The 57,116-nt window shown below is 73.0% G+C and carries 53 protein-coding genes (1 of these 53 running past the window's edge); 40 read left to right on the top strand and 13 right to left on the bottom strand.

Annotated elements, in window-relative coordinates; all coding sequences use genetic code 11:
- Positions 1 to 622: the 5' portion of a flavin monoamine oxidase family protein gene (locus AB0C35_RS38680; protein WP_358467189.1), read on the bottom strand. It extends 857 nt beyond the left edge of the window; the window shows 622 of its 1,479 coding nt (coding positions 1-622); the start codon lies at positions 620 to 622; the stop codon falls past the left edge of the window.
- 184 nt (positions 623 to 806) lie between these two features.
- Here AB0C35_RS38680 and AB0C35_RS38675 point away from each other — a divergent pair, with 184 nt between their 5' ends.
- From AB0C35_RS38675 to AB0C35_RS38650, 6 genes are all read left to right on the top strand, one after another.
- Positions 807 to 1,883, top strand: coding sequence for an aminopeptidase P family protein (locus tag AB0C35_RS38675; protein ID WP_358467187.1), 1,077 nt, complete (start codon positions 807 to 809; stop codon positions 1,881 to 1,883).
- A gap of 31 nt (positions 1,884 to 1,914) precedes the next feature.
- Positions 1,915 to 2,472 carry an elongation factor P gene (gene efp / locus AB0C35_RS38670; protein ID WP_358467185.1) on the top strand — a complete coding sequence of 186 codons (558 nt, stop codon included), beginning with the start codon at positions 1,915 to 1,917 and terminating at the stop codon, positions 2,470 to 2,472.
- A 4-nt stretch (positions 2,473 to 2,476) separates the two neighbouring features.
- On the top strand, positions 2,477 to 2,893 hold the full coding sequence (gene nusB / locus AB0C35_RS38665) for a transcription antitermination factor NusB (RefSeq protein WP_358467183.1): 417 nt from the start codon (positions 2,477 to 2,479) through the stop codon (positions 2,891 to 2,893).
- Between the two features lie 72 nt (positions 2,894 to 2,965).
- On the top strand, positions 2,966 to 3,751 hold the full coding sequence (locus AB0C35_RS38660; RefSeq protein WP_358467181.1) for a methyltransferase domain-containing protein: 786 nt from the start codon (positions 2,966 to 2,968) through the stop codon (positions 3,749 to 3,751).
- Positions 3,752 to 3,828: 77 nt separating this feature from the next.
- Positions 3,829 to 5,088 carry a DNA polymerase IV gene (locus AB0C35_RS38655; protein ID WP_358467179.1) on the top strand — a complete coding sequence of 420 codons (1,260 nt, stop codon included), beginning with the start codon at positions 3,829 to 3,831 and terminating at the stop codon, positions 5,086 to 5,088.
- A 153-nt stretch (positions 5,089 to 5,241) separates the two neighbouring features.
- The gene (locus AB0C35_RS38650; RefSeq protein WP_358467177.1) at positions 5,242 to 5,655 is read left to right on the top strand and encodes a DUF3040 domain-containing protein; all 414 of its coding nucleotides are present in this window, start codon (positions 5,242 to 5,244) and stop codon (positions 5,653 to 5,655) included.
- 134 nt (positions 5,656 to 5,789) lie between these two features.
- On the opposite strand, the gene AB0C35_RS38645 is transcribed toward AB0C35_RS38650, so the two are convergent.
- From AB0C35_RS38645 to AB0C35_RS38635, 3 genes are read right to left on the bottom strand one after another with little or no spacing between them, the layout of a single operon-like run.
- Positions 5,790 to 8,273 carry a DUF3488 and transglutaminase-like domain-containing protein gene (locus AB0C35_RS38645; RefSeq protein WP_358467175.1) on the bottom strand — a complete coding sequence of 828 codons (2,484 nt, stop codon included), beginning with the start codon at positions 8,271 to 8,273 and terminating at the stop codon, positions 5,790 to 5,792.
- Between the two features lie 8 nt (positions 8,274 to 8,281).
- Entirely contained in the window at positions 8,282 to 9,568 is a 1,287-nt protein-coding gene (locus AB0C35_RS38640) for a DUF58 domain-containing protein (RefSeq protein ID WP_358467173.1), read from the bottom strand.
- Positions 9,569 to 9,587: 19 nt separating this feature from the next.
- Positions 9,588 to 10,634 (bottom strand): MoxR family ATPase, encoded by a 1,047-nt coding sequence (locus AB0C35_RS38635; protein WP_358467171.1) that lies wholly within the window; start codon positions 10,632 to 10,634, stop codon positions 9,588 to 9,590.
- A 388-nt stretch (positions 10,635 to 11,022) separates the two neighbouring features.
- On the opposite strand from AB0C35_RS38635, the gene mraZ reads away from it, so the two are divergent.
- From mraZ to AB0C35_RS38540, 19 genes are all read left to right on the top strand, one after another.
- Entirely contained in the window at positions 11,023 to 11,454 is a 432-nt protein-coding gene (gene mraZ, locus AB0C35_RS38630; protein ID WP_358467169.1) for a division/cell wall cluster transcriptional repressor MraZ, read from the top strand.
- Between the two features lie 251 nt (positions 11,455 to 11,705).
- Positions 11,706 to 12,686 carry a 16S rRNA (cytosine(1402)-N(4))-methyltransferase RsmH gene (rsmH, locus tag AB0C35_RS38625; protein ID WP_358467167.1) on the top strand — a complete coding sequence of 327 codons (981 nt, stop codon included), beginning with the start codon at positions 11,706 to 11,708 and terminating at the stop codon, positions 12,684 to 12,686.
- Positions 12,683 to 13,450, top strand: a complete 768-nt coding sequence (locus AB0C35_RS38620; protein WP_358467165.1) for a hypothetical protein — start codon at positions 12,683 to 12,685, stop codon at positions 13,448 to 13,450. Before rsmH ends, AB0C35_RS38620 begins: the two co-directional genes overlap by 4 nt.
- Positions 13,451 to 13,484: 34 nt before the next feature.
- On the top strand, positions 13,485 to 15,734 hold the full coding sequence (locus AB0C35_RS38615; RefSeq protein ID WP_358467163.1) for a penicillin-binding transpeptidase domain-containing protein: 2,250 nt from the start codon (positions 13,485 to 13,487) through the stop codon (positions 15,732 to 15,734).
- Positions 15,735 to 15,818: 84 nt separating this feature from the next.
- Positions 15,819 to 17,354 (top strand): UDP-N-acetylmuramoyl-L-alanyl-D-glutamate--2,6-diaminopimelate ligase, encoded by a 1,536-nt coding sequence (locus AB0C35_RS38610; RefSeq protein WP_358467161.1) that lies wholly within the window; start codon positions 15,819 to 15,821, stop codon positions 17,352 to 17,354.
- Entirely contained in the window at positions 17,351 to 18,736 is a 1,386-nt protein-coding gene (murF, locus tag AB0C35_RS38605) for a UDP-N-acetylmuramoyl-tripeptide--D-alanyl-D-alanine ligase (protein WP_358467159.1), read from the top strand. Before AB0C35_RS38610 ends, murF begins: the two co-directional genes overlap by 4 nt.
- Positions 18,733 to 19,791, top strand: coding sequence for a phospho-N-acetylmuramoyl-pentapeptide-transferase (gene mraY, locus AB0C35_RS38600; protein WP_358467157.1), 1,059 nt, complete (start codon positions 18,733 to 18,735; stop codon positions 19,789 to 19,791). Before murF ends, mraY begins: the two co-directional genes overlap by 4 nt.
- Positions 19,776 to 21,218: a UDP-N-acetylmuramoyl-L-alanine--D-glutamate ligase gene (gene murD / locus AB0C35_RS38595; protein ID WP_358467155.1), complete on the top strand. Its 1,443-nt coding sequence runs from the start codon at positions 19,776 to 19,778 to the stop codon at positions 21,216 to 21,218. Before mraY ends, murD begins: the two co-directional genes overlap by 16 nt.
- Before the next feature lie 2 nt (positions 21,219 to 21,220).
- Positions 21,221 to 22,477 (top strand): putative lipid II flippase FtsW, encoded by a 1,257-nt coding sequence (ftsW, locus tag AB0C35_RS38590; protein ID WP_358467153.1) that lies wholly within the window; start codon positions 21,221 to 21,223, stop codon positions 22,475 to 22,477.
- A 145-nt stretch (positions 22,478 to 22,622) separates the two neighbouring features.
- Entirely contained in the window at positions 22,623 to 23,717 is a 1,095-nt protein-coding gene (gene murG / locus AB0C35_RS38585) for an undecaprenyldiphospho-muramoylpentapeptide beta-N-acetylglucosaminyltransferase (RefSeq protein ID WP_358467151.1), read from the top strand.
- On the top strand, positions 23,714 to 25,120 hold the full coding sequence (gene murC, locus AB0C35_RS38580) for a UDP-N-acetylmuramate--L-alanine ligase (protein WP_358467149.1): 1,407 nt from the start codon (positions 23,714 to 23,716) through the stop codon (positions 25,118 to 25,120). The genes murG and murC overlap by 4 nt, the downstream gene beginning before the upstream one ends.
- Positions 25,121 to 25,181: 61 nt before the next feature.
- On the top strand, positions 25,182 to 25,943 hold the full coding sequence (locus AB0C35_RS38575) for an FtsQ-type POTRA domain-containing protein (RefSeq protein ID WP_358467147.1): 762 nt from the start codon (positions 25,182 to 25,184) through the stop codon (positions 25,941 to 25,943).
- Between the two features lie 495 nt (positions 25,944 to 26,438).
- Positions 26,439 to 27,935: a cell division protein FtsZ gene (ftsZ, locus tag AB0C35_RS38570; RefSeq protein WP_358467145.1), complete on the top strand. Its 1,497-nt coding sequence runs from the start codon at positions 26,439 to 26,441 to the stop codon at positions 27,933 to 27,935.
- Positions 27,932 to 28,660: a peptidoglycan editing factor PgeF gene (pgeF, locus tag AB0C35_RS38565; protein ID WP_358467143.1), complete on the top strand. Its 729-nt coding sequence runs from the start codon at positions 27,932 to 27,934 to the stop codon at positions 28,658 to 28,660. The genes ftsZ and pgeF overlap by 4 nt, the downstream gene beginning before the upstream one ends.
- Positions 28,657 to 29,358, top strand: a complete 702-nt coding sequence (locus AB0C35_RS38560; protein ID WP_358467141.1) for a YggS family pyridoxal phosphate-dependent enzyme — start codon at positions 28,657 to 28,659, stop codon at positions 29,356 to 29,358. Before pgeF ends, AB0C35_RS38560 begins: the two co-directional genes overlap by 4 nt.
- Positions 29,359 to 29,461: 103 nt before the next feature.
- Complete coding sequence (gene sepF / locus AB0C35_RS38555) at positions 29,462 to 29,998, top strand: cell division protein SepF (protein ID WP_358467139.1); 537 nt, start codon at positions 29,462 to 29,464, stop codon at positions 29,996 to 29,998.
- A 21-nt stretch (positions 29,999 to 30,019) separates the two neighbouring features.
- The gene (locus AB0C35_RS38550) at positions 30,020 to 30,316 is read left to right on the top strand and encodes a YggT family protein (RefSeq protein ID WP_358467137.1); all 297 of its coding nucleotides are present in this window, start codon (positions 30,020 to 30,022) and stop codon (positions 30,314 to 30,316) included.
- Between the two features lie 56 nt (positions 30,317 to 30,372).
- On the top strand, positions 30,373 to 31,305 hold the full coding sequence (locus AB0C35_RS38545; RefSeq protein WP_358467135.1) for a DivIVA domain-containing protein: 933 nt from the start codon (positions 30,373 to 30,375) through the stop codon (positions 31,303 to 31,305).
- Between the two features lie 136 nt (positions 31,306 to 31,441).
- Positions 31,442 to 32,707, top strand: coding sequence for a hypothetical protein (locus tag AB0C35_RS38540; protein WP_358467133.1), 1,266 nt, complete (start codon positions 31,442 to 31,444; stop codon positions 32,705 to 32,707).
- Positions 32,708 to 32,724: 17 nt separating this feature from the next.
- Here the strand turns inward: AB0C35_RS38540 and AB0C35_RS38535 are convergent, their stop codons facing one another.
- Both AB0C35_RS38535 and ileS read right to left on the bottom strand, forming a co-directional pair.
- The gene (locus tag AB0C35_RS38535; protein ID WP_358467237.1) at positions 32,725 to 33,384 is read right to left on the bottom strand and encodes a DUF1707 domain-containing protein; all 660 of its coding nucleotides are present in this window, start codon (positions 33,382 to 33,384) and stop codon (positions 32,725 to 32,727) included.
- 378 nt (positions 33,385 to 33,762) lie between these two features.
- Positions 33,763 to 36,963 (bottom strand): isoleucine--tRNA ligase, encoded by a 3,201-nt coding sequence (gene ileS / locus AB0C35_RS38530; RefSeq protein WP_358467132.1) that lies wholly within the window; start codon positions 36,961 to 36,963, stop codon positions 33,763 to 33,765.
- A gap of 751 nt (positions 36,964 to 37,714) precedes the next feature.
- On the opposite strand from ileS, the gene AB0C35_RS38525 reads away from it, so the two are divergent.
- The 3 genes from AB0C35_RS38525 (at position 37,715) to AB0C35_RS38515 (ending at position 39,806) form a co-directional block, all read left to right on the top strand.
- The gene (locus AB0C35_RS38525) at positions 37,715 to 38,110 is read left to right on the top strand and encodes a TraR/DksA family transcriptional regulator (RefSeq protein ID WP_358467235.1); all 396 of its coding nucleotides are present in this window, start codon (positions 37,715 to 37,717) and stop codon (positions 38,108 to 38,110) included.
- A 68-nt stretch (positions 38,111 to 38,178) separates the two neighbouring features.
- Complete coding sequence (gene lspA, locus AB0C35_RS38520; RefSeq protein WP_358467131.1) at positions 38,179 to 38,874, top strand: signal peptidase II; 696 nt, start codon at positions 38,179 to 38,181, stop codon at positions 38,872 to 38,874.
- A complete protein-coding gene (locus tag AB0C35_RS38515) occupies positions 38,874 to 39,806 on the top strand; it encodes an RluA family pseudouridine synthase (RefSeq protein WP_358467129.1) in 933 nt (310 codons plus the stop codon). Before lspA ends, AB0C35_RS38515 begins: the two co-directional genes overlap by 1 nt.
- Positions 39,807 to 39,810: 4 nt before the next feature.
- On the opposite strand, the gene AB0C35_RS38510 is transcribed toward AB0C35_RS38515, so the two are convergent.
- Genes AB0C35_RS38510 through AB0C35_RS38500 form a run of 3 tightly spaced genes read right to left on the bottom strand, consistent with a single transcriptional unit; the run spans position 39,811 to position 41,212 of the window.
- On the bottom strand, positions 39,811 to 40,122 hold the full coding sequence (locus AB0C35_RS38510) for an AzlD domain-containing protein (protein ID WP_358467127.1): 312 nt from the start codon (positions 40,120 to 40,122) through the stop codon (positions 39,811 to 39,813).
- Complete coding sequence (locus AB0C35_RS38505) at positions 40,119 to 40,841, bottom strand: AzlC family ABC transporter permease (RefSeq protein ID WP_358467125.1); 723 nt, start codon at positions 40,839 to 40,841, stop codon at positions 40,119 to 40,121. The genes AB0C35_RS38510 and AB0C35_RS38505 overlap by 4 nt, the downstream gene beginning before the upstream one ends.
- 56 nt (positions 40,842 to 40,897) lie before the next feature.
- Positions 40,898 to 41,212 (bottom strand): chorismate mutase, encoded by a 315-nt coding sequence (locus AB0C35_RS38500; protein WP_358467233.1) that lies wholly within the window; start codon positions 41,210 to 41,212, stop codon positions 40,898 to 40,900.
- Between the two features lie 411 nt (positions 41,213 to 41,623).
- Between AB0C35_RS38500 and AB0C35_RS38495 the strand changes: the two genes are divergently transcribed.
- Together AB0C35_RS38495 and dnaE are read left to right on the top strand one after the other, a co-directional pair.
- Positions 41,624 to 42,478: an AraC family transcriptional regulator gene (locus AB0C35_RS38495; RefSeq protein WP_358467231.1), complete on the top strand. Its 855-nt coding sequence runs from the start codon at positions 41,624 to 41,626 to the stop codon at positions 42,476 to 42,478.
- A gap of 125 nt (positions 42,479 to 42,603) precedes the next feature.
- Complete coding sequence (gene dnaE, locus AB0C35_RS38490; protein ID WP_358467123.1) at positions 42,604 to 46,134, top strand: DNA polymerase III subunit alpha; 3,531 nt, start codon at positions 42,604 to 42,606, stop codon at positions 46,132 to 46,134.
- Between the two features lie 7 nt (positions 46,135 to 46,141).
- On the opposite strand, the gene AB0C35_RS38485 is transcribed toward dnaE, so the two are convergent.
- The gene (locus tag AB0C35_RS38485) at positions 46,142 to 47,032 is read right to left on the bottom strand and encodes an LLM class flavin-dependent oxidoreductase (RefSeq protein WP_358467121.1); all 891 of its coding nucleotides are present in this window, start codon (positions 47,030 to 47,032) and stop codon (positions 46,142 to 46,144) included.
- Between the two features lie 64 nt (positions 47,033 to 47,096).
- Positions 47,097 to 47,801, bottom strand: coding sequence for a DUF6882 domain-containing protein (locus tag AB0C35_RS38480; RefSeq protein WP_358467119.1), 705 nt, complete (start codon positions 47,799 to 47,801; stop codon positions 47,097 to 47,099).
- A gap of 97 nt (positions 47,802 to 47,898) precedes the next feature.
- On the opposite strand from AB0C35_RS38480, the gene AB0C35_RS38475 reads away from it, so the two are divergent.
- Positions 47,899 to 48,516 carry a hypothetical protein gene (locus tag AB0C35_RS38475; protein WP_358467117.1) on the top strand — a complete coding sequence of 206 codons (618 nt, stop codon included), beginning with the start codon at positions 47,899 to 47,901 and terminating at the stop codon, positions 48,514 to 48,516.
- Here the strand turns inward: AB0C35_RS38475 and ybaK are convergent.
- Positions 48,400 to 48,906, bottom strand: a complete 507-nt coding sequence (gene ybaK / locus AB0C35_RS38470; RefSeq protein ID WP_358467116.1) for a Cys-tRNA(Pro) deacylase — start codon at positions 48,904 to 48,906, stop codon at positions 48,400 to 48,402. The genes AB0C35_RS38475 and ybaK overlap by 117 nt on opposite strands.
- A gap of 23 nt (positions 48,907 to 48,929) precedes the next feature.
- The gene (locus AB0C35_RS38465; RefSeq protein WP_358467114.1) at positions 48,930 to 49,592 is read right to left on the bottom strand and encodes an LON peptidase substrate-binding domain-containing protein; all 663 of its coding nucleotides are present in this window, start codon (positions 49,590 to 49,592) and stop codon (positions 48,930 to 48,932) included.
- Between the two features lie 216 nt (positions 49,593 to 49,808).
- Between AB0C35_RS38465 and AB0C35_RS38460 the strand changes: the two genes are divergently transcribed.
- From AB0C35_RS38460 to AB0C35_RS38420, 9 genes are all read left to right on the top strand, one after another.
- Complete coding sequence (locus AB0C35_RS38460; protein WP_358467112.1) at positions 49,809 to 50,621, top strand: PhzF family phenazine biosynthesis isomerase; 813 nt, start codon at positions 49,809 to 49,811, stop codon at positions 50,619 to 50,621.
- 76 nt (positions 50,622 to 50,697) lie between these two features.
- On the top strand, positions 50,698 to 52,032 hold the full coding sequence (hisD, locus tag AB0C35_RS38455; protein ID WP_358467110.1) for a histidinol dehydrogenase: 1,335 nt from the start codon (positions 50,698 to 50,700) through the stop codon (positions 52,030 to 52,032).
- A complete protein-coding gene (locus AB0C35_RS38450) occupies positions 52,029 to 53,117 on the top strand; it encodes a histidinol-phosphate transaminase (RefSeq protein ID WP_358467108.1) in 1,089 nt (362 codons plus the stop codon). Before hisD ends, AB0C35_RS38450 begins: the two co-directional genes overlap by 4 nt.
- Positions 53,114 to 53,707 carry an imidazoleglycerol-phosphate dehydratase HisB gene (hisB, locus tag AB0C35_RS38445; protein ID WP_358467106.1) on the top strand — a complete coding sequence of 198 codons (594 nt, stop codon included), beginning with the start codon at positions 53,114 to 53,116 and terminating at the stop codon, positions 53,705 to 53,707. The genes AB0C35_RS38450 and hisB overlap by 4 nt, the downstream gene beginning before the upstream one ends.
- A gap of 2 nt (positions 53,708 to 53,709) precedes the next feature.
- Positions 53,710 to 53,880 carry a hypothetical protein gene (locus AB0C35_RS38440; RefSeq protein WP_358467105.1) on the top strand — a complete coding sequence of 57 codons (171 nt, stop codon included), beginning with the start codon at positions 53,710 to 53,712 and terminating at the stop codon, positions 53,878 to 53,880.
- Positions 53,877 to 54,512 carry an imidazole glycerol phosphate synthase subunit HisH gene (gene hisH / locus AB0C35_RS38435; RefSeq protein ID WP_358467229.1) on the top strand — a complete coding sequence of 212 codons (636 nt, stop codon included), beginning with the start codon at positions 53,877 to 53,879 and terminating at the stop codon, positions 54,510 to 54,512. Before AB0C35_RS38440 ends, hisH begins: the two co-directional genes overlap by 4 nt.
- 35 nt (positions 54,513 to 54,547) lie before the next feature.
- Complete coding sequence (priA, locus tag AB0C35_RS38430) at positions 54,548 to 55,267, top strand: bifunctional 1-(5-phosphoribosyl)-5-((5-phosphoribosylamino)methylideneamino)imidazole-4-carboxamide isomerase/phosphoribosylanthranilate isomerase PriA (protein ID WP_358467103.1); 720 nt, start codon at positions 54,548 to 54,550, stop codon at positions 55,265 to 55,267.
- On the top strand, positions 55,264 to 56,040 hold the full coding sequence (gene hisF / locus AB0C35_RS38425) for an imidazole glycerol phosphate synthase subunit HisF (RefSeq protein WP_358467101.1): 777 nt from the start codon (positions 55,264 to 55,266) through the stop codon (positions 56,038 to 56,040). Before priA ends, hisF begins: the two co-directional genes overlap by 4 nt.
- A 13-nt stretch (positions 56,041 to 56,053) precedes the next feature.
- Positions 56,054 to 56,899: a hypothetical protein gene (locus AB0C35_RS38420; RefSeq protein ID WP_358467099.1), complete on the top strand. Its 846-nt coding sequence runs from the start codon at positions 56,054 to 56,056 to the stop codon at positions 56,897 to 56,899.
- The last annotated feature ends 217 nt before the right edge of the window (positions 56,900 to 57,116 follow it).

Genomic DNA, 57,116 nt, shown 5'->3' with positions numbered 1-57,116 from the left:
TCGAGGAGACGAACGCGTCCATCAGGAACCGCGCGCCGCTGCTGATCGAGTTGGCCCGCGACCAGGTGTGGAACGTCTGGGCGTCCCACTCCTCGGCCTTCGCCGCCTTCCACGGCTCGCCGACCGGGACGTCCTTGATCATGCCGCCGAGCTTCAGCAGCGCGATCTCCAGGTCGATGACGCCCCAGTCCGGCGGGACCGCGCCGAGGAGCCCGTCGGTCTCGTACAGGGACCGCTTGCCGTTGCGGTAGTAGACGTTCTTGCCGGTGTTGTAGGTCTTGAAGGTCTCCACGCCCATGTCCCGGGTGAGCGCGGCGATGCGGTCCTGGGTGGGGCCGATGAACTCGGCGCCGCCCTCGCTGGTGGTGCCGTCGCCGAGCGGCAGGCCGTAGACGCGGCCGCCGGGCCGGTCCCGGGCCTCCAGGACGATCACCGACCGCCCGGCCGCGACGAGGTCGCGGGCGGCGGTCAGGCCGGACAGCCCGGCGCCGACGATCACGACGTCGGCGGCGAGGGGCGCGGTGCGGGCGGCGGCGGGCGGCGCCGCGGCCGTGGAGACGACGGCTCCGGCGGCGGTGAGCGCGCCTGTGCCGAGCAGTCTGCGGCGGCTGACTCGGGTCACGGGAATGCCTCCTGGGGGGAAGTCCAAGAGCGGGGGGACGGAAGATCACACGGTCGGTCACGCTATGCCAGCCCCGGCGGGAAAGTCGAGGGTTCTTCATGTTTTGTGATCACGATGTTCCGGTGATCGCTCCGGGGCCCCGCGGCCGGACCCGCCCGCCCGGACGTGCCCTAGAGTCCTGACCATGGGGGAGACGCACATCGCGCGGCGCCGCGGGCTGGCCGCGCTCGTCGCCGAGCGGGACGCCGGCGCCCTGCTGGTGACCCGGCTCGTCAACGTCCGCTACCTGACCGGCCTCGACAGCTCCAGGGCCGCGCTGCTCGTCCCGGCCGACGGCCCCGCCGTGCTCGCCACCGACGGCCGCTACGCCGGCATGGCCGCGCAGGTCTGCCCCGAGCTTCCCGTCATCGTCGACCGGCAGGTGGCGGCCGCGCTCGTCACCCGGGCCGCCGCGGACGGCCACGGCCGGCTCGGCTTCGAGGCCCACGACCTCACCGTCGAGCAGCACACCGGGCTCCTGGACCAGGCCGAGATCGAGCTGACCGCCCTCGGCCACCTCGTCGAGGACCTCCGCCGCGTCAAGGACGAGGAGGAGATCGCGCTGCTGCGCGAGGCGTGCGCCATCACCTGCCGCGCGTTCGAGGCCGTCCTCCCCGAGATCCGCGCCGGGGTGACCGAGCGGGCCGTCGCCATCGCCCTCGAACGGGCCATGGTGGACCTCGGCGCCGACGCGCCCGCCTTCGAGTCGATCGTCGCGTCCGGGCCGAACGGCGCCGTCCCGCACCACCATCCGGGCGGCCGCGAACTCCGCCGCGGCGACCTCGTGACCATGGACTTCGGCGCCCGGTACGGCGGCTACCACGCCGACATGACCCGCACCGCCGCGATCGGCGAGCCCGCCGGATGGCAGCGCGACCTCTACGACATCGTCCTCCGCGCTCAGCTCGCGGGGATCGCCGCCGCCGCACCCGGCGCCGAGACCAAGGCCGTCGACGCCGCCGCCCGCGAGGTCATCAAGGCCGCGGGCCACGGCGACGCCTTCACCCACGGGCTCGGGCACGGTGTCGGCCTGGAGATCCACGAGGCTCCGCTCATGGGGTACGACAAGACCGGTAGGCTGATGGACCGGGTTCCGATCACGGCGGAGCCGGGAATCTACCTCGCGGGCCGGGGCGGTGTCCGCATCGAGGACACGTTCGTGGTCCGCGCGGACGGCCCGGAGCTCCTCACCACAACGACCAAGGACCTGCTCGTCCTCTGACGCGCGGGCCCGCGACCGGGAGAACAACGCAGTGGCGACGACGAACGACCTGAAGAACGGCATGACGCTGAACCTCGACGGCCAGCTGTGGACCGTCCTGGAATTCCAGCACGTCAAGCCCGGCAAGGGCGGCGCGTTCGTCCGTACCAAGATCAAGAACGTGCTGTCGGGCAAGGTCGTCGACAAGACCTTCAACGCCGGCACCAAGGTCGAGGTGGCAAGCGTCGACAAGCGGGAGATGCAGTACCTCTACCGCGAGGGCGACGACTTCGTCTTCATGGACACCGAGACCTACGACCAGCCCCACATCCCCGAGACCGTCGTCGGCGACGCGGCGAACTACCTGCTCCCCGAGCAGAACGCCACGATCGCCTTCAACAACGAGAACCCGCTGTACATCGAGCTGCCCGCCGCGGTCGTGCTGGAGATCACCGAGACCGAGCCCGGGCTGCAGGGCGACCGCTCCACCGGCGGCAGCAAGCCCGCCACCCTGGAGACCGGCGCGCAGATCCAGGTGCCGCTGTTCATCACCACCGGCGAGAAGGTCAAGGTCGACACCCGCTCCGGCGATTACCTCGGCCGCGGCTGAGGCGATGAGCGCACGCACGAAGGCACGCAAACTCGCGCTGGACATCCTGTTCGCGGCGGAACTGCGGGAGGAGGAACCGACCGCGGTGCTCGCCGCGCGCGGCCGGCCCAACCAGGACGAGCTGGCCGAGTACCCGCACGCCGTCCGGCTGATCGAGGGCGTCCAGGAACACCGGGAGCGCATCGACGAGCTGATCTCCACCTACGCGACCGGATGGACTCTGGAGCGGATGCCGGTCGTCGACCGCAGCGTCCTGCGGATGGGGGCCTTCGAGCTGCTGTGGGTCGACGACGTCCCCGACGGCGTCGCGGTCGCCGAGGCGGTCGGCCTGGTCACCGAGCTGTCCACCGACGAGTCGCCGCGCTTCGTCAACGGCCTCCTGTCCCGCCTCCAGCAACTGAAACCGTCGCTCACGCTGTAACGGCCGGTCCTTCCGAACGGCGTCGTCGTCCGGCACCCGGCGCGGGGCCCCGGGCGGCTAGGCTGGGCGGCGATGAGCGACGTTAGGGGAGCGGCCGTGACGGGCCGGCAGCAGAAGCGGGTGCGGGGCGGCAGCCGCGTGCGCAGCGCGGTCCTGTGGGAGGCCCTGCGCACCGTCCTCGACCGCATCGCGCCGGAGGCCGGCCAGAGCGAGGTCGTGGACGTCGGCGGCGGCACCGGCGGCTTCGCCGTGCCGCTCGCCGAACTCGGGCACCGGGTCACCGTGGTCGACGCCAATCCCGACGCGCTGGCCGCGCTGGAACGCCGCGCCGCCGAGTCCGGGGTGACCGTCCGCGCCGTGCAGGGCGACGCCGTCGACCTGCCCGACCTGCTGGGCCCGGACGCCGCCGACCTGGTGCTGTGCCACAGCGTCCTGGAGTACGTGGACGACCCCGGCGAGGCGATGGCGGCGCTGACCGGCACCGTCCGTCCCGGCGGCTCGGTCAGCGTGCTGGTCGCCGGGCAGATCGCCGCCGCGCTGCACCGCGCGGTGTCCGGGCACTTCGACGACGCCCGCCGGGTGCTGACCGACCCGGCCGGACGGTGGGGCGAGGGCGACCGCATGCCCCGCCGGTTCACCCGGGAGACGCTGTCGTCGCTGGTGCGCGGCGCGAACCTGCGGGTCGCCGAGCTGCACGGCGTCCGCATCTTCGCCGACCTGGTGCCGAGCGGCATGGCGGACGGCGACGCCGACTCGGCCGACGCGCTGATCGCGCTGGAGTCGGTCGCGGCCGTCCACCCCGTCCTGCGGGACCTCGCCACCCAGCTGCACCTGGTGGCCGACAAGCCGGCCGGGTAGGGCCCCGTGAACGTGGCGAACCAGATGGCGCGGCAGCGAGGCTCACGCATGGCCGAGCCGCCGGGCGAGGGGGCCGCGTGAGCCGCAAGCAGCAGTTGCATCGGCCGGGGCCGCAGCCCGGTCCGCCCGCCGACGACGCCGGGTGCGCGATCCTGCACGTGGACATGGACGCGTTCTTCGTCAGCGTCGAGCTGCTGGAACGCCCGGAGCTGCGGGGACGTCCCGTGATCGTGGGCGCCGCGGGCCCGCGCGGGGTGGTGTCGGCGGCCTCCTACGAGGCCCGCCGGTTCGGTGTGCACTCGGCGATGCCGATGACCCGTGCGCGGCGGCTGTGCCCGCAGGCGGTCGTCCTGCCGGTGAGCCACGGCAAGTACTCCCGCGTGTCCGCCGCGGTGTTCGAGCTCTTCCGCTCCATCACGCCGCTGGTGGAGGGCCTGTCGCTGGACGAGGCGTTCCTCGACGTGGCGGGCGCCCGGCGGCGGCTCGGCCGGCCCGCCGAGATCGCGGCGATGATCCGCGAGCAGGTCCGGGACCAGCAGGGCATCACCTGCTCGGTCGGCGTCGCGAGCACCAAGTTCATCGCCAAGCTGGCCTCGACCCGGTGCAAGCCCGACGGGCTGCTCGTGGTGCCCGCGGACGGCGTCGTCGACTTCCTGCATCCGCTGCCCGTCGCGTCGCTGTGGGGCGTCGGGGAGCGGACGGAGGAGGCGCTGGCGCGCCTCGGGCTGCGGACCGTGGGGCAGCTCGCCCAGGTGCCGCCGGAGACGCTGAGGCGCGAGCTGGGCAACGCGCTGGGCGCCCATCTGCACGCGCTGGCATGGGGCCGCGACCCCCGCGAGGTCGTCCCGCACACGCCCGACAAGAGCATCGGCGCCGAGGAGACGTTCGACACCGACATCGACGACCCGGAGGTCATCCGCCGCGAACTGCTGCGGCTGGCGGAGAGGGTCGGCGCGAGGCTGCGGGCGAGCGGGAACGCCGGCCGCACGGTGAGCGTCAAACTACGGATGGCGAGCTTCAAGACGATCACGCGGGCGCGAACGCTGGACGAACCGACCGATCTGGCTCGTGTGATCTATATCACAGCCTGCGAGCTCTATGAGGGGGCGGGCCTGGAGCGGGTACGTCTCCGACTGGTCGGGGTCAGGGTGGAGAACCTTGGTCCCGCCGGCGAGGCCCCCCGTCAGCTCGCCTTCGACGAGCCGGAACGCGGCTGGCGTGAGGCCGAGCGAGCCATGGACCAGGTCGCGCACCGGTTCGGCCGCGGCGCGGTCCGCCCCGCGGCGCTGGTCCGGCGTGCGGCCGATGGTGACGGACGTGACGGCAGGGACGGATGACAATGAAAGAAGGCTGTGAGGTGACCGGCGCCGGGCCCTCGACGGGCCGTTCGCTTTCGTACGCTCGACAGTGCTCGTATTCTGGGCATATCACCGTTGACGTTCGCGTCCTGCATCGGATACCCCGCCGCGGGGCTGTCGTTGGGAGGTGCCGTGCCGCTCTCTGAGCACGAGCAGCGCATGCTCGAACAGATCGAATCGGCGTTGTACGCCGAGGATCCCAAGTTCGCTCACGCGGTTCGCTCGACCAACCCCCAGGTCCACTACAAGCGCCGGATCGTCAAAGCCGCCTTCGGCTTCGTCGTCGGCGTGTGCGCCCTGATGGCCGGTCTTGTGATCAACGCGGGCACCGTCACCATCGCGGTCAGCGTGACCGGCTTCCTCCTCATGGTGGTGTGCTGCGTCTGGGCGTTGACGAGCTGGAAGCGGATGGCGGGTATCGGAAACGAGGCCGCGTCAGGCGGTGGCGGCCCTCAGGCCAAGCCCGCCAAGTCCGCCAAACCCGCGAAGGCGGGCTTCATGGAACGCATGGAAGAGCGCTGGCGCCGCCGCAGCGAGGGCGACTAGCCTTTCCCGGCCGTCCCGGTCTGAGCGGGCTCTGCCCGCACGGGCCGGGACGAACGTATGCCCGGGGCCCGCTACCCGCCCGCACCGGGCGCTCGCGTGCCCGGACACTGCGGTTCGGTCCGGGCGGCGCGGGGCTACTTGCGGCGCAGGCGGGCGGGCAGGTCGTTCAGGCGGGTGGTCATGTCCAGCACGCGGTCGGTGGCCGACCTGAGCGTCTCCCGCGTCTGCGTCACCGTGGACGGCGGCAGCAGGCGGGCGCGCCAGCGGGTCCGGCGCCCCACGGACGCGGCGAACGCCTCCCGGACGGTGCGGACGTCCGCGCGCAGCCGCTCCGCGGGCTCGGGGGAGCGGGACAGGGAGTAGCGGGCCAGCTCCTCGGCGCGGGCGATGCGGGTCAGGGCCCGCGTGCCCGCCGCGTCCAGTTCCAGCAGCTCCCCGAGGCGGCGCGCGGTGGCGCGCGGAGAGTCACTGGGACGCCATTCGAGCCCGTGGTCGAGCGCGTCGGCGCGCATCTCCCGCCACGCGACGTGGGCGGCTCCCGCGGGATCGGGTTCCCACGTCCGCGCGGCCGCGCCGGACGACGGCCCCTTGGAAGAGCGCCCGGGAGACGGCCCGGCCGCCGGCGGCGGCGCCGTCAGGGCCGCCCAGCGGCGGCGCCGGGTGATCACCCGCAGCGTCATCGGGACCGCCATCAGCAGCAGGACCAGCAGCCCGCCCGCGAGCCACGGCGTCGCGGAGAAACCGTCGTCCTCGCCTTCCCCGGCGGCGGCGGCGCCCTCGGGGCCCGTGTCGGTGCGGTGGCGGGGTCCGGCGCTGGGCGCCGCGGCGCCGTCGTCGGCGGGCGACGACGACTCCGGCACCGGCGCGTTCCGGCTCTCCGGGCCGCCGCCGGTGCTGACCGCCGGAAGGCTGTAGCCGGGGGCGTCGGCGGTGCCCTGCCCGGCGGTGCCCGACGGGGTCGGCTCGAACCGCACCCAGCCGGTCCCCTGGAAGTACAGCTCCGGCCAGGCGTGCGCGTCGCGCGACCGGACGACCCACTTGCCGGGCTCGGTCTCGCTGCCGGGCGTGTAGCCCATCGCGACGCGCGAGGGGATGCCGAGGATCCGGGCCATCAGCGCCATCGACGCGGCGAACTGCTCGCAGTAGCCGCGCTTGCTGTGCAGGAGGAAGTCGACGAGGTCGCTGCCGTGCTGCGGCGCCGGCGCGGACAGGTCATAGGTGAACCCGCCGGTCTGGGTGAACCAGCGCTGCAGCCGCACGGCCTGCGTGAGCGCCGTCCCCGACCCGGCGGTGACGTCCTGCGCGAGCTGCCTGACCTGCTGCGGGATGTTCTTCGGCACTGCCGTGTAGCGCGAGACGATCTCGGCCGGGTAGTTGCCGGCGGCGGCGAGCTGCGCCGACGTCGGCTCCGCGCGCAGGCTCTCGACCGTGTAGGAGCGCCCGCCCGCGGAGTCGCGCAGCGAGTAGACCATCAGCGACGGGACGTGCACCCGCCAGTCGCCTTTGATCGACACGTTCGACGGGGCGTACGGCACCGGCAGGAACGTCATGTTCCTGACCTCGGGCCGTACCTCGACCTTGGTCGTCACCTCTCGGACGGAGGCGACCGACAGTCCCGGCGGCGGCGGGAGGTCGTCCCCGGTCAGCCGGTCCTTGGAACTGCTGCGCAGGGGGCTGTAGGTCCACCTGTCGCCGTCGAACCGGTCGAGGGCGTACAGGCGCAGATAGTCGGGGCCCTGCGGGTCGTCGGTCTGGTAGGTGAGGACGACCGAGTCGTCCAGCCGGGTCAGTTCCCGCTTCAGGCTGACCAGCGGGTCGGGCGTGGTCACCGTCTGGGTGCCGTTGCCGCCTTCGCCGCCCAGGCCGAGGAAGCCGCGGGGCTGCAGCCCCGGCACCGCCGCCGGGACGAGCACGGCGACGGCGACGGCGCCGATCGCGATCCGGCGGCCGCTCGCCGCCAGCGCCGCCGCGTCGAGCCGGACGGCCGACTCCTCGGGGCGGAGCTCGGTCCCCGCCAGCGGCACGTCCCGCTGGCGGCGGCGCGTGGTCACCGTCCGTCCCCAGCCGCCGACCCGCTCGCGGGCGTCGGCCATCAGCAGCGCGAGGAACCCCGCCGCCCCGATGCCGAACGCCAGCCAGTTGACGCCGTCCTCGCGGACCGCGGCGGGCACGCTGTACATGGCCAGCAGCGGCAGCCCGGCGGGGGCGGCCCGGCGCAGCCGCACGGCCAGCAGGTCGACCAGGACGGCGACCAGCCCGATCCCGGCGGCGGCCATCATCGAGATCCCGGGCAGCAGCGGGACGGGCGCCGCGTACCGGTTGGCGGCCTGCCAGCCGGCCCCGTTGAGCTCGGCGAGCCGGCCCAGCGACTCCGGCGACGGGATGAACACCAGCCACGCCCGGTCGGCGGCGTAGACGAGGTTGAGGTAGAGCAGCAGCGCCAGCAACCCGGCCAGGAGGTTGAACACGGCGGGCAGCCGCAGCCGCCGGCTGAGCAGCCCGCCGGCGGCGACGGCGAGCACCGCCCCGATCCCCGCCCGGAACCAGTCGGCCTCCTCGAACAGCGGATAGAGGCCGATCGAGCCGGCGAGCGTCGCCAGCCCCGCCATGACCGTCATGCGGATTCTCATGAGCCGTCCCTGACGAAGTCCTCGCCGGCCTGGCCGGCCTGCGCCCATGCCCCGGCCAGCTCCGCGGCGGACCGGATGATCACCACTCGCCAGCCGCCCGCGCGCAGCAGCCCCGCCGCCTGCGCGGACGCCGTTCCCGTCTCCGCGCCGTCCTGCCGGGCCGCGTTCCCGCCGGTCCCCTCGACCAGCACCGCGACGCACGTCCCGGCGCGGCGCCGCACGGCCGCGACCGAGCGCGCCTCCTCGCCGGACAGGACGCCGAACACCGCGATGACCAGCCCGTCGCCGTCCCGCGCCTTGCCGATCCGGCCCCGCAGCGCCGCCAGCCCCGGAGACAGCGAACCGCCCTTGGACCTGCGGGCGACCGCCAGGGTGTCCAGCAGCAGCCCCTCGAAGCCCCCGTCCGCCGACGCGGCCTGCAGCGCCTCACCGGCGTCGGTGACGTAGCGCAGGTTCATCCCCGTCCGGACGAGGTGCACCCCGATCGACGCGGTCGCCGACACGGCCTGCTCGAACGATCCGGCCATGCCGTCGCCCCAGTGCGCGGTGCGGCGGGTGTCGAGGAACAGCGTCCCGCTGCTCTGGAAATGCTGCTCCTCACGCCGCACCATCAGCTCCCCGTGCCGGGCGGTGGACCGCCAGTGCACGCGGCGCAGGTCGTCGCCGTGCCGGTATTCGCGCGGGGTCACGTCGTCCTCGCCCGCCGCGGAGACCGCGCGGGCGATGCTGTCGCCGCCGCCCTTCCACGCGCCGGCCAGCCGCTCGTGCGGCAGCGGGACGATCGTGGGCGTCACCGTGAGCCGGTCGGACAGGCTGAACGAGCGGACCAGCTCCACCATCCCGAACGGGTCGGCCAGCCGCACGGTCAGCGGCCCCACCCGGTAGCGTCCGCGCACGTCCGAGCGGATCCGGTAGCCGAGTTCGCGCTTGCCGTGCGGCTCGATCCGGTCCAGGACGAACCGCGCCCGCCCGCCGAGCGCGTACGGCACCCGGTCCTCCACCATCAGCAGCCCGCTCGGCAGCCGCGACACGTTCTCCAGCCGCAGGTCGACGCGGGCCTCCTGGCCGACCGGCAGCCGCGGCGGGTCCAGGCGCCGCGCGCAGGCCAGCCGGTAGCGGGTCCGCGACACCGCCAGGGTGCACAGGAGCGGCAGCACCAGAACGAGCACGCCCGCGCGCAGCAGGTCGCGCTCGCCGAGGATGAACGCGCAGACGATCGCGGTCGCGCCGGCGGCCACGAAGGACCGTCCGCGCGTGGTCAGGCCGGCCAGCGCTCGTCTCACTGGTCACTTCCGGTCAAGGTCACTTCCGGGGGGACGGCACCGGCAGGCGCTTCACCAGGTCGGCGACGACCTGCTCGGGGCGGCGCCGCTCCACCTGCGCCTCGGCGGTGGGCAGCAGCCGGTGCGCGAGGACGGGAACGGCGAGGTCCTGGACGTCGTCGGGGACGACGTAGTCGCGGTCGTCGAGCGCCGCGTACGCCCGCGCGGCCCGCACCAGCTGCAGGGTCGCCCGCGGGGAGGCGCCGAGCCGCAGCTCGGGATGGTTGCGGGTCGCGGTGACGAGGTCGATCGCGTACTGGCGCACCGCGGACGACACGTGCTGTGCGCGCACCACCTCGATGAGCTCGCGGACGTCCGCGGCGTGCGCGACCGGGCTCAGCCGGTCGAGGGGGGACGTCTCACCGTGGGTCTTCAGCATCTCCAGCTCCGCCGCCGGGTCGGGGTAGCCCATCGAGATGCGGGCGGTGAACCGGTCGCGCTGAGCCTCGGGCAGCGGGTAGGTGCCCTCCATCTCCACCGGGTTCTGCGTGGAGATCACCATGAACGGAGGCTCCAGCCCGTAGGTGGTGCCGTCCACCGTGACCTGGCGTTCCTCCATGCACTCCAGCAGCGCGGACTGCGTCTTGGGGGAGGCGCGGTTGATCTCGTCGCCGACCACGATGTTGGCGAACACCGGGCCCGGCTTGAACTCGAACTCGCGCAGCTCCTGGTTGTAGGCGCTGACCCCGGTGATGTCGCTCGGCAGCAGGTCCGGTGTGAACTGCACGCGCCGCACCGAGCAGTCGACCGAGCGAGCGAGCGCCTTGGCGAGCATCGTCTTGCCGACCCCGGGCACGTCCTCGATCAGCAGGTGCCCCTCCGCCAGCAGCACCGTCAGGGCGAGCCGGACCACCGAGGGCTTGCCCTCGATCACCGACTCCACCGCGTCCCGGATCCTGTTCGCGACCTTGGCGAGGCCTTCCAGACCCGTACCCGGCCCGTCGTGCCCCGTGCCGCCGCGCCGGGCCGGGTGGGATGCCGGGGGGTCGGTCTCCATGAACGACTCGCCGTGCGTGCCTACTGCCACCAAACCCTCCTCAGTGCGCCCGCCCAAACGACAGTACGTCGTCGGAACGCCCTCCGCGATGTTCATGATGAACGCGAGCCCATTGTGCTCCACGGGGATCGGCGTCCGAGCCCGCAGGAGCACACCACTTCACTCCACCCAACCCCTCCCGGCCCGCCGGTGCCACCCGCCGGGACGTGCCACGCCGTCCTTGCGCCGGCCCCCGCCGCCCGGACGCGCGGACCCGGCCGCCGCGGGCCCCACTCGGCACCACCCGTTCTGACCTGCGTTTTTATCCATGAACTCGATTCGGAACCGGTGTTTTCATTGTTGACGGTGGGGAAGAGTGGAGTAGAGTGGGGCGCCGTGGGGAGCAGTAGCGCCTCATGCGGCGCGGGGAGGTGGGCCGGTGTTCCTCGGCACACATTCACCGCGCCTCGACGACAAGGGACGGCTGTTCCTGCCGGCGAAATACCGCGAGGAGCTGTCGGGGGGATTGGTGATCACGAAGGGCCAGGAGCGCTGCCTGTACGTCTTCCCCATGGCGGAGTTCCAGCGGATTACCGAGGCTCTGCGTGCCGCGCCCGTCACCGAGAAGGCCGTGCGGAGCTACAGCCGCGTCTTCTTCGCCAGCGCCTCCGACGAGGTCCCGGACAAACAGGGCCGCGTCACGATTCCTCCTCCGCTGCGCAAGTACGCGGGGCTCGCCCGCGACTGCACGGTCATCGGTGCCAACACGCGTCTGGAGATCTGGGACGCGCAGGCATGGGAGACCTACCTGGAGCAGGAGGAGCAGACGTTCTCCGACGTCTCGGAGGAGGTGTTGCCAGGGATCCTCTGAGAAACGACTCGTCGGTCCGATGACCGGCAATGGCCCACGTTCGGCCAGGTCTCCAGCCGCTCTCCGAGCCAGCTGGCGCAGCTTCCCCGGCGCCAGACGGCGACCCCCCGCGCACCACGCGGTGATCTTCCTCTAGGGCAGCGGATGGGGACCTGGCCGGGCGAGGCCGCCGCCGGGGGTGCGAAGCGGTCGTCCGGCCCGGCGATGCCACACAAGTCCGCGAGCTAGGTGGCGAGTACAGGGGGTGAAGCATGGACGTGGGGAACCACGCGCCCGAGTCCGGTCACGTACCGGTCATGCTCGGTCGCGTTTTGACGTTGCTCACCCCGGCGGCGGAGGCCGTCACCGGCCGCGCGCCCGTCTACCTCGACGCCACGCTCGGCATGGGCGGCCACGCCGAGGCGATGCTGCGGGCCGTCCCGGAGCTCCGCCTCATCGGCCTGGACCGCGACACCACCGCGCTGGAGCGCTCCGCGCGCAGGCTCGCCGCCTTCGGCGACCGGGTGACGCTGGAGCACGCCGTCTACGACGAGATCCCCGGGGTTCTGCGCCGGCTCGGCGTCCCCGCGGTGGACGCCGTCCTGTTCGACCTCGGCGTCTCCTCCCCGCAGCTCGACGAGACCGCCCGCGGCTTCGCCTACTCCCACGACGCCCCCCTCGACATGCGGATGGACACCACCCAGCGGCTCACCGCGGCGGAGGTCGTCAACGGCTACCCGCCCGCCGAGCTCGCAAGGATCCTGCGCGAGTACGGCGAGGAGCGCTTCGCCCAGCGCATCGCCTCGGCGATCGTCCGCGAGCGCGAGCGCGCCCCGCTCGACTCCACCCGGCGCCTCGCCGACCTGGTGCGCACCGCCATCCCGGCCGCGACGCGCCGCACCGGCGGCAACCCGGCCAAGCGAACCTTCCAGGCGCTGCGCATCGAGGTGAACGGCGAACTGGACACCTGGCGCCGGGCGCTGCCCGCCGCCCTGGGCGCGATCCCGGTCGGCGGCCGGATCGCCGTCCTGTCCTACCACTCCCTTGAGGACCGCATCACCAAGCAGGTCCTCGCCGCCCAGGCGGCCGACACCACCCCGCCGGACCTGCCCGTCCCGCTGCCCGAGCACGAGCCGCGGTTCCGGCTCCTGACGCGCGGGGCGGAGCTGCCGTCCGACGAGGAGACCACGACCAACCCACGGGCCGGATCGGTGCGGTTGCGCGCCGCCGAGCGGGTCCGGGAGGCGACATGACCACGACGAGCAGACGCCCGCCGGCCAAGGCGCCGAAGAACAGGCCCCGGGAACGCCCGGCCGACGCCGCCGTCCCGGCGCCCGCCAAGCGCAGGCCCGCCAAGAGCACGCCCGCCAAGAGCACGCCCGCCAAGAGCACGCCCGGCACGAGCACGCCCGGCACGAGCACGCCCGCGCGCAGGCCCGCGTCCGCCAAGAGCTCCGCCAAGAGCGCGGCGACGAAGACGGCGCCCACGAAGACCACCAAGACCACGAAGACCGCGAAGACGGCGAAGAGCGGGGCGAAGGCGGCCGCCGTGAGGTCCCGTCCGGCCGCGTCGCGGCGGACGGCGGCCCAGGCGCCGCCGCGCGCCCCGTTCGTGCTGCTCATCGTCGGGCTGCTCGGCGGCGCCCTGGTGAGCCTGCTGCTGCTCAACACCGTCCTGGCGAAGGACGCGTTCACGCTGACCCGGCTGCAGCAGAGCAACAAGCAGCTCGAACAGCAGCGCCAGGCGTACGAGGAGGACATCGCCCGCGAGGGCTCCCCGCAGGGGCTGTCGAACAAGGCCAAGGCGCTCGGCATGAAGGAGGCCGAGGACCCGGCGTTCTTCCACACCGGCACCGGACGGGCCAGCGACGGCGAGATCCGCCCGGTCCCGCACGCGGCGGCCGCGTCGGCCGGCGCCGCGGGCGTGGTCGGCGTCCCCGGCACCGTGGTGCCCGGCGACGGCGTCCCGCCGGCCCTCCTCGGCGACGGGCGCGGAAGCGGAAGCGGAGCGCCGTGATCGGGCGCGGCCGCATCGGGGAGCGGGGGGCACGGTGACGAAACCGCCGGGACGCGGGACCGCCGGGCCGCCGCCCGGCCGGAAACGCGGCTCGGACGGGCGCGGCCCCCGCGGCTCGGCGGGGCGCGACGACAAGAGCGGCCCGGGCGCGGCGCGCGCGTCCGGGCGTCATACCGGCAACTCTCCGCGCCCGCCGGGCGGGAGATCGGACGGCGCGGGACGGCCGGGCACGAAGGGCAGCGCCGCCCGCCGTCCCGCGCGCGGGGGCGCGGTCCCCGCCCCCCGCAAGGAGACCCCCCGCAAAGAGACCGGGACCGGCGGCGCGCCCGCCAAGAAGCCCGCCGTGAAGAGGCCGGCGCGGAAGACGGAGCAGAAGAAGACGACGCCGCGGAAACCGGCACAGAAGAAGGCGCCCGCCAAGGGCGCGTCCGGCAGGATCGGCGCGGGCCGGACGGCGCGGAGCGGCCAGGGCGCCGGCCCCGGCCCCAGACGCGCCACGGGCGGCTCGGGACGTCCCCCCGAGCGCGGCCCGCGCAGCCGCACCCCGTTTCACCGGCGCGACCCGCTCAAACGGCTGAACGTCGCGCTCCTGGTCATCGCCTTCGTGCTGTCGCTGTTCGCCGGGCGGCTCGTCCAGCTGCAGACGATCGAGTCCGGCAAGTACACCGAGCAGGCGATGCGGCAGCGCCTGGAGAGGCTCGAACTGCCCGCCATCCGCGGCGACATCACCGACGCGCAGGGCCACCCGCTCGCCATGACGGTGGAGGCGCGGGCCGTCTACGCCGACCCGTCGCTGATCGACGAGGCCGAGCGGCAGCGGGTCGTCAACGCGCTGGCCCCGACACTCGGGCTGAACCCCGCGACGCTGATGAAGAAGATCGGCGAACCCGACACCCGGTTCGTGTACCTGGCGCACGGCGTCCGGCCCGACCAGGCGCGGCTGATCACCTCGTGGGATCTGCCGGGCATCGGGACGCGGCCGGAGTACCGCCGGGAGTATCCCAACGATTCGCTGGCCGCGAGCGTCATAGGTTTCGTGAACGACACGGGGAACGGCGCCGCCGGCCTGGAGAGCTCGATGAACGACGTGCTCGCCGGGCGCGACGGCTGGCAGCGGGTGGAGATCAGTCTCGACGGCCAGCACATCCCCATGGGCAAGGACCAGAAGCGTCCGTCCGTGCCCGGCCGCGGCGTCAGGCTCACACTGGAGCGCGACCTGCAGTTCAAGGCGCAGGAGGCGATCGAGAAGCAGGTCAAGGCGTCCAAGGCGAAAAGCGGCAGCGTCATCGTCATGGATCCGCGCACCGGTGAGCTTCTCGCGATGGCCTCCGCGCCCGGGTTCGACCCGAACAGCTACGGCGAGTCCGACAAGAATCTCTGGGGCAGCCCCCTGGTGCAGGAGGCGTTCGAGCCGGGCAGCACCGGCAAGGTCGTCACCGCCGCGGCCGTCATGGAGAAGGGCGGCGTCACGCCGCAGACGCCCTACACCGTCCCCGACAAGATCCGGAAGTACGACGTCGTCTTCCGCGACTCGCACCCCCATCCGCCCGAGCGGCTCACGTTCGCCGGCGTGCTCGCCAAGTCCAGCAACGTCGGCACCATCATGGCCAGCGAGAGCATCACCCAGCAGCAGCTCTACACGACGCTCCGCGACTTCGGTTTCGGGGAGAAGACCGGACTGCCGCTGCCCGGGGAGACGCCCGGCCTGCTGAAGCCGCCCGGCCAGTGGTCGGGCACCGACCGGTACCCGATCGCGTTCGGGCAGACGGTGTCGGTGAACGCGGTGCAGATGGCCAGCGTCTACGCGACCATCGCCAACGGCGGCGTGCGGGTCAGGCCCACCCTCGTCGCGGGCACCGTCGGCGAGGACGACAGGTTCACGCCGTCGCCCGCGCCCGGGCGCGAGCGGGTCATCAGCGCGAAGACGGCCCGGCAGATCAGCGACATGCTGGAGGGCGTGACGACCGAGGAGGGCACGGCGCCGAAGGCCCAGATCAAGGGGTACCGCGTCGCCGGCAAGACGGGCACCGCCGAGATCGTCAACCCGCGCTGCGGCTGCTACGACGGCGGCGGCTACACCGCGTCGTTCGCGGGGTTCGCGCCGGCCGACGATCCGCAGCTGGTCGTGCAGGTCGTCCTGCAGGACCCCAAGCGGGGCAGCCACTATGGTGGCGATGCGGCCGCACCGGTCTTCAAGGACGTCATGAGCTTCGCCCTGCAGTCCGAGAAGATCCCGCCGACGGGGAGCCGACCGCCGATCATCCAGATCCACGCCCGAGACTGACGGCAGCGAGTACCCTCCTCGCCTGTGAGTCCACCACCACCCGTGTCCCAGCAGTCCCGTTCCGCCCGTACCGAAAGAAACGCCATGCGTCCCACCACCAATCCGGCCCGTCCGCTGAATGGACTCGCGGCGCTTCTCGGGATCGAGCAGACCGGCTGGGACGGCGTGTCGGCGACCGGCATCACGCACGACTCGCGAGCGGTGCGGCGCGGCGACATCTACGCTGCGCTGCCCGGCGCGCGCGCACACGGCGCACAGTTCTCCGCCCAGGCCGCCGAGGCGGGCGCGGCGGCGATCCTCACCGACCCCGACGGGTACGACCGGGCGGCGGCGACGGGCCTTCCCGTCCTGGTGGTGTCCGACGTCCGCGCGCGGCTCGGCGAAGCCGCGTCCTGGGTGTACGGGGAGCCCGGACGCGACATCACCCTCATCGGCGTCACCGGGACCAGCGGCAAGACCACCACCGTCTTCTTGCTGGACGCCGGCCTGCGCGCCGCCGGCATCGAGACGGGACTGGTCGGCGGCGTCGAGATCCGGGTGGCCGGCGAGCGGGTGCCGAGCGCGCTGACCACGCCGGAGTCCACCGACCTGCACGCGCTGCTCGCGATGATGCGCGAGCGCGGGGTCGGCGCCGCCGCGATGGAGGTCTCCAGCCACGCCCTCGCCCAGGGCCGCGTCGGCGGGGCGGCGTTCGAGGTCGCGGTGTTCACCAACCTGTCGCAGGACCACCTGGACTACCACCCGACCATGAAGGACTACTTCCTGGCCAAGGCCCGGCTGTTCACGCCCGAGTACTCCCGCGTCGGCGTCATCAACCTCGACGACCACCACGGCCGTGAGCTGCTGGACATCGCCACGGTGCCGACGACGACGTTCTCGGCGTCCGGCGACCCGGCGGCCGACTGGCGGGCCGAGGACGTGCGCGTCGGCGCCGACGGCAGCGTGTTCCGCGTCGTCGGCCCCCTCGGCATCGAGGCCGACGGCGAGGTCCGGCTCGCCGGGCCGTTCAACGTCGCCAACGCGCTCGCCGCGATCGTCGCGCTGGTCGAGGCCGGCATCCCGCTGCAGGCGGCCGTGCACGGGGTGGCGTCGCTGCCCGGCGTCCCCGGCCGGCTGGAACGGGTCGACGAGGGCCAGGACTTCGTCGCCCTCGTCGACTATTCCCACAAGCCCGGCGCGGTCGAGGCCGTCCTGTCCGCGCTGCGGCCCGTCACCGAGGGCGACCTCACGGTGGTGCTCGGCTGCGGCGGCGACCGCGACCGCACCAAGCGCCCGCTGATGGGGGAGGCCGCCGCCCGGCTGGCCGACACCGCCTACTTCACCAACGACAACCCGAGGTCGGAGGATCCGCTGGCCATCCTCGCCGCTATGGTCGAGGGCGGACTGAAGGTGCCGCAGCCCGGGCGGGCGCACATCGTGGTGGAGCCCGACCGTGCCGACGCGATCGCGCTGGCCGTCGGCCGCGCCCGCCGCGGCGACGTCCTCGTCATCGCGGGCAAGGGCCACGAGCAGGGCCAGAACGTGGCGGGCGAGGTGCAGCCGTTCGACGACCGCGAGGTCGTGCGGGAGGCGCTCCGGCGCCGTGCACAAGGGACAAGAGGGGACGGGACGCAGGCGTGATCCCACTTCCGCTGTCGACGATCGCGGAGATCACGGGGGGCACTCTTCACGGGCCTCCGGACGTCGTGGTGAGCGGTCCCGTCGTCATCGACTCACGGGCGGCCGAGCCCGGGGCGCTGTTCGCGGCGCTGAAGGGCGAGCGCGCGGACGGGCACGACTTCGCGTCCGCGGCCCTGGCGGCCGGCGCAGCCGCGGTCCTCGCGCAGCGCCCGGTCGACGGCGGGCCGTGCGTGGTCGCCGACGACGTCCAGGAGGCGCTCGGACGGCTGGCCAGGGGCGTGCTGGAGCGGCTGCCCGACGTGACCGTCACCGCGGTCACCGGCTCCGCCGGCAAGACCTCCACCAAGGACCTCATCGGCGGGCTCGCGGGCCGCGCGGGCCCCGTCGTCTTCCCGCCCGGCTCGTTCAACAACGAGATCGGGCTGCCCCTCACCGTGCTGCGCGCCGACGCCGCGACCCGTCACCTGGTCCTGGAGATGGGCGCCCGCGGCATCGGCCACATCGCCTACCTCACCGGGATCGCGCCGCCCGACGTCGGCGTCGTGCTGAACGTCGGCACCGCGCACGTCGGGGAGTTCGGCAGCCGCGAGAACATCGCCCGCGCCAAAGGCGAGATCGTGGAGGCGGTCCGGCCGGGCGGCACCGCCGTCCTGAACGCCGACGACCCGCTCGTCGCCGCCATGGCGCCGCGCACGCGCGGCGAGGTCGTCATGTTCGGCCGGTCCCCGGACGCGGCCGTCCGCGCCGCGGACGAGACGCTCGACGAGCAGGGCCGGGCCCGGTTCACCCTCGTCACGCCGGAGGGCTCGGCGCCGGTCGCGCTGCGCCTGCACGGCTCGCACGCCGTCATGAACGCGCTGGCCGCGGCCGCGGCGGCGCGGGCCGCGGGGCTCGCGCCCGCCGAGATCGCCGCGGGCCTCTCGGAGGCCGTGCCGGCCAGCCGGTGGCGGATGGAGGTCACCGAGCGGGCCGACGGCGTGACCGTGGTGAACGACGCCTACAACGCCAACCCCGACTCGACCCGCGCCGCGATCGACGTGCTCGCCCACATGGCCCGGGGCCGCCGCGCATACGCGGTACTGGGGGAGATGGCCGAACTCGGCGCTTCCTCCGCCGCGGAACATGCCAAGATCGGGGAGCATGCGGCGCGCAGCGGGATCGCGGGCCTCGTGGTCGTCGGCGCGAACGCGGCGGCGATGGCCGGCGGGGCCGGGCAGGTGGGGTCATGGACGGGAGAGTGCGTGCAGGTGGATGACGTCGGCGCGGCGGTGGCCGCGCTCAGGGAGCGGCTCGCGCCGCGGGACGTCGTGCTGGTGAAGGGCTCTCGCGTGACCGGACTGGAACGGGTGGCCGAGGCGATCCTCGCGGAGGACGCCCGATGACCAACATCATCATCGCCGCCGGGGTCGCACTGGTCCTGGTCATGGTCGGCACGCCGGTGTGGATCCGGATCGTCAACCGGCTCGGCTACGGACAGATGATCCGCGACGAGGGCCCTGAGGCCCACATGAACAAGCGCGGCACCCCCACCATGGGCGGGACGGTCTTCATCGTCGGGTCGCTCGTCGGCTACGCGGTGGCGCACCTCGTCACCGGGACCGAGCCGACCATCTCCGGCATGCTGGTGCTGTTCCTGATGACCGGGCTCGGCCTCGTCGGGTTCGTGGACGACTACATCAAGGTCTTCAAGCAGCGCAGCCTCGGCCTGCGCAGCGGCGCCAAGATGATCGGCATCATCCTCGTCGGCGTCGTGTTCGCCGTCGCGTCGCTCAACTTCCCCAACGGCTACGACATCACCCCCGCCGACCCCCACCTGTCCTTCCTGCGCGACTTCGGCCCCTCGATCGGCCCGTACCTGTTCGTGGTGTGGGCCCTGCTGCTCATCGCGGCCATGTCCAACGGCGTGAACCTCACCGACGGCCTCGACGGGCTGGCGGCGGGCCCGGCCGGCATGGTGCTGGCCGCCTACGTGATCATCGGGAACTGGCAGCTGCGCAACAGCTGCACCGACTACGCGCTCGCCCCCAACTGCTACACCGTCCGCGACCCCCTCGACCTCGCGGTGGTCGCCGCGGCCGTCCTCGGCGGCGTGTTCGGCTTCCTGTGGTGGAACGCCCCGCCCGCGAAGATCTTCATGGGCGACACCGGCTCGCTGGCCCTCGGCGGCGTGCTGGTCGGCCTGGCGATCCTCACCCGCACCCAATTCCTGCTCGCCATCCTGTGCGGGCTGATCGTGATGATCACCCTGTCGGTGATGATCCAGGTCGGCGGGTTCAAGATGACCAGGAAACGGGTGTTCAAGATGGCCCCGCTGCAGCACCACTTCGAGCTGTCCGGCTGGGCCGAGACGACGATCGTCGTGCGCTTCTGGCTGATGTCGGCGCTGTTCGTGGCCCTCGGCATCGGCCTGTTCTACCTGGAATGGATGCCGAAGTAGTGAGCAGCAGCCGTTTCGCGGGCCGGTCCGTGTGCGTCGCCGGGCTCGGCGTGTCCGGCCGCGCCGCCGCCCGCGTCCTCGCCGGGCACGGCGCCCGCGTCACCGTCGTCGACGCCCGCGACGGCGAGGAGCAGCGCGGGCACGCCGCCGAGCTGGAGGCCCGCGGGGTCGCGGTCCGGCTCGGCGACGGCGAGGGCCTGCCGGACGGCACCGAGCTGGTGGTGACCTCGCCCGGGTGGCGGCCGGACGTGCCGCTGCTCGCCGCCGCCGCGACGTCCGGCATCGAGATCATCGGCGAGGTCGAGCTGGCGTGGCGGCTTCGCCCGCGGGACGCCGCGCCGTGGCTGGCCGTCACCGGGACCGACGGCAAGACCACCGTCGTCCGGATGCTGGCGTGCATGCTCACCGCCGCCGGCCACAAGGCCCTCGCCGTCGGGAACGTCGGCACGCCGATCGTGGAGGCCGTCACCCAGCCGTACGACGTGCTGGCGGTGGAGCTGTCGAGCTACCAGCTGCACTGGTCCAGCTCGCTCGCCCCGAAGGCGGCGGCGGTGCTGAACGTCGCGCCCGACCATCTCGACTGGCACGGATCCATGGACGCCTACGTCGCCGCCAAGGCCAAGATCTTCGGGCCGGGCTGCGTCGCCGTCTACAACGCCGGCGACGAGACGTCCGCCGCGCTGGCCGAACGCGCCCCGGACGTGGACCGGCGGGTCGGCTTCACGCTCCGGGTGCCGCGTCCCGGTGAACTCGGCGTCGTCGAGGAACTGCTCGTCGACCGGGCGCTCACCGGCGATCCCGGACGGCAGGCCGCCGAACTCGCCGCGCTCGCCGACGTCCACCCGTTCGCGCCGCACAACGTCGCCAACGCGCTGGCCGCCGCGGGCCTCGCCCGCGCGTTCGGGGTCCCGCCCGAGGCCGTCCGCGACGGCCTGCGGGCGTTCGTGCCCGACCCGCACCGCATCCAGCACGTCGCGGACGTCGCGGGCGTCGCCTACGTCAACGACTCCAAGGCGACCCAGCCGCACGCGGCCGCCGCGTCCCTGGCCGCCTACGAGCCGGTCGTGTGGATCGCGGGCGGCCTCCTCAAGGGCCTGGACGTCGACGACCTGGTGCGTTCGTGCGCCGGGCGGCTGCGCGGCGTCGTGCTGATGGGACGCGACCGGCACCGGATCGCCGAGGCCCTCGCGCGACACGCCCCGGATGTCCCCGTCGTGGACGTCCCCGACACCGACACTGGGGCCATGGACCGCGTCGTCAACGAAGCCTCCGGACTCGCCCGGGCGGGCGACACCGTACTCCTCGCCCCCGTCGGGGCGTCCTTCGACATGTTCGCCAACTACCCGGCCCGCGGGGACGCCTTCATCGCGGCGGTCGGACGTCTCGCCGGCGCCGCCCGCGCCGCCGGTCCCCGGAACCCCCGGTAGACGTGGCCGCCGCACCGGCCGGCGAGGAGGACGGCGGGCGCCCGGGGCCGCGCGAGCAGGTGGTCGCCGCCATCGGGCTGCTCGACCGCCCCCTCACGTCCTACTACCTGGTGCTGGGCTGCACGGTGATGCTGCTCGCACTCGGCCTGACGATGGTGCTGTCGGCGTCCAGCGTCAGCCAGCTCCAGGCGACGGGCTCGGCCTACACGCTGTTCCAGAAGCAGGCCCTGTGGATGGCGATCGGGCTGCCCGGCATGTGGGTGGCGTCCCGCCTGCCGGTGAAGACGTTCCGCGCGCTGGCCTACCCGCTGCTGCTGCTGTCGGTCGTCGTGCTGGCGATGGTGCTCGTCCCCGGGCTGGGCCGCAGCGCGGGCGGCGCCACCCGCTGGGTCGACCTCGGGCCGGTGCAGGTCCAGCCGTCCGAACTGGCCAAGCTCGCCCTGGTCCTGTGGGGCGCCGACCTGCTGGCGCGCAAGGAGCGGCTGGGGCAGCTGACCGAATGGCGGCCGCTGCTGGTCCCGCTGATGCCCGGCGCGGGCATCCTGATCCTGCTCGTGATGATGGGCAGCGATCTCGGCACCACGCTGGTGCTCCTCACGATCTTCCTGGCGCTGCTGTGGGTCGTCGGCGCCCCCGGGCGGCTGTTCGTCGGCATGACCGGGCTCGTGTGCCTGCTGGTGTCGATCCTCATCATCGTCGAGCCGTACCGGATGCAGCGCCTCACCGGGTTCCTGGACTCCTCCGGCAACCAGCTCACCACCAACTACCAGGGTACGCAGGGCCTTTACGCGGTCGCCTCCGGTGGCCTGTTCGGCACGGGCCTCGGGGAGGGGCGCGCCAAATGGGACTATCTGCCGGAAGCCGAGACCGACTTCATCTTCGCGATCGTGGCGGAGGAGTTCGGCCTCGTCGGCACCCTCGTGGTCCTGTCCCTGTTCGGGCTGCTCGCCTACGCGGGCCTGCGGATCGCCCGGCGGGTGAGCGACCCGTTCACCCGGCTGGCCGCCGCGGGCGCGACGGCGTGGCTGGTCGTGCAGGCCATCGTGAACATCGGCGCCGTCATCCGCGTCCTGCCCATCACCGGCATCCCGCTTCCGCTGGTGTCCTACGGGGGATCGGCGCTGATTCCGAGCCTGTTCGTGCTCGGCATGCTGCTCGCGTTCGCCAAACGCGAGCCCGGTGCGAGGCAAGCACTCTCCGCACGGGGCCCCGGACCGGTCGTGAGGGCTCTAAGCTGGCTGGGTCTGGCACGGCGTTGAAAACCCCCTCCCGGGGGTCCGGGGGTCGTCCCCCGGAATTGACTCGCCCCCCTCCGGGGTGCCGAGACGCCGCGTCGCGTGCGCGCCCACGCGCCGGACGCGCGGCACCCGACAAGTCGAACACGCTGAGGAGTTGTCAACCAGCATGAGGGTTGTCCTGGCCGGCGGCGGCACCGCCGGACACATCGAGCCCGCTCTGGCTCTCGCCGACGCGCTGCGCCGCAACGACCCGAACACCGGGATCGTCTGCCTCGGCACCGAACGGGGCCTGGAGACACGCCTCGTCCCGCAGCGTGGCTACGAACTCGCCCTGATCCCCCCGGTTCCGCTGCCGCGCACGCTGACCCCGCGGCTGCTGTCGGTTCCCGGGCGGCTGCGCGGCGCGATCAACGCGGCGGCGTCCGTCCTCGACCAGGCCCAGGCCGACATCCTGGTGGGCTTCGGCGGCTACGTCGCCACCCCCGGCTACCTGGCGGCGCGCAAGCGCAAGGTGCCGATCATCGTCCACGAGGCCAACCCCAAGCCCGGCCTCGCCAACAAGCTCGGCGCCCGCTTCACCGAGCACGTCGCGGTGTCGCACGCCGACTCGCCGCTGCCGAACCCCACGTTCGTCGGCATCCCGCTCCGCCGCGAGATCGCCGCCCTCGACCGGCTCGCGATGGGCGACAAGGCCCGCTCCTACTTCGGGCTGCTGCCCGACCTGCCCACCCTGCTGATCTTCGGCGGGTCGCAGGGCGCCCGGTCCCTCAACCAGGCCGCCGTCGCCTCGGCGCCGTACTTCCGGCAGGCGGGCATCCAGGTCCTGCACATCGTCGGGCCGAAGAACACCGAGGAGCCCGAGCCGGTGTCCGGCGGCCCGCAGTACGTCACGATCCCCTACTGCGACCGGATGGATCTCGCCTACGCCGCCGCCGACATGGCCATGTGCCGCGCCGGCGCGATGACGTGCGCCGAACTGGCCGCGGTCGCGCTGCCCGCGGTGTACGTGCCGCTGCCGATCGGCAACGGCGAGCAGCGGCTGAACGCCGAGCCGATCGTCCAGGCCGGCGGCGGCCTGCTCGTCGACAACGCCGACCTGTCGCCCGACTGGATCGCGCAGAACCTGCTGCCGGTGCTGGCCGACCCGGCCCGGGTCGCGACCATGTCGGAGGCGGCCGGGCGGATGGGCCGGCGGGACGCCGACGTCGCGCTCGCCCAGATGGTGTACGACGTGGTCCGTTCGGCGGGCGCCGGCCGATGAGCCTGATCGGTCCACGTGACGTCGTGCCCGCCGGCGAGCTCGGCCGGGTCCACTTCATCGCGATCGGGGGCGCCGGGATGTCCGGCATCGCCCGCATCATGCTGCGGCGCGGCCTCGCCGTGTCCGGCAGCGACGCGCGCGACTCCGAGCTGCTCACCCAGCTCGGCGACCTCGGCGCCAAGGTCTTCGTCGGGCACGACGCCGGGCACCTGGGCGACGCCGACACGGTGGTCGTCTCCACGGCGATCCGGGACACCAACCCCGAGCTGGTCGCCGCCCGCGAGCGCGGCCTGCGGGTCCTGCACCGCTCGGCCGCGCTCGCCTCGCTGATGGCCGGCCGCAGGGCGGTCGCGGTCGCCGGCACGCACGGCAAGACCACCACGACCTCGATGCTGACGGTCGCGCTCCAGCACGCCGGCGCCGACCCGTCCTACTGCATCGGCGGGCAGCTGGTCACCACCGGGCTCGGCGCCGACGAGGGCACCGGCGACGTGTTCGTGGCCGAGGCCGACGAGAGCGACGGCTCCTTCCTCATGTACACGCCGCACATCGCGGTCGTCACCAACGTCGAGGCCGACCACCTCGACAACTACGGCGGCTTCGAGATGGTGAAGGAGAACTTCGCCAGGTTCGTCGACCGCGTCGAGCCGGGCGGGACGCTCATCGTCGGCGCCGACGACCCGGTGGCGATGGAGCTGACGGAACGGGCGCGGGCGCGGGGCCTGACCGTCCGGACGTACGGCGAGGCCGAAGGCGCGGACCTGCGGGTGACCGGATTCACCCCGCGCGGTCTCGGCTCCCGGTTCGAGATCGGCGGGATCGGCGAGGTCGCGCTGGGCGTCCCCGGCCGGCACAACGCCCTCAACGCCGCCGCCGTGGTCGCGGTCGCCCAGGCCCTCGGCCTGGACGACGCGCCCGTCCGTGCGGGCCTCGCCGCGTTCGGCGGCGCGATGCGGCGGCTGGAGCGTAAGGGCGAGGCGGGCGGCGTCGAGGTGTTCGACAGCTACGCCCACCACCCGACCGAGCTGACCGCCGACCTGGACGCCACCCGCGACTACCTGGGGGAGAAGCAGGGCGGCCGGATCATCGCCGTCTTCCAGCCGCACCTGTACAGCCGCACCCGGTTCTTCGCCGCCGAGTTCGGCGCGGCGCTCGGCCTCGCCGACGTCGCCGTCGTCCTGGACGTGTACGGCGCCCGCGAGGACCCCGAGCCCGGTGTGACGGGCGCGCTGGTCGCCGACGCCGTCCCGGCCGGCACCGAGGCCGTCTACGCGCCCGTCCGGGACGAGGTGCCCGAAATAGCCGCAGCGCTCGCCCGGCCCGGCGACGTCGTCATCACCCTGGGCGCGGGTGACGTGACCCAGCTCGGCCCGCTCATCCTGGAGCGCCTGGCCGGTTCGTGAAGGACACGCCGCCGCCCGCGCGGTCGGCGGCGGGCGGGGAGAACACTGCCAAGCTTGGGTCATGACCGAGGCGCAGACGGGCCGGCGGGCCGGGCCGGACGGCGGCCGGGGACCGGACGGGGAGCCGGGGGAGGAACGCGGCCGTCCCGTCCGGTGGAAGGTCATCTTCGTCACCCTGCTGGTGCTGGCGGCGCTGGGCGCGGTGACGTGGGTCGTGCTCGGCTCGCGGCTGCTGGTGGTGCGGCACGTCGAGGTGACCGGTGCCGAGCTGGCGCCGCACGACCGGATCGTCGCCGCCGCGGGGATCCACATCGGCAGGCCGATGGCGCGGCTGGCGACCGGCGAGATCCGCGAACGGGTCGAGCGGCTCCGGGAGGTCGAGTCCGCCGAGATCGAACGGCACTGGCCGGGCACCGTCCGCATCGTGGTCCGCGAACGGGTGCCGGTCGCCGTCTTCGAACGCGACGGGCGCCACCACCGGATCGACCGGCACGGCGTCGTCGTCGCCGACGGGGAGGACAGGCCGTCCGGGCTCCCGACGCTGACGGTCGCCGCGCCCGGACCGTCCGACAAGGCGACGCTCGCGGCGCTGACCGTGCTCTCCGACCTGCCGGAACGTCTGAAGGGGAAGCTGCGCGAGGTGGCGGCGACCGGGCCCGAGGCGGTCACCCTGCACATGGCGGGCGGCCAGACGGTGGTGTGGGGCGCCGCAGAACGGGCAGAGGAGAAGATCCGGCTGCTGGACGCCCTGTGGCGCACGGCGGCCGGGCGGGCCGTCCGCACCGCCGACGTCAGTTCCCCCGAGGTGCTCAAGACGAAGTGAGCGTCCGGCGCGACGGCCGGCCGGCGCGCCTCACGGGGAAGGCGTTTGTGGTGCCGTTCGGGTCCGGTGCGTGTGTCGCGGCGATTCCGGGCGTCCGATGGGGCACGCTGGAACGACCGGCCGGAAGGAGCACCGCATGGGCGACCCGACACCGGCGGTACCGATACCCGCTGAGGGGGTGGACGACGGCGTGCGCGGCCTGGGAGCAGCCAGATCTTCTTCGCCGACCAGGGCGAACGCGTATCCGGTGCGACACGCCGGTGGAGTTCGGGGGAGGTTAGTTGACCCTGGCGGTAAGGCCGCCCTACTGTCCGTATCAGTCCTCAGGTTGACATAACTGTAAGCCTCAAGTTGAGGGTGAGGGTTCAGGGGAGCCGGTTTCCAAGGCCGGATCCCGCCGGGCTCGGCCCGCAAGTGCACACAGGTCAGGAACACCGCGGCGGCACGGTCTCAGACCGGGCAGGGCGGTCGGATAGAGCGGAAAGGCCCCTCGTCGTGGCAGCACCGCAGAATTACCTCGCGGTCATCAAGGTCGTCGGCATCGGCGGCGGCGGCGTCAATGCCGTCAACCGGATGATCGAAGAGGGACTCAAGGGCGTCGAGTTCATCGCGATCAACACGGACGCCCAGGCGCTGCTGATGAGTGACGCCGACGTGAAACTGGACGTGGGCCGCGAGCTCACCCGGGGCCTCGGCGCCGGAGCCAACCCCGATGTCGGCCGCAAGGCCGCCGAAGACCACCGCGAGGAGATCGAAGAGGTCCTCAAGGGCGCCGACATGGTGTTCGTCACCGCCGGAGAGGGCGGCGGCACCGGCACCGGCGGCGCGCCCGTGGTGGCCAACATCGCCCGCTCGCTCGGCGCGCTGACCATAGGAGTCGTCACCCGCCCCTTCAGCTTCGAGGGCAAGCGCCGCGCCATGCAGGCCGAGGCCGGAATAGAGACGCTGCGCGACGAGGTCGACACCCTCATCGTCATCCCCAACGACCGGCTGCTGTCGATCTCCGACCGGCAGGTCAGCGTCCTGGACGCGTTCAAGGCCGCCGACCAGGTGCTGCTGTCCGGTGTGCAGGGCATCACCGACCTCATCACCACCCCCGGCCTGATCAACCTCGACTTCGCCGACGTCAAGTCCGTCATGTCCGGCGCCGGCTCGGCGCTGATGGGCATCGGTTCCGCGCGCGGCGACGACCGCAGCGTCGCCGCGGCCGAGATGGCGATCTCCAGCCCGCTGCTGGAGGCCAGCATCGACGGCGCGCACGGCGTGCTGCTGTCCATCTCCGGCGGCTCCGACCTCGGCCTGTTCGAGATCAACGAGGCGGCGCAGCTGGTGTCCAACGCCGCCGCGCCCGACGCCAACATCATCTTCGGCGCGGTCATCGACGACGCGCTCGGCGACGAGGTCCGGGTCACGGTGATCGCGGCGGGTTTTGACGAGGGCCGCCCTGCTAAGCCGGCCCCGGAACCCGAGACCAAGAGACTGCCCCCGCCGCCGCGTCCCACGCCGCCGCCCGCGTCGGCGGCGCCCGCCGCGCCCGCCAACCCGATCCCGAGCCGCGTCGGGCGATCCGAGCCCGCGAGCGCGCAGCAGTCGGCGCAGCACGGGTCCCAGCAGTCGGTGGCACAGGCGGCCGCGGCGCCGCAGTCCGCGGGCGGCGCGGCCGCCCCGCCGCAGCGCCCCGAGGCCGACCGGTCCCAGCAGTCCGCGCAGGGACATGACGACCGTTCCGGCGGACGCGGATCGGGCGAGCACGCCCGGTCCGACGGCACCGCCTCCACACAGCCGGGCCCGCCCGCCGACCGGGACGCCGGCGCCTCCGGCGGGGAGTCCGGCGGCTCGCGCGCCCCCGCGCCCCGCCCGGCGTCCGAGCAGACCCCGTCCCGCGTGCACGCGGGGGAGAACGACGGCGGCCCCGCCTCCTCCGGGCAGCGCCGCCGTCCCGTGGTGTTCGACGAGGACGACGACCTCGACGTCCCCGATTTCCTGAAGTGATCACCACCGTCGCCCTGGGCGACGGCGTCGGCGCCGCCTTCACCGGCCGTGCCGGCGGCGTGAGCACCGCCCCCTATGAATCCCTCAACCTCGGTGGCGCGGCCGGCGACGACTCCGCCGCCGTCCAGGACAACCGGCGGCGCGTCGCCGCCCGCCTCGGCGTCGACCCCGGACGCACCGTCTACATGCGGCAGGTGCACGGCGCCGCCGTCGCGTTCGTCACTTCCCCCGATCTTCCCGGCCCCGTCGACGCGATCGTCACGACCGTCCCCGGCCTCGCCCTCGCCGTCCTGGTCGCCGACTGCGCGCCCGTCCTGCTCGCCGACCCTGTCGCCGGGATCGTCGGCGCCGCCCACTCGGGCCGGCCCGGGACCGCCGCCGGGGTCGTCCCCGCACTGGTGAAGTCGATGTGCGAGCGGGGCGCCGACCCCGCCAGGATGACGGCCGCGATCGGCCCCGCCGCGTGCGGCCGCTGCTACGAGGTCCCCGAGACGATGCGGGACGAGGTCACCGCCGTCGTGCCCGGCGCGTACTCCATCACGTCCAAGGGCACCCCGGGCCTCGACATCCGCGCCGGCATCGTCGAGCAGCTCGCCGCCGGAGGCGTCACCGGCGTGCGGGTCGACCCTCGCTGCACCATCGAGGACCCCGGCCTCTTCTCCTACCGCCGCGACGGGCGCACCGGCCGCTTCGCCGGATACGTCTGGCTCAAGGGCGACGCGTGACCGAGGAGCGCCGGACCGAACTGGCCGAGGGCATCGCCGGAGTGCGGGCACGCATCGCCGCCGCGTGCGCCGCCGCCGGCCGGGACGAGGACGAGATCACGCTGATCGCGGTCACCAAGACGTTCCCCGTGTCCGATGTGCGGCTATTGGCCGGACTCGGCCTCACCGATATCGGCGAGAACCGCGACCAGGAGGCCCGCCCGAAGGCCGCCGAATGCGCCGACCTCCCCCTCACCTGGCATTTCGTCGGCCGCCTGCAGACCAACAAGGCCCGCGCCGTCGCCGGATACGCCGACGTCGTGCACTCGGTCGACCGGCCCAGGCTGGTCTCGGCGCTGTCGGACGCCGCCGTCCGCGCCGGCCGCACCCTGCGCTGCCTCGTCCAGGTCTCGCTGGACGAGGTGGAGGGGCGCGGCGGCGCGTCACCCCCGGACGTTCCCGCGCTCGCCGACGCGATCGCCGAGGCCGGCGGCCTCGAGCTCGGCGGCGTGATGGCCGTCGCCCCGCTCGGCGCCGACCCGGCGCCCGCCTTCACTCGGCTCGCCGGGATCGCCGAACGGGTCCGCCGGAACCATCCGGGCGCCCGGATCGTCTCTGCGGGTATGAGCGGCGATCTGGAACAGGCGATCGCGTGCGGCGCGACACACCTGCGGGTCGGTACGGCGTTGCTCGGCGGCCGACGGGCAATCGTCAGGTAATGTCCCCCCAGTGGTACCTGCCGGAACGCGGGCCGCCACGACGGATCAGTCCAGGCGGCGCCGGACGCGCCCGGTGCCGCGACCACAGGACACGGAGGGGCGTATGGCCAGCGCGATGCGCAAGATGGCGGTCTACCTCGGCCTTGTGGAGGACGATCGCTACGACGACAAGTACGGCGACTACGACGAGTACGAGGTCTACGACGAGGAGACCGACTCCGGGCAGGGCCGCCGTCGCGAGGACGAATCCGGCGGTCAGCTTACCCGAGCCGACGAGGCCGCGGACCGCGAACGCGACCATCACTCCACGTCGACGATCGAGCGACGTTCCGTGGCGCTCTACGAGTCCGGTACCACCGACCTCGCTCGTATCACTACGCTGCATCCAAGGACCTACAACGAGGCGAGGACCATCGGCGAGCACTTCCGGGAGGGCACACCGGTCATCATGAATCTGACCGAGATGGTCGACAGCGACGCCAAGCGTCTGGTCGACTTCGCGGCGGGTCTCGTGTTCGGCCTGCACGGGAGCATCGAGCGTGTTACGAACAAGGTGTTCCTCCTGTCGCCCGCCAACGTGGAGGTGACGGCCGAGGACAAGGCCCGGATGGCAGAACGTGGTTTCTTCAACCAGAGCTGAGATCCACATGCGAGAGAACCCGTGAACATCGTTGGAACCGTCCTGCAGGCGATCCTCTACTTCTTCCTCCTGTTCCTGATCGGGAGGCTGATCCTGGAGATCCTGCAGTCGTTCGCCCGGCAGTGGAAGCCGACCGGGGTCGTTCTGGTGATCGCCGAGGCGACCTACACCGTCACCGATCCGCCCCTGAAATTCCTCAGACGCTTCATCCCGCCCATTCGACTGGGTAACGTTGCGCTGGATCTCAGCTTCACCGTCCTCATCCTTGTGGTCTGGATCCTGATCATCATCGTCGGCTCCGCGTTCGGCGGAGGTTAGGTCGATCGGATACCGTCCTTCGGGACAGACTCCAAGCGCGCCAAGGAGACGAGAACATGCCGCTGACACCCGCCGATGTGCGGAACAAGCAGTTCAGTACCACCAGGCTGAGGCCGGGGTACGACGAGGAGGAGGTGGACGCCTTCCTCGACGAGGTCGAGGCCGAGCTCGACCGCCTCATCCAGGAGAACGAGGAGCTGCGGGCCAAGCTCGCCGAGTGCCTGCGCGGCAAGGTTCCCGCCATGGCAGCCCCCATCGTGGAGCCCAAGCCGGACGTCCAGAAGATCCCGGAGCCTCCCCGCCCCGAGCCGCAGCCGCAGCCCGAGCCGGAGCCGGCCCTCGGCGGTCTCGGCATGTCCTCCGCGCCCTCCGGCGAGGACAACATGGACACGGCCGCCCGCGTGCTCGCGCTGGCGCAGCAGACCGCCGACCAGGCGATCGCCGACGCCCGCCGGGAGGCCGACGAGACGCTCGGCCGCGCCCGCCGCGAGGCCGAGGAGATCCTCGGCAAAGCCCGTCGGCAGGCCGACCAGATCGTCAGCGAGGCCCGCTCGCGCGCCGAGGCCCTCGACCGCGACGCCCAGGAGCGGCACCGCCAGGTCATGGGCTCGCTCGTGCAGCAGCGCGAGGAGCTCGAGCGCGAGGTCGACAACCTGCGCGCCTTCGAGCGGGAGTACCGCAGCAGGCTGAAGGTCTACCTGGAGGGCCAGCTGCGCGACCTGGAGGCGGGCAGCACCGAGACCGGCGCGTTCGCCGCCGTCCCGGGCGCGGCCCCCGCCCAGTCACCGCAGAACGCCCCCCAGGGCGGTCCGCAGACGGGCCCGCAGAACACCCTGCAGCACAACGACAACCGCAACGGCGCCCCCGGCGGCTCCGGGCCGGCGCCTGGCCAGTTCCCGCCGCCCGCCGAGCACACCCAGCAGGTGCAGCACTCCGCGACCGGGGCTTTCCACGCCGGCGGTGACAACCCGCCGCACGAACGGCGCTGAGGTGGGCATCGCGGGCGATAGTGTCTTCCCGATCGCCGCGCCGAGGGTGGCACCGCAGCCATCCCGGCGGCGCGGGGAGTCCGGCCGGTGCCGGCCGCCCGGGAGCCGAGCGGCCTGAACGAGGGAGAGAGACCCTGTGATCATCCTGAGCGGCGTTCTCGTGGTGGTGGCCATCGCCCTGCTGGTAGCGGGAATCGTCGCCGGCAACAGCGACAGCGCCGAGGTCTTCGGCCAGTTTGACGCCCTGTTCGTGATCTATTTCTCGATCGCGGTCAGCATCGTCTCGGCGTTGTGCCTGGCCATCGGGGTGTTCCTGCGTCGCAAGGAGCTCTTCGGCGCGGGTGTGTCACCGGCGCCCGCCCGCAGGAGCGGCAAGCCCAAGAAGGACAAGCGCAAGAAGGCCGCCCCCGCCGCGTCCGCCGCGAACGCCACGGGCGTACCGGCCGCCAAGGCCCCGGTGGCGGACCAGGCCGACGACGAGGTGGAGATCCCCGCCCCGCCGGCCGACGTCCCCGACGACGCGCTGGTGTTCGTCGTCCGCGGCCGCAAGCGCTACCACCTCGACACCTGCCGGCAGCTCGCCGGACGCGAGACCGAGGAGCTCACCTTCGCCGAGGCCAAGGAGGAGGGGTTCAGCCCCTGTACCGCCTGCATGCCCGACACCGCACTGGCGGCGCGCGCCGCGGCGTCGGGACCCGTGCCACCCGGCACGGGCAGGACGGCAGGGGACGTGCCCGCACCTCCGAAGCCCGGCCCGGAACGCTCCGAGGGCGGCCTGGCCGGTCTGGCCAAGCCGGCGCCCTCCCCGGCGTCCGCGCCCACCTCGTTCGACAAGACGGCCGAGATCCCGCGGGCGGACCGGCCGGCCGAGCCGGAGCGCCCGGCGCCCGGCCCCGCGGGCCCGACCCTCACCGACATGCCGGTGGCGAGCCTCTTCAGCCGCGAAGAGCCCGCCAAATCCGCGGAGAAGGCCGAAGCCGCCGGACCGGAGCCGGAGGCTCACTCCGCCGGCGAACGGCCCGCTGAGGCCGAATCCGCGTCGCCTGACACCGCTGTCGACCTGGGTGCCGCACTCTCCGCCGAGCCGGAGGCCGACACCGCCGTCCCGGAGGCGGCGGCTCCGAAGCCCCGCGGCGCCGACGACGACGACGCGCCGCAGCCGTCCGAGGAGCCCGGACACGAGCCGGCCGCCGAGGCCCCGCAGGACGAGCCCGGCGACGACGGCCCGCAGGTCCGCATCCTGAGCGGCACCAAGCGCTACCACCGCACCGACTGCGCCCTCATCGAGGACATCGGCGACGAGGCCGACGACCTGGAGGCGCTGTCCCGCGCCGAGGCCAAGTCCCGGGGCTGCACGCCCTGCCTCGTCTGCCAGCCCGACCGCGAGCGCGCCCGGGACTGAGCACGCCCAGGGGCGGCTCAGCGGTCGCGGCGCCGCTCGCGCATCTCCGCGCGCCGCTCCTGGTGCAGCCGGTGGATCTCCCCGTGCCGGTCCCGGCGGCGTTTCTTCCCGCCCACCTCGCGGCGCGTGACGGACACGCCGCCGAACAGCACCAGGCCGGTCAGCCGGATGACGGGCGCGTCCGGGTCCGTCGTGTCGTCCTCCGGCAGATCGTTCCCGCCGAAGATCGCGACATTGGACCCGACGACCCGGACGCCGGGCGGCACGACCAGGTTCACCCCGCCGAACACGCAGGTGACGTTGACGGTCACCTCGCCGCGGCTGAGGACCGCCTGCCGGAAGTCCAGGTCGACGCCTCCGAACACGCACGAGACGTTGGTGGTCGGCTCCACCAGCCAGCGTCCCTTCCGCTCCGCCCCACCGAAGATCGCCACCAGGTTCGGCGACTGGGGCGCCGGCGGCGCGACCACCCGTTCCTCCTTGCGCAGATCGACCGTCGGCCGCGGTGCCCGCGCCGACGGCAGGTCACTGAGAACCGGCTCCAGCTCGGCGTAGGTCTTGGCCTTGTAGACCGCGTCGATCCGCTCCGCGTGCTCCTCCGGCGTGATGCGCCCTTCGGCCAGGGCCTCACGCAGGCGGTCGGCGACCTGGTCGCGGTCGGCGTCCGACGCGCGCATGCCGGCGTCCGACGGCCGCGCCGGGGGTTCGGAAGGCTGCTCGGAAAGATTCACCCTCCAATCATCGCAGCGTCTGCCCAGGGGGCGACCCCCTGGAACCCCCGTTGCGAGCCGGTCGATCCTCACGCCACGGTTTCGGTTTGTTGTGACCGTGCGGGTCGGCGTCGTGTCGCTGCGGTCGCCCGGCTCGGCGGGTCGTGCGGCCTCCGGCGCCTGGGGCGCCTCCGGCCGCACGAACCGTGGTGTGCCAGTCCAGGGGGGCGACCCCTGGAAACCCCCTCGCGAGGCGGTTGATTCTCACGGCACGGTTTCGGTGGTTGTGACCGTCTCTGTTGGTGGCGTGGTGCTGTGGTCGGTCGGCTCGGCGGGGCGGGGTTTCTACTCGGTGGACCTGCGGAGGTAGTGGGTTAGGCCCAGTTCCTCGTCGCGGGTTGCGGGGAGGCCTTCGGGGCGGCCCTCGGTGACCTTGGTCGCGAGGACCTCGGCGGCGATCTCGCCGGTGTGGGCGCGCAGCGCCTCGGCCAGGTCGGTGCCGGTGGCCTCCCACCACAGGTCGATGCGGTCGGTGACGTCCAGGCCGGCGGCCTTGCGGCCCTCCTGGACGAGGCGGACGGCCTCGCGGACCAGGCCGGCGCGGCGCAGTTCGGGCGTGACGGTGAGGTCGAGCGCGACGGTCTCGCCGGCGGCGCTCTCCACCGCCCAGCCGGTGCGAGGCCGCTCGGTGACGATCACGTCGTCCGCGGACAGCGGCACCGTGCCGAGGCCCTCGGCCTCGACTTCGGCGGCGCCGCCGCGGAGGGTGTGCACGAGGGCCGCGGGATCGGCGGACGTGATCGCCTTGGCGACCCTCGGGGTGTCCTTGGCGTAGCGCTTGCCGAGTTCGCGGAAGTTGGGCTTCACCTCGTACTCGACGAGGTCACCGCCGATCGAGGAGAGCTCCTCGAAGCCCAGGACGTTCAGCTCCTCGGAGATCTGCGCGCGGAGTTGGGCCGGCAGCGCGGGCCAGCCCGCGGCGCCGACCAGGGCGCGGCCGAGGGGCTGGCGGGTCCGGACGCCGCTGGCGGCGCGGGCGGAGCGGCCGAGCTCGACCAGCCGGCGGACGAGCGCCATCTGGGCGGTCAGCTCCTCGTCCACGAGGTCCTCGTCGACGGCCGGCCAGTCGGCGAGGTGCACCGACTCGGGACCGTCGGCGGGGCGGATGACGTCCCAGACGTGGTCGGTGATGAAGGGGACCATCGGCGCCATCAGGCGGGTGAGGGTCTCCAGGCACTCGTAGAGGGTCGCGAAGGCCGACGAGCCGTCGGGCGTCTCGGGCCCCTCCCAGAAGCGCCGACGGGAGCGGCGCACGTACCAGTTGGACAGGTCGTCGACGAACTGGGCCAGGTGGCGGCCCGCGCGGGCGGTGTCGAACTCCTCCAGCGCCGCATCGACCTCGCGGACCGTGCGGTGCAGCCCGGCGAGCGCCCAGCGGTCCAGGAGGGGGCGGTCGGCCGGGGCGGGCGCCTCCGCCAGGCGGTCGGGCGTCCAGGCGCGGCCCTGCGCCTGCGCCGCGTTGGCGTACAGGACGAAGAAGGACGCGGTGTTCCAGTAGGTGAGGAGGACCTTGCGGACGATCTCCTCCAGTGCGCCGTGCCCGACGCGGCGCGACGCCCAGGGCAGGCCGTTGGCGGCCATGAACCAGCGCACCGCGTCGGCGCCGTGCTCGTCCATCAGCGGGATCGGCCGCAGCACGTTGCCGAGGTGCTTGCTCATCTTGCGGCCGTCCTCGGCGAGGATCAGTCCCAGGCAGACGACGTTCTCGTAGGACGAGCGGTCGAAGACGAGCGTCCCGACGGCCATGAGTGAGTAGAACCAGCCGCGGGTCTGGTCCTGGGCCTCACAGATGTACTGCGCGGGGTAGGAGTTCTCGAAGACCTCGTTGTTGCGGTGAGGGGCGCCCCACTGCGCGAACGGCATCGAGCCGGAGTCGTACCAGGCGTCGATGACGTCGGGGACGCGGCGCGCCTCCGCCCCGCACGTTTCCCCGTCTCCGACGCGGGTGGGACAGGGGAACGTCACGTCGTCGACGTAGGGACGATGCGGGTCCAGGGCGGACATGTCGCTTCCGGCGAGTTCGCCCAGCTCCTTGAGCGACCCGACGCAGGTGACGTGGTTCTCGTCCTCGCCGCAGACCCACAGGGGGAGCGGCGTGCCCCAGTACCGGCTGCGGGACAGCGACCAGTCGACGTTGTTGCGCAGCCACTCCCCGTACCGGCCGTGCTTGACGGTTTCGGGGTACCAGTTGGTCTTCTCGTTCTCCTCCAGCAGCCGGTCCTTGATCTGCGTGGTGCGGATGTACCAGGCGGGGAGCGCGTAGTAGAGCAGCGGCGTGTGGCAGCGCCAGCAGTGCGGGTAGCTGTGCTCGAAGTGCCCGCCGCGGTACAGCAGCCCGCGCGCGCGCAGGTCGTCGGTGAGTGGCTCGTCGGCGTCCTTGAAGAACTTGTTGCCGACCAGGGGAACCTCGCGCAGGAAGCGCCCGTCGGGCCCGATGGGGTTGACGATCGGCATCCCGTAGCGCTTGCAGACGGTCATGTCGTCGCCGCCGAACGCGGGAGCCTGGTGGACGAGGCCGGTGCCGTCCTCGACGGTGACGTAGTCGCCCAGGACGACGTAGTGCGCGTCCGGGATGTCGACCAGGTCGAACGGCCGCCGGTAGGTGGTGCGCTCCAGGTCGGCGCCCTGGTACGCGGCGAGCCGTTCCGCGCCTTCGCCGAGGACCTGGTCGAGAAGGGGTTCGGCCACGACGAGGACCTCGTCGGAGCCCGCGGGCCTGGCGGCGACGTAGGTGACGTCGGGGTGGACGGCCACGGCGGTGTTGGACACCAGCGTCCATGGCGTCGTCGTCCAGATGAGCAGCGCGGCGCCCATCTCGGCGAGCGGGCCGGACGTGACGGGCATCCGCACGTACACCGACGGGCTGGACACCTCCTCGTACGCGCCGGGCTGGCCCAGCTCATGGTCGGACAGTCCCGTCCCGCAGCGCGGGCAGTACGGCGTGATGCGGAAGTCGCGGAACAGCAGGCCCTTGTCGAACACCTGCTTCAGGGACCACCAGACCGCCTCGACGTATTCGGGGTCCATCGTGCGGTACGCCTGGTCGGTGTTGACCCAGTAGCCCATGCGCTCGGTCATCTCTTCGAACGCGTCCACGTGGCGCAGGACCGATTCGCGGCAGCGGTCGTTGAACTCCGCGACGCCGTACTCCTCGATGTCCTTCTTGCCGGTGAGGCCGAGTTCCTTCTCCACGGCGACCTCGACGGGCAGCCCGTGGCAGTCCCAGCCGGCCTTGCGGGGGACGTGGTAGCCCTTCATCGTCTTGAAGCGCGGGAAGACGTCCTTGAACACGCGGGCCTCGACGTGGTGGACGCCCGGCATGCCGTTGGCGGTCGGAGGGCCCTCGTAGAACACCCATCGGGGGCCGGACGCGGTGCGCTCCAGCGACCGCTCGAAAACCTTGCTCTCCTGCCAGCGGCGCAGCATGTCCCGCTCCAGGGCGGGCAGATCGACCTGCGCTGGCAGCGGCCGAAAACCTCGGCTCACGATGGCGGACCTCCGGATCGACGTGACCACGTTGACCGGAGGGACGAGGCGTGTGCCCGGATCGACCGAGCGGCGGCCCCGCGGTACCACCCTCCTTGACCCTGCCGCCGGGCGGCACGGTCCGCTTCGTTTAGTCTCGGCTGCCGGGTCTACTGGGCCCGCGGACGGATGTCCGGGACGGTTCCTCCGGCGGCTCCGGGGTGATCAGACCGCCGGGCTCGCCCCCGGGCTCGCACCGTCCCCGGGTCGCTCATTGCTGCGTGCGGCGGCAGGTGTCCCCATCCACGCCTGCCGATGAGACTGCTCGCGACGACTCTAACGCACGCGGGGCGCGTCCTCTTCCCGTCATCGTGCCGGGCGGCCGCCGGGGGCGGGTGCCGTTCCTTTGCGATCTCGTGCGGTGACCTGGGGTTTCCGGGCGATCGGCGACGGGGCATAAGGGGTCGGTAACGCAGCCCAGGTTGTTTGCCGCGCCCGAGAAAGGGGACTTATGCTGCCCGCACTGCCCGTCGAGGCGATCAGCGCGAGGGGGGCCGACATGGCCGGCGCGAGGAGGGGCACCCAGTCCGATGCGACGCTGCCCGATGAGAAGCCGCCCCCGGAGAAGCCGACCGCCGGGAAGAAGAGCCGGGGCGCGAGGCGGTCCCCGGCCGAACCGCCCGCCAAGGGCCGGGCCGCGAAACCGGGCGGGCCGTCGTCCGGACGCGTCCCCGCGAAGGCGGAGAAGGCGGGCGGGAACGGCGGCGCGGCGGTGAAGGCGGCGGAGCTGCCGGTCCGCGAGGGGGAGCACGAGTGGACGTCCGGTGAGCTCGCCGAGGTGCGGGCCGCCCTGCAGGAGCAGATCGAGGCGCTGCGCAGCGAGATCGCCGCGTCGGCGAGCCAGATCGCCGAGGGCGACAGCAGCGACGGCGCCGGCGACGACCAGGCCGACGCGGGCGCGAAGACCTACGAGCGCGAGCACGAACTCGCACTGTCCTACAATTCACAGGACCTGCTCGCCCAGATCGAGCGGGCCGTCCAGCGGATGGACGCCGGCACGTACGGAATCTGCGAGTCCTGCACCACGCCGATCGGCAAGGCGCGGCTCCAGGTCTTCCCGCGTGCGACCCTGTGTGTGACATGCAAACAACGCGAGGAACGTCGCTGAGCGACTCAACGAACCCAGAGGGCGGGGCCGGGGAATCCACGGGATCTCCTCGGCCGCGCCGCGTCGGCGTGCTGATCGCCGTGGCGCTGGCCGCGCTCGCCGCCGACATCGTGTCCAAGATCATCGTGGTGGCGACGCTGCAGGACAGCGAGCCGATCCGGCTGCTCGGCGGGCTGCTGACCCTGCGCGAGACCCGCAACAGCGGCGCCGCGTTCTCCATCGGCACCGGCTACACGATCGTCTTCACCCTGATCGCCATCGGCGTGGTGGTGGCGATCCTGCGCACGGCCCGGAACCTGCGGAGCCTGCCCTGGGCGATCTGCCTGGGCCTGCTGCTCGGCGGCGCCGTCGGCAACCTCATCGACCGGCTGCTGCGGGCCCCGGCGCCGTTGAAGGGCCATGTCGTCGACTGGATCCAGGTACCGAACTTCCCGGTGTTCAACCTGGCCGACTCGTCGATCGTCTGCGGCGGCGTCCTGGCCGTCCTGCTGGCGGCGCGCGGGCTCCAGATCGACGGGACGCGCCTCCCCGGCAAGGACGAGCAGGACGCCGGGGAACCCGAAGGCCCCGAGCCGCGGCCCGGCGAGTCCGAGCCCGGCGGCGAGGCCGGGCCCGACCCCGCCGGCGAGCACGAGCCCGCCAACCACGAGCCCGCCAACCACGGGCCCGCCAACCACGAGCCCGCCAACCACGGGCCCGGGCACGAGCCCGAGCAGCCCGGAACAGGCGAGGCCCCGGCCACCGCGCCGGAGGAGAAGGCCTGATGGGCGAAATGCGCAGCCTCCACGTCCCGGACGGGCTGGAGGGGGAGCGGGTCGACGCCGCGCTGGCGCGGCTGTTCGGGCTGTCGCGGGGCAGCGCCGCCGACATGATCGCCGCCGGGGACGTCCTGCTGGACGGCGCCGAGGTGGCCACCAAGTCGGAGCGGCTGCACGCGGGCGCCTGGCTGGAGGTCACGCTCCCGCCGCCGCCCGTGCCCCCGGCGCCCGTCGCCGAGCCCGTCCCGGGGATGGCCGTCCTGTACGAGGACGACGACATCGTCGTGGTGAACAAGCCGATCGGCGTCGCCGCGCACCCGACCACCGGCTGGACGGGCCCGACCGTCCTCGGCGGGCTGCTCGGGGCCGGGCACACGATCGCCACCAGCGGCGCGTCCGAGCGGCAGGGCATCGTGCACCGGCTGGACGCCAACACCACCGGCGCGATGGCCGTGGCCAAGAGCGAGGTCGCGTACTCGCGCCTGAAGCGCGCGTTCAAGGAACGCCGCGTCGACAAGCGCTACCAGGCCCTCGTGCAGGGCCACCCGGACCCGTTCCGCGGGACGGTCGACGCGCCCATCGACCGGCATCCGTCGGGCGACGGCCGGTTCGCGGTCGTGGCGGGCGGGAAGCCCTCGGTGACGCACTACGACACCGTCGAGGCGTTCCGGGCGGCCACGCTGCTCGACATCGACCTGGAGACGGGCCGCACCCACCAGATCCGGGTGCACATGGCCGCGATCCGGCATCCCTGCGTGGGCGACCTCGCGTACGGCGCCGACCCGACCCTCGCGGCGCGTCTCGGCCTGAAACGGCAGTGGCTGCACGCCGCCCGGCTGGGCTTCGAGCACCCCACGACGGGTGAGCGGGTGGAGTTCGAGAGCCCGTACCCGGACGACCTGGCCCGCGCCCTGGAGATCGTCGAAGCGGAGTCCTGAGCGGTCAGAGGCCGAGCAGGCGCAACCCGGCGGCGACACCGGCGGCCACGATCAGGACCACCAGGAACGGGAGCCGCAGCAGGAGCGCCGCGACGGCCGCGCCGAGGCCCGCCATGCGGGCGGCGTCGAACTCCAGGGCCCTGCCGTCGGCGAGCGCCTGCACGGCGATCAGCGCGGTCAGCAGCGCCACCGGGACGAGTTCGGTGAACCGCCGCACCCGGGGATCGTCCAGGACGCGCTGCGGGGTGACGAGCCCGCCGAGTTTGAGCGCGTAGCAGCCGAGCCCGGTGGCGATCACCGCGATCCACACGTTCACGACGCGGTCTCCTTCCGCCTGATCAGGGCGGGCAGCGCGGCGACGGCGGCCAGCATGACCGGCACGCCGGGCGGCAGCAGCGGCGTCGTGGCGAGCGCGATCGCCGCGGCGGCCACCGCGACCCGCACCTCCCTCCGTCCCGCGGAGAGCCTGGGCCACAGCAGGGCCAGGAAGGCCGCGGGTCCGAGCACGTCCAGGCCGACGACCTCGGGGTCGCCCAGCCGTGCCGCTCCGGCCGCGCCCAGCAGCGTGGTGGTGTTCCAGGCCAGGTAGAGGCTGATCGCCGTGGTGTAGAACCCGGCGCGGGCCGCCCCCCGGCCGCGCTGCGCGGTCGCGACGGCGGTGGTCTCGTCGATGACGACGTGCGCGGTGAGCAGGCGGCGCCAGCCCCGGACGGCCAGCATGTCCGCGAGCCGCATCCCGTACAGGGCGTTGCGGCCGCCGAGCAGGACCGCGCCGACCGACCCGGCGACCAGCCCGCCGCCCCCGCCGATCACGCCGGCCAGCGCGAACTGGGACGCCCCGGTGAACGCGAGCAGGCTCAGCACGCACGCCTGCGCGACGGTGAGTCCCGCCGTGATCGCCGCCGCCCCGAACGCGAGCCCGGACACGCCGACGGCGATCCCCACGCCCAGCCCGTCCCGGACGGCGGCCTTCCGGGCGGCGTCGTCCGGTGCGGCGGCCTCCCCGGCGCATGCCCCTGCCTCGGTAACGCTCATGCGGCCGACGTTAGAGCCCCGCCCGCTGCGCGTTCTTGAACGTTCTTGCGCCTGAGTCATGACGGTCGCCGGGGTTCGGCGGCGTCGAGCCCGGCCTCGATGACCGCGTTCATGATGCGGGCGAGGCGGTCCGGGCCGAGGGACGGGGCGCGCGCCGCCATCGCCTCGACGATCCGCCGCTCACGGCCGGGGTCGCGTCCGGCGAAGCCGCCGACCGGCTTGAGGCGCTGGACCGCGGCGGCGACCGCGGCGCGGTGTTCCAGCAGCGTGGCGAGGGCGGCGTCGAGGTCGTCGATCGCGGCTCTGGCGTCGCCGAGCGTGGTGATGGCCGCCGCGGACGGCAGCGGGACGCGCAGTTCCGGGACGCGCAGTTCCGGGACGCGCAGTTCCGGGACGCGCAGTTCCGGGACGCGCAGTTCCGGGACGCCCGGCGCGTCCGGGCCGCCGGACGTGCCGCAGGCGGGGCATGCCGCATCGTGCCCGGCGGGGTCGATGACCTGGTCGTGCATTCGGTCTCCCTCTCGTGCGGCGGCCGTCCGCGCAGAGGGGAGTCCGTGCCCGGGGCCGCTTCCGATCAACAGAAAAGGCAGAGCCCTGGACGGGCTCCGCCTTTGGCCGGCTCCGGGGTCGTCGCTCAGGTCTCGGCGACCGGCTCACCCGGAGCCGGCTGCGTAAACCTGGAAGGACGACGTTCCACGGATCCGATGGTATGCGGCGACGGCGCCCGCACGTCAAACTCCGGACAGATCGTCTCGCCCGTTGAGACGAATACCATGTCCGACATGGGGGCAGAGATCGCACACCACTACCGGCATCCGGCGCTGCCCGAGGTCGACCTGCTGCGGGCCCGTTTCGTGACGCACCGGTTCACCCGGCACACCCACGACGGCTACGTGTTCGGCGTGATCGACGCGGGCGTGGAGGAGTTCGAGCACGGAAGCGGCGGCGTCGAGCGCGCCGGGGCCGGTTCGATCGTGGTCGTCAATCCCGGCGTCGTCCACGGCGGGCACGCGGGCGCGCCGGAGGGCTGGGCGTACCGCGTGATGTACCCCCCGGTCGATGTCGTGACCGGGGTGGCGGCCGATCTGGGCGCGCGGCCCGGCACGCCCGCGTTCGCCGGGCCCGTCCTGAGCGACCCGGCCGCCGCCGGCCTGCTGCGCGCCGTCCACCGGGCGGGGGAGAAGGGGGACGCGCTGGCGGCGTCCACCCTGCTGCGGACGGCCCTGGCCGACCTGCTGACCCGGCACGCGCGGATCCGGCCGGACGACGTGTCCGCCGGCATGCCGGCCGCCGTCCGCGAGGCCCGCGACATCCTGCACGCGAACCTCGTGGGCCCGCCGTCGCTGGAGCGGCTGGCCGAGGCCGTCGGGGCCCGCCCGTTCGCGCTGCTGCGCGCCTTCCGCGACACCGTCGGCCTGCCGCCGCACGCCTACCTCAACCAGGTGCGGGTGCGGCGGGCGCGGGCCCTGCTGGACGAGGGGCTGCCTCCGGCCGACGTCGCGGCAGGCACGGGATTCGCCGACCAGGCCCATCTGACCCGCCATTTCAAGCGCACTTTCGGTGTCCCTCCGGGCGCCTACCGTAGTGCCCGCGGGATTGGGCGCGTCGGCGCGCGGGGGCCCCGCGTAGCGGGTTAGGCTCTCAGCACCGCGTCGTCCCGGCGCCCCCGCCGGGTCGGCGATCTTCCCCCGGACCGATGACGCGACACGTGCCGGCAAGGCGCGTGCGCGGTCGCATGCGACGAGCAGGAGGCGCAGCAGGCATGCCGGACTCTTTCGTTCACCTGCATGTTCATACCGAGTACTCCATGCTCGACGGAGCCGCTCGCCTGAAGCAGATGTTCGAAGAGGTGGACCGGCAGAAGATGCCGGCGATCGCCATGACCGACCACGGCAACATGCACGGCGCCTACGACTTCCACAAGCAGGCGACGGCCGTGGGCGTCACCCCCATCATCGGCATCGAGGCCTACATGGCCCCGGAGTCCAGGTTCCACAAGAAGAAGGTCCAGTGGGGGGAGCCGAGCCAGAAACGCGATGACGTCTCCGGCGGCGGCCTGATCAACCACATGACCCTCTGGGCGCGGAACAGGACGGGCCTGCACAACCTGTTCAAGCTGTCCAGCCGCGCCTACACCGAGGGCTTCGTCTTCAAGTACGCCCGCATGGACGAGGAGCTGCTCGCCGAGCACGCGGACGGCCTGATGGCGACCACGGGCTGCCCGTCCGGCAAGGTCCAGACCCGGCTGCGGCTCGGCCAGTTCGACGAGGCGCTCAAGGCCGCGGCGACGTTCCAGGACATCCTCGGCAAGGACAACTACTTCCTGGAGCTGATGGACCACGGCCTCGACATCGAGAAGCAGGTCCGGCAGGGCCTGATCGACATCGGCAAGAAGCTGGACATCCCGCCGGTGGTCACCAACGACTCGCACTACACGCACGAGTCGGAGGCCACCGCGCACGACGCGCTGCTGTGCGTCCAGGTCGGCAAGCAGCTCGCCGATCCGGACCGGTTCCGCTTCAACGGCAGCGGCTACTACATCAAGACGGCCGACGAGATGCGCGCCATCGACGCGTCCGACATCTGGGCCGAGGGCTGCCGGAACACCCTCATGATCGCCGAGCGGGTCGACCCGGCGGGCATGTTCGAGTACCAGGACCTCAGCCCCCGCTTCCCCGTCCCCGAGGGCGAGACGGAGGAGAGCTGGTTCCGCAAGGAGGTCTGGAAGGGCCTGGAGCGCCGCTTCCCCGACGGCCTGCCGGACGGGTACAGGGAGCAGGCCGAGTACGAGATGGGCGTCATCCTCGGCAAGGGCTACCCGTCGTACTTCCTCGTCGTCGCCGACTTCATCAACTGGGCCAAGGAGAACGGCATCCTGGTCGGCCCGGGGCGGGGCAGCGCCGCCGGCTCGCTGATCGCGTACGCGATGGGCATCACCGACCTCGACCCGATCCCGCACGGGCTGATCTTCGAGCGGTTCCTGAACCCCGAGCGCGCGTCCATGCCCGACATCGACATCGACTTCCCTGAAGACCGGCGGGCCGAGGTCATCAAGTACACGACGGAGAAGTGGGGCGCCGACAAGGTCTCGTTCATCGCCACGTTCGGCACCATCAAGGCGAAGGCCGCCATCAAGGACGCGGGCCGCGTCCTCGGCTTCCCGTACGCGCTCGGCGACCGGATCTCCAAGGCGTTCCCGCCCGCCGTGATGGGCAAGGACATCCCGCTGTCGGGCATCTTCGACGACAAGCACCCCCGCTACGGCGAGGCGGGCGAGCTGCGCAAGCTGTACGAGGAAGAGACCGACGTCAAGCAGATCATGGACCTGGCGCAGGGGCTGGAGGGGCTGATCCGCCAGACCGGCGTCCACGCGGCCGGCGTCATCATGTCCGGTGAGTCGATCACCGACCACATCCCGATCATGCGACGGGACGCCGACGGCGCCATCATCACGCAGTTCGACTATCCGACCTGCGAGACGCTCGGCCTGCTGAAGATGGACTTCCTGGGCCTGCGGAACCTGACGATCATCGATGACGCGCTCAAGGGGATCAAGAAGAACAAGGGCATCGACGTCGACCTGCTCGACCTCCCGCTGGACGACCAGCCGACCTACGACCTGCTCGCCCGCGGCGACACCCTCGGCGTGTTCCAGTTCGACGGCGGCCCGATGCGGTCGCTGCTGCGGCTGATGAAGCCGGACAACTTCGAGGACATCTCCGCCGTCGGCGCCCTGTACCGGCCGGGCCCGATGGGCGCGAACTCCCACACCAACTACGCGCTGCGCAAGAACGGCCAGCAGGAGATCACGCCGATCCACCCGGAGCTGGAGGAGCCGCTCAGGGAGATCCTCGACACGACCTACGGCCTGATCGTCTATCAGGAGCAGGTCATGGCGATCGCGCAGAAGGTGGCGGGCTACACGCTCGGCAAAGCGGACCTGCTCCGCCGCGTCATGGGCAAGAAGAAGAAGGCGGAGCTGGACGCCCAGTTCGTCGGCTTCGAGCAGGGCATGGTCGACAACGGCTTCTCCAAGCAGGCCGTCAAGACCCTGTGGGACATCCTCGTCCCCTTCTCCGACTACGCGTTCAACAAGGCGCACTCCGCCGCGTACGGGCTCGTCTCCTACTGGACGGCCTACCTCAAGGCGAACTATCCGGCCGAGTACATGGCGGGCCTGCTCACGTCCGTCGGCGACGACAAGGACAAGAGCGCCCTCTACCTGAGCGAGTGCCGCCGGATGGGCCTGAAGGTCCTGCCGCCCGACGTCAACACCTCCGAGGCCGACTTCACCCCGCTCGGCGACACCGAGATCCGCTTCGGGCTGTCGGCCGTCCGCAACGTCGGCCACAACGTGGTGGACGGGATCGTCGCGGCGCGCAAGGAGAAGGGCGCCTACACCGACTTCAACGACTTCCTCAACAAGGTCCCGCCGATCGTCTGCAACAAGCGGGTCGTGGAGTCGCTGATCAAGGCGGGCGCGTTCGACGAGCTGGGCCACCAGCGCAAGGCGCTGCTGATGGTGCACGAGCAGGCCATCGACTCCGTCATCGACATCAAGCGCAAGGAGGCCGTCGGCCAGGACTCCCTCTTCGGGGCGCTGGAGGACGACGGCACCGACGACGCGTTCGCCGTCACGATCCCCGAGGGCGAGGAGTGGGACAAGACGACCCTCCTGGCGTTCGAGCGGGAGATGCTCGGCCTGTACGTGTCCGACCACCCGCTCCTCGGCGTCGAGCACATCCTGGAGCGCGAGGCCGACTGCACCATCGCGGTCCTGAACGGGGGCGAGCGCCCCGACGGCCAGATCGTGGTCGTGGCCGGCCTCCTGTCCGGCCTGCAGCGCAAGGTCACCAAGCAGGGCAACTCGTGGGCGATGTTCCAGCTGGAGGACCTCGGCGGCTCCATCGAGGTGCTGTGCTTCCCGTCGTCCTACCAGCTGTGCTCCACGCTGCTGGCCGAGGACGCGATCCTGATCGTCAAGGGGAAGCTGGACCGCCGCGAGGACGTCGCGAAGATCATCGCGATGGAGGTGACCCAGCCGGACCTGTCGGTCACCGACGCGACCGGCCCGCTCTCGGTCACGATGCCGCTCGGCCGCTGCACGCCGCCGACGGTGTCGCGGCTGAAGGAGGTCCTGATCACCCATCCCGGCAGCGCGGAGGTGCACCTGCACCTGCAGAACGGGCCGCGGACCACGGTCGTCCGGTTGGACGACAGGCTGCGGGTGGCGCCGTCCCCGGCGCTGATGGGCGACCTGAAGCAGCTCCTCGGCCCGTCCTGCCTGAGCTGATCCGCGGTCAGGCGCCCAGGAGGGCGCGGGTCGCGGGGACCACCTCCCGGGTCCAGCGGAGGAGCTGGGTCTCGTCCGCGGTCTCGGGCCAGTAGACGAACGTGTCGAACCCGGTGTCGGTGGCGAGACCGGCGAGGACCCGGGCCCACCCTGCCGCGTCGGTGCGGACGGGTTCCTCGCCCTGGAGCCGGACGGTGCCGGGGGCGGCCGTGATGTCGCCGACGAGCTGCGCGATGCGGGTGATGGCGGACGGGTCGCGGCCCGCGTCCTCGGCGGCGCGGGTGATGACGTCCTGGGACTCGCGCCACTTCTCGTACGGGAGGTAGTGCGGGATCGGCGCGGCCCACCCGTCGCCGAGGCGCCCGGTGAGCGCGTGCGCCCTGGGGCCGACGCTGCCGATCCAGATGCCGACCGGGTGCGCCGGGGCGGGGCCCGCGTGGACGCCCTTCACCGTGTAGTGCTCGCCGGTGACCTTGACCGTCTCGCCGGGCCGCCACATGGCCCGGATGATCTCGATGGCCTCCTCCAGCGCCCGGAGCGCCTGCCCGGCGGTGCGGTGCGGGCCGCCCATCGCGGTGATCGCGGGCCAGAACGCGCCGGCGCCGAGCGCGAGCTCGAACCGGCCGCCGCTCAGGAGGTCGAGCGTGGCGGCCTGCTTGGCGAGGACGGCGGGCCCCCGCAGCGGCAGGCTCGCCACGTCCGGGAACACCCGCAGCCGCTCGGTCTCGGCGAGGACGGCCGCCATTAGCGCGACCGTGTCGGCGAGGTCGGCGGCGTAGGGGTGGTCCTGGACGCCGAGCAGGTCGAGACCGTCGGCGTCGGCGAGCCGGGCGAGGGCGCGGACATCGCCGAGACCGGCGGCGGAAGGGTTGAGCTGGATGCCGAATCGGTAGGTCATGGGGCCGACGCTACCGAGACCGGATCAGGGCCGAATCAGTAACGCCACTGGGCCCGGCACGGTGTCAGGTGCCCAGGGTGACGGGGCTCAGTTCGGCCTCCCACTTGACGAAGCGGCCGAGGCCGTCGAACCGGGCGCGGGCGGTGCCGCCGCCGGGGAGGAGCGCCTCGGTCAGGACGTCGCTCTGCCGGAACGGGACGCGGTGGTGGGACAGGAACCCGGCGAGCGTCAGCCGCGGCTCGTGCGGGAACAGGCCCGCCGCGTTGGTCAGCAGCCGGGGGAGCGGGATCGGGTCCCACGGCGCGGACGGCGCCTGCGGGTCGTCGACGTGCAGGTAGGCCGAGCCGCCGTCGTAGCCGGCGCCGATGTACCCGGCGCCGCCGAGGACGCCGCCGGCGGCCATCGCGATCAGCTCGCCGCCGTGCCCGGCGGGCCCCTCGTACCAGGACAGGTCGACCTCGGGGGTGGTGAACTCGGGGATGCCGAGCCGCTCGCCGATCGTCCGGATGACCAGCGTCGGGACGACGGCGGGGTGCGCGTCGCCGAACTGGGGGTTCGCCCATCCCCACAGCCAGGTGCGCTCGCGGGCGGCGTAGCTGCCGAGCAGCGAGACCCGGACGGTGACCCCGCCGCTGGCATAGGTGCGGGCGGTCAGGTCGGCGCTCCAGTCCTCGCGCGGCAGGAACTCGGCGAGCGTCTCCTGCTGCTGCAGGACGACGGCCGCCAGCGCGGCGCCGAGGCGTTCGAACGCGGGACTGAATCCGGACATGTCGGGCACATTATCCCAGTAGTCGAGGCGATCGGGGGCTGGAATCGGGCAGGCTAGGCTTTCGCTGTCAGAGGACTCACATCTAGGAGCGTACGAGGTGCGGGGACCCACCGGGAGGCTCTTGGCGACGAGGCCGTGGACGACGGGGGCGGTGACCGCCGCGGTCGTGGCGCTCCTCGGGCCGCCGGCGGGGCTGTTGTGGGCCGGCACGGTCCCCGAGGTGACATATGTGATCGTCCAGGGTGAGCCGCTGCTCGCCGATCCGGAAGGGCAGGGTCCGATCGGCGTCGACGCGGGCTTCGCCGTCATCGTCCTCGTGGCCGGTCTGCTGTGCGGCGCCGCCGCCTATCTGGCGGGCGGCCGCCGCAACGACGTCCCGCTGCTGCTCGGGCTGGCCGTGGGCGGCTCCGCCGCGGCCGTCCTCGCCTGGCAGACCGGCCATCTGATCGGCCTGGCGGAGTTCCAGGACGCGGTCCGCGCCGCGCGCGACGGCACCACCGTGACCGGGGTCGCCGACCTGCGGGCGAAGGGCGTCCTGGTGTTCTGGGCGCTGCCCGCGGTCGTCCTCTACGGGATGCTGGAGGTGATCGTCCGGCGGCTACCCGCGGGCGATCGCGGCGAGCGAGGCGCGGGTGAGGCGGACGAGGTCGGCGGGCGCGAGTTCGATCTGCAGTCCGCGCCGGCCGGCCGAGACATAGACGGACGGGAGCGCTGACACCGACGCGTCGATGACGGTCGGCAGCGTCCGGCGCTGCCCGAGCGGGCTGATCCCGCCGACGACGTAGCCGGTGGCGCGTTCGGCGTCGCGCGGGTCGGCCATCCGGGCCCTCTTGCCGCCGGCCGCGGCCGCGAGGGCCTTCAGGTCGAGGGTCGCCGACACCGGGACGACGCCGACGGCCAGCCGCCCGTCGACGTCCGCGAGCAGCGTCTTGAAGATCTGCCCGTGCGGGATGCCGAGGGCGTCGGCGGCGGCCTCCCCGTAGGACTCGGCGTCCGGGTCCGGCTCGTAGGCGTGCAGCGTGAACTCGATCTTCGCCTTGGCGGCGGCGACGGTCGCCGGCGTCCCCTGGCCGCCCCTGCCGCCCTTGGTCTTCGCTGTGCTCATGGACGCAGTCTGCCGCGATCGTCTCAGTTGGGGTGGAAGGACCCGTCGAGGAACTGCCCGGCGGGGATCATCGGGAGCACGTCCAGGATGCGGTTCTCCCTGGCCAGCAGGTCGCGTTCGGCCTCCAGGCGCAGCGCGGCGTCCTCGCACTCCAGCAGCCGCTGCTTGTCGTGGCCGTCCAGGACGAGCGACGCCGCGATCACGTAGGACATGGCCACCGGGTCGTCGGGCGGCTCGGTCTCGTCGAACGGCCCGGCGCCGGCGGCGCCCAGCCGGTGCCGGTACAGCCGGTACAGCCGCCGGACGCGCTGGGCGACCGGCGCCGGGTCGGCCCCGGGCTCCTCGGGGAGGTACTCCACCTCGCCCTGCAGGTAGGGCCGGGAGCGGTCGAGCTCCTTCAGCCGGAACCGCCGGGCGCCGACCGTCACGATGTCGTAGCGCCCGTCCGGGTGCCGGGTCGCCTCGCGCAGTTCGGCGACGCAGCCGACCTCGGCGAGCCGGTGCGCCGCGCTCTCGCCGACCTCGTGGCCGAGTTCGATGCCGACCACGCCGAAGCCGCGGGGCTCGGGCAGCTCCAGGAGGTCGCCGATCAGCCGCCGGTAGCGGTCCTCGAACAGGTGCAGGGGGAGGACCAGCCCGGGGAACAGCACGGTGCCCAGGGGGAACAGGGCGAGCCTCTCGGTCACACTCTTTCTCCCACGCTCCTGGGCGCCGCCGGGGGAACGCCCTCAACGCCAGCGTACGTGGTACTTGATGATCTTGGTAAGGTCCGGTTTTTCACAGTGTGAAGCGGGTGTCATCGTGCCGGTTCCCGGCTTCGGGCAGGTGTGCCCGCGCGGCCGGGCCAATTCCTCCGATCGGCCCTGCCGCCCCGCCCGGGACCGGCGGTAGCGTCGGACGTCATGAGGATGCTCGTCGTCGACGCGTTCACCGACCGCCCGTTCGCCGGCAACCCGGCTGCGGTGTGCCTGCTCCAGGACGCCGCCGATCCCGTGTGGATGCAGCGGGTCGCCGAGGAGATGAAGCACTCCGAGACCGCGTTCGTCCGTCCCGTCGAGGACCCCGAGGCGGACTTCGAGCTGCGCTGGTTCACGCCGATGGTGGAGGTCCCGCTGTGCGGGCACGCCACCCTGGGCGCCGCGCACGCCCTCTACTCCACCGGGATCGTCGCGCCGGGCGGGCCGATCCGCTTCCGGACGCTCAAGAGCGGTGTCCTGACGGTCACCGGGGACGGGCGCGGAACCCTGTCGATGGACTTCCCGGCCTGCCCGCCCGAGCCCGTCGACGTTCCCGAGGGGCTCGCCGAGGCGCTCGGCGTCGAGGTGGGCGCCGCCGGGCGGAACTCGCAGCACGACCTGCTCGCCGAGGTCGCCGACGAGGCGGCCGTCCGCGACCTCGCCCCCGACGTCTCCGCGGTCGCCCGGATCGACGCCCGCGGCGTGATCGTCACGGCGGCGGCCGCCCGGGGGAGCGATCACGACTTCGTGTCCCGGTTCCTGGCGCCGCGCGTCCTGCCCGGCGACGGCGAGGACCCCGTCACCGGCGCGGCGCACTGCGCCCTCGCCCCCTACTGGGCCCGGCGCCTCGGCCGCGACGCCATGACCGGCTTCCAGGCGTCGGCGCGCGGCGGGTACGTCGGTGTCGCCGTGCGCGGCGACCGCGTCGTGCTGTCCGGCTCCGCCGTCACCGTCCTGGACGGCGAACTGCGGGCATGACCGACGTGGACGACGCGCCCGTCTCGGCACGTGAGACGGTGCGCGAGGGGTGTAGGGCACTCCGTAGACTGGACGCGTGATTTCCCGTATCGACCTGCGCGGTTCGCTGCCCGCCGATCTGCGCTCCGTGCTGCCCCGGGCCGAACTCGACGTCGCGGCCGCCCTGGACAAGGTGCGGCCCATCTGTGAGGACGTCCGCCATCGGGGCTCGGAGGCGGTCCGGGAGCACACGAAGAAGTTCGACGGGGTCGATCTGGAGAGCGCCCGGGTCCCGGTCGAGGCCGTCCACCGTGCCCTCGCCGAACTCGACCCGGCCGTCCGGGACGCGCTGGAGGAGAGCATCCGCCGCGCCCGCGTCGTCCACCGCGCCCAGCGCCGCACCGACGTCACCACGCAGGTGGTCCCGGGCGGCACCGTCACCGAACGCTGGATCCCGGTCGAGCGCGTCGGGCTGTACGTGCCGGGCGGGCGCGCCGTGTACCCGTCCAGCGTGGTCATGAACGTCGTTCCCGCCCAGGAGGCCGGGGTCGGCTCCCTCGCCGTCACCTCGCCCGCGCAGCGCGACTTCGGCGGGCTGCCGCACCCGGCGATCCTGGCCGCGTGCGCGCTGCTCGGCGTGGACGAGGTGTACGCCGCCGGCGGCGCGCAGGCCATCGCGATGTTCGCCTACGGCACCGGCGACTGCCCCCGCGCCGATCTCGTCACCGGGCCCGGCAACGTCTACGTCGCCGCCGCCAAACGGCTGCTCAAGGGCGTGATCGGCATCGACGCCGAGGCGGGCCCGACCGAGATCGCGATCCTCGCCGACGCCACCGCCGACCCGGTGGACGTCGCCGCCGACCTGATCAGCCAGGCCGAGCACGACACGCTCGCCGCGGCCGTGCTGGTCACCGACTCGGCGCGGCTCGCCGACGACGTCGAGACCGAACTGAAGGCGCAGGTCGCCCGTACCAGGCACACCGAGCGGATCACCGAGGCCCTCGCCGGGCGGCAGTCCGGCATCGTGCTGGTGGACGACGTCGAGGACGGCCTGAAGGTCGTGGACGCCTACGCCGCCGAGCACCTGGAGATCCAGACCGCCGACGCCTCCGCCGTGGCCGCCCGCGTCCGCAACGCCGGTGCGATCTTCGTGGGGCGGCACGCCCCCGTGTCGCTCGGCGACTACCTCGCCGGGTCCAACCACGTGCTGCCGACCGGCGGGTGCGCCTGCCACTCGTCCGGGCTGTCGGTCCAGTCGTTCCTGCGCGGCGTCCACGTCGTCGAGTACGACCGCGACGCCCTCGCCGACGCCACCGCCCGCGTGGTCGCGCTCGCCGAGGCCGAGGACCTGCCCGCCCACGGCGCCGCGCTGAAGGCGCGTTTCGGCGGAGCCGAACCAGGCAAGCACAGCGACTGGGAGGTCCCCTCGTGACCTCGCTCGACGACCTGCCGCTGCGGGACGATCTGCGGGGCCGCGAACCCTACGGTGCGCCCCAGTTGGACGTCCCGTACGCGCTGAACACCAACGAGAACCCGTATCCGCCGTCCGAGCAGCTGGTGAAGGCCCTCGGCGACGCCGTCATGGACGTCGCCGGGACGCTGAACCGCTACCCCGACCGCGACGCCGTCGCTCTCCGCGAGGACCTCGCCGCGTTCCTGAACGGCGACACGCCCGGCGCCGGCCTCACCGCGGAACGGGTGTGGGCGGCGAACGGCTCCAACGAGATCCTCCAGCAGGTCCTGCTGGCGTTCGGCGGGACGGGCCGCACCGCGCTCGGCTTCGAGCCGTCCTACTCGATGCACCCGATCATCACGAGGGTGTCGGGGACGCGCTGGATCAACGCCCTCCGCGACGACGACTTCGGGATCGAACCGGCCCGCGCGATCGAGGCCGTCGAGGAGCACCGGCCCGACATCGTGTTCCTCACCTCGCCGAACAACCCGACCGGGACCGCGCTGCCGCTGGAGGCGATCGAGGCCGTCCTGCGGGCGGCGCCCGGCATGGTCGTCGTCGACGAGGCGTACGCCGAGTTCCGCCGCCGGGAGACGCCGTCCGCGCTGACGCTGCTGGACGGCAACCCGCGGCTGATCGTCACCCGGACGATGTCCAAGGCGTTCGCGATGGCCGGGACCCGGCTCGGCTACCTGGCCGCCGACCCCGCCGTCCTCGACGCGCTGCTGCTCGTCCGGCTGCCCTACCACCTGTCGGCCGTCACCCAGGCCGTGGCCCGCACCGCCCTCGCCCACGGCGGGGAACTGCTCGGCGGCGTCGGCGCGCTGCGCCGCGAACGCGACGACCTGGTCGCGTGGCTGCGCGCCGAGGGGCTCCGGGTGGCCGACTCCGACGCCAACTTCGTCCTGTTCGGGACGTTCCCGGACCGCCGCCGCGTCTGGGAGGGCCTCCTCGGCCGCGGCGTGCTGATCCGCGAGGTCGGGCCGCCCGAGTGGCTGCGGGTGACCGTCGGCGCCCCGGACGAGATGGCCGCCTTCCGCACCGCACTTAAGGAGAGTCTGTGACGCGCAAGGGACGAGTCGAGCGCGGGACCAAGGAGACCCAGGTCCTCGTGGAGATCGACCTCGACGGGACCGGGCAGGTCGACGTCGCGACCGGCGTGGGGTTCTTCGACCACATGCTGGCCCAGCTCGGCAAGCACGGGTCGTTCGACCTGACCGTCAAGACCACCGGCGACCTGCACATCGACAGCCACCACACGATCGAGGACACCTCCATCGCGCTCGGCCAGGCGTTCCGGGAGGCGCTCGGCGACAAGGCCGGCATCCGCCGCTTCGCCGACGCGTCGATCCCGCTGGACGAGTCCCTCGCGCAGGTCACCGTGGACGTGTCCGGCCGCCCCTACCTCGTGCACGTCGAGCCGGACGGCATGGCCCCGATGATCGGCCCCGAGTACGACACCACGATGACCCGGCACATCTTCGAGTCGTTCGTGTCGAACGCGCGGGTGGCGCTGCACGTCCACGTCCCGTACGGGCGCAACGCCCACCACATCGTCGAGGCGCAGTTCAAGGCCCTCGCCCGCGCGCTGCGCGACGCCGTGGCGTTCGACCCGAAGGTGCACGGCGTCCCGTCCACCAAGGGGGCCCTGTAGCCGTGGACATCGGTGACCTGCACTTCACCTACGGCACCATGGCGCTCTTCGCGGTCGCGGTGTTCCTGCTGGCGGGCGTCTACAGCTTCGTCAAGCAGGGCATCAAGATCGGCGCGGTGATCCTGCTGGTCCTCGCCGGGCTGGCCGTCGCGGGGGGCGTGTCGTGGCTGTGAAGGACGTCGTCATCCTCGACTACGGGTCGGGGAACCTGCGCTCGGCCGAACGCGCCGTCGCCCGCGCCGGCGCCGGCGTGACCGTCACCGCCGACTGGGACGCCGCGCTCGCCGCCGACGGCCTGGTCGTGCCCGGTGTCGGCGCGTTCGCGGCGTGCATGGCCGGCCTGCGCTCGGTCCGCGGCGAACAGATCATCGGGCGCCGCCTCGCCGGCGGGCGCCCCGTCCTGGGCATCTGCGTCGGCATGCAGATCCTGTTCACCAAGGGCATCGAGCACGGCGTCACCACCGAGGGCTGCGACGAGTGGCCCGGCACGGTCGACCGGCTCGACGCCCCCGTCGTCCCGCACATGGGCTGGAACACCGTGGACGTCCCCGAGGGCTCGGTCCTGTTCCGCGGCCTGCGGGACGCCCGGTTCTACTTCGTCCACTCCTACGCGGCCCGCCGCTGGGACCTGGAGCCCGACCCGACCGGCCTCATCGAGGCGCCGCTGGTCACCTGGGCCGAGCACGGCGACCGTTTCGTCGCCGGCGTCGAGAACGGCCCGCTGTGCGCCACCCAGTTCCACCCGGAGAAGTCCGGCGACGCGGGAGCCGAGCTGCTCCGCAACTGGCTCACCACCCTGTCCTGAGATCCTCTTCCACGACCCGTCGAAAAGGTTTCCGCATGACTTTGACGCTCCTTCCCGCCGTCGACGTCGCCGACGGCCAGGCGGTCCGCCTGGTCCAGGGCGAGGCCGGCACCGAGACCTCCTACGGCGCCCCGCTGGAGGCGGCGCTGGCGTGGCAGCGCGCGGGGGCGGAGTGGATCCATCTGGTCGACCTGGACGCCGCGTTCGGCCGCGGGTCCAACCGGGAGCTGCTCGCCGAGGTGACCGGGAAGCTGGACATCAAGGTGGAGCTGTCCGGCGGCATCCGCGACGACGCGTCGCTGGAGGCGGCCCTCGCCACCGGCTGCGCCCGCGTCAACATCGGCACCGCCGCACTGGAGGACCCCGCCTGGTGCCGGAAGATCATCGCCTCGCACGGCGACAAGATCGCCGTGGGGCTGGACGTGCGCGGCACGACGCTCGCCGCGCGCGGCTGGACGCGGGAGGGCGGCGACCTGTGGGACGTCCTCGCCCGGCTGGAGGACGACGGCTGCCCCCGCTACGTGGTCACCGACGTCACCAAGGACGGCACGCTGCGCGGCCCCAACACCGAGCTGCTCCGCGAGGTCTGCACCCGGACCGACAAGCCGGTCATCGCGTCCGGCGGGGTCTCCTCGCTGGACGACCTGCGGGCGCTGGCGGGCCTGGTCCCAGACGGCGTCGAGGGCGCGATCGTCGGCAAGGCGCTCTACGCGCGGGCGTTCACGCTGGAAGAGGCCCTGGAGGCCGTCAAGTGACCGTGGCCGTGCGCGTGATCCCGTGCCTGGACGTCGACGCCGGGCGGGTGGTCAAGGGCGTCAACTTCCAGAACCTGCGGGACGCCGGCGACCCCGTCGAGCTGGCCCGCCGCTACGACGCCGAGGGCGCCGACGAGCTGACGTTCCTCGACATCACCGCGTCCAGCGCCGACCGCTCCACGACCTACGACGTCGTCCGCCGCACCGCCGAGCAGGTGTTCATCCCCCTCACGGTCGGCGGCGGCGTCCGGACCGTCGAGGACGTCGACCGGCTGCTGCGCGCGGGCGCCGACAAGGTGTCGATCAACACCGCCGCGATCGCGCGCCCGGAGTTCCTGCGGGAGGCCGCGCACCGGTTCGGGTCGCAGTGCGTCGTGCTGTCGGTGGACGCCCGCCGCGCGGTCCTCCCCGACCGGCAGGGCACCGAATCGGGGTTCGAGGTGACCACCCACGGCGGGCGGAAGGGGACCGGCATCGACGCGATCGAGTGGGCCCGCCGCGGCCAGGACCTCGGCGTCGGCGAGATCCTGCTGAACTCCATGGACGCCGACGGCACGAAGGCCGGCTTCGACCTGGAGATGCTGCGCCTGGTCCGGGAGACGGTGACCGTGCCGGTGATCGCCAGCGGCGGCGCCGGGGCCGTCGAGCATTTCGTCCCCGCCGTGGACGCGGGCGCGGACGCCGTCCTGGCCGCCAGCGTCTTCCACTTCGGCGAGCTGAAGATCTCCGAGGTCAAGACCGCGCTGCGCACCGCCGGCCACCCCGTCCGCTGAAGCGGGAGCCCCCATGACCATCGCGCTCGCGACATGCTCCAGGCTGCCCGACGGAAACGACGACGTGCGGGCCCTGACCGCCGCCCTGGCGTCCCTCGGCATCGACGCCGAGCCCGCCATCTGGGACGGCGACGTCGACTGGTCCCGCCACGACCTGGTCGTCATCCGCTCCACCTGGGATTACACCGGCAAGCGCGACGCGTTCGTGGCATGGGCCGAGAGCCTCCCGCACGTCCTGAACCCCGCCGGAATCGTCCGGTGGAACACCGACAAGCGCTACCTCCGCGACCTGTCCGACGCGGGCCTGCCCGTCGTCCCGACCCTGTGGGACCCGGACGACATCCCGTCCGGCTGGCCCGAGTACGTGATCAAGCCTGCCGTCTCGATCGGGTCCCGCGACACGGCCCGCTGGGGCCCGGGGGAGGAGGACGCGGCCCGCGCCCACCTGCGCTCACTGCGCGACGCGGGCCGGACGGTGATGGTCCAGCCGTACCTGTCCGCGGTCGACACCGCCGGCGAGACCGCACTGATCTTCTGCGACGGCGAGTACAGCCACGCCGGCCGCAAGGCGCAGATCCTCACCCCCGGCGCGGGCGTCCAGGGACCGGTCAGGGACGACGCCACCCGCGGCCAGGTCACCGCGTCCACGGCGACCGACGCGGAACTGGACGTGGCGAGACGGGCACTGGCCGCCGTCCCGGGCGGCGAGGACCTCCTCTACGCCCGCGTCGACCTCATCCCAGGCCCCGACGGCTCACCGCTCATCATCGAACTAGAACTGACCGAGCCCAACCTCTACCTCCACCACGCCCCCGGCAGCGCCACCCGCTTCGCCAAGGCCATCGCGGGGTGGTGTTAGCCCAGGGGGTGGTGTTAGCCCAGGGGGGCGACCCCCTGGAACCCCCGTTGCGAGCCGGTCGATCCTCACGACACGGTTTCGCATTGTTGTGACCGTGCGGGTTGGTGTCGTGTCGCTGCGGTCGCCCGGCTCGGCGGTTCGTGCGACCTCCGGCGCTGGGGCGCCTCCGGCCGCACGAACCGTGCTGTGTTAGCCCAGGGGGGCGACCCCCTGGAAC

The organism is Spirillospora sp. NPDC048819 (assembly GCF_040650055.1).
In the GTDB taxonomy this organism is placed as follows: domain Bacteria; phylum Actinomycetota; class Actinomycetes; order Streptosporangiales; family Streptosporangiaceae; genus Spirillospora.
Note: the sequence above shows the minus strand (reverse complement) of the source record. Positions and strands in the feature narration are given on the sequence as shown.

What these genes read in the sequence shown, in the direction of transcription:
- AB0C35_RS38675 (WP_358467187.1), top strand. Translation starts at nt 807, where the DNA reads ATGGGGGAGACGCACATCGCGCGGCGCCGCGGGCTGGCCGCGCTCGTC.
- nusB (WP_358467183.1), top strand. Translation starts at nt 2,477, where the DNA reads ATGAGCGCACGCACGAAGGCACGCAAACTCGCGCTGGACATCCTGTTC.
- AB0C35_RS38660 (WP_358467181.1), top strand. Translation starts at nt 2,966, where the DNA reads ATGAGCGACGTTAGGGGAGCGGCCGTGACGGGCCGGCAGCAGAAGCGG.
- AB0C35_RS38645 (WP_358467175.1), bottom strand. Translation starts at nt 8,273, where the DNA reads ATGACGGTCATGGCGGGGCTGGCGACGCTCGCCGGCTCGATCGGCCTC.
- rsmH (WP_358467167.1), top strand. Translation starts at nt 11,706, where the DNA reads ATGGACGTGGGGAACCACGCGCCCGAGTCCGGTCACGTACCGGTCATG.
- AB0C35_RS38620 (WP_358467165.1), top strand. Translation starts at nt 12,683, where the DNA reads ATGACCACGACGAGCAGACGCCCGCCGGCCAAGGCGCCGAAGAACAGG.
- AB0C35_RS38610 (WP_358467161.1), top strand. Translation starts at nt 15,819, where the DNA reads ATGCGTCCCACCACCAATCCGGCCCGTCCGCTGAATGGACTCGCGGCG.
- mraY (WP_358467157.1), top strand. Translation starts at nt 18,733, where the DNA reads ATGACCAACATCATCATCGCCGCCGGGGTCGCACTGGTCCTGGTCATG.
- murD (WP_358467155.1), top strand. Translation starts at nt 19,776, where the DNA reads ATGGATGCCGAAGTAGTGAGCAGCAGCCGTTTCGCGGGCCGGTCCGTG.
- murG (WP_358467151.1), top strand. Translation starts at nt 22,623, where the DNA reads ATGAGGGTTGTCCTGGCCGGCGGCGGCACCGCCGGACACATCGAGCCC.
- murC (WP_358467149.1), top strand. Translation starts at nt 23,714, where the DNA reads ATGAGCCTGATCGGTCCACGTGACGTCGTGCCCGCCGGCGAGCTCGGC.
- AB0C35_RS38575 (WP_358467147.1), top strand. Translation starts at nt 25,182, where the DNA reads ATGACCGAGGCGCAGACGGGCCGGCGGGCCGGGCCGGACGGCGGCCGG.
- sepF (WP_358467139.1), top strand. Translation starts at nt 29,462, where the DNA reads ATGGCCAGCGCGATGCGCAAGATGGCGGTCTACCTCGGCCTTGTGGAG.
- AB0C35_RS38545 (WP_358467135.1), top strand. Translation starts at nt 30,373, where the DNA reads ATGCCGCTGACACCCGCCGATGTGCGGAACAAGCAGTTCAGTACCACC.
- AB0C35_RS38535 (WP_358467237.1), bottom strand. Translation starts at nt 33,384, where the DNA reads ATGCGCGCGTCGGACGCCGACCGCGACCAGGTCGCCGACCGCCTGCGT.
- AB0C35_RS38515 (WP_358467129.1), top strand. Translation starts at nt 38,874, where the DNA reads ATGGGCGAAATGCGCAGCCTCCACGTCCCGGACGGGCTGGAGGGGGAG.
- AB0C35_RS38505 (WP_358467125.1), bottom strand. Translation starts at nt 40,841, where the DNA reads ATGAGCGTTACCGAGGCAGGGGCATGCGCCGGGGAGGCCGCCGCACCG.
- AB0C35_RS38495 (WP_358467231.1), top strand. Translation starts at nt 41,624, where the DNA reads ATGGGGGCAGAGATCGCACACCACTACCGGCATCCGGCGCTGCCCGAG.
- dnaE (WP_358467123.1), top strand. Translation starts at nt 42,604, where the DNA reads ATGCCGGACTCTTTCGTTCACCTGCATGTTCATACCGAGTACTCCATG.
- AB0C35_RS38485 (WP_358467121.1), bottom strand. Translation starts at nt 47,032, where the DNA reads ATGACCTACCGATTCGGCATCCAGCTCAACCCTTCCGCCGCCGGTCTC.
- AB0C35_RS38480 (WP_358467119.1), bottom strand. Translation starts at nt 47,801, where the DNA reads ATGTCCGGATTCAGTCCCGCGTTCGAACGCCTCGGCGCCGCGCTGGCG.
- ybaK (WP_358467116.1), bottom strand. Translation starts at nt 48,906, where the DNA reads ATGAGCACAGCGAAGACCAAGGGCGGCAGGGGCGGCCAGGGGACGCCG.
- AB0C35_RS38460 (WP_358467112.1), top strand. Translation starts at nt 49,809, where the DNA reads ATGAGGATGCTCGTCGTCGACGCGTTCACCGACCGCCCGTTCGCCGGC.
- priA (WP_358467103.1), top strand. Translation starts at nt 54,548, where the DNA reads ATGACTTTGACGCTCCTTCCCGCCGTCGACGTCGCCGACGGCCAGGCG.
- AB0C35_RS38420 (WP_358467099.1), top strand. Translation starts at nt 56,054, where the DNA reads ATGACCATCGCGCTCGCGACATGCTCCAGGCTGCCCGACGGAAACGAC.